General features: G+C 70.3%; 50 protein-coding genes, 1 tRNA gene, 1 pseudogene and 1 riboswitch (1 of these 53 running past the window's edge). Of the genes and pseudogenes, 23 read left to right on the top strand and 29 right to left on the bottom strand.

What is annotated here, in order from left to right:
* Positions 1–4: the end of a hypothetical protein gene (locus H9I38_RS08900; protein ID WP_226338464.1), read on the top strand. 848 nt of this gene lie to the left of the window's left edge; the window shows 4 of its 852 coding nt (coding positions 849–852); its start codon lies off the left edge, out of view; it ends in the stop codon at positions 2–4.
* Positions 1–909: a hypothetical protein gene (locus H9I38_RS08895; protein WP_226338463.1), complete on the top strand. Its 909-nt coding sequence runs from the start codon at positions 1–3 to the stop codon at positions 907–909. Before H9I38_RS08900 ends, H9I38_RS08895 begins: the two co-directional genes overlap by 4 nt.
* A gap of 123 nt (positions 910–1,032) precedes the next feature.
* Positions 1,033–1,848 carry a hypothetical protein gene (locus tag H9I38_RS08890; protein WP_226338462.1) on the top strand — a complete coding sequence of 272 codons (816 nt, stop codon included), beginning with the start codon at positions 1,033–1,035 and terminating at the stop codon, positions 1,846–1,848.
* Positions 1,849–1,876: 28 nt separating this feature from the next.
* Positions 1,877–3,178 carry a peptidoglycan-binding domain-containing protein gene (locus tag H9I38_RS08885; RefSeq protein WP_226338461.1) on the top strand — a complete coding sequence of 434 codons (1,302 nt, stop codon included), beginning with the start codon at positions 1,877–1,879 and terminating at the stop codon, positions 3,176–3,178.
* Positions 3,175–3,909, top strand: a complete 735-nt coding sequence (locus tag H9I38_RS08880) for an ABC transporter ATP-binding protein (protein WP_226338460.1) — start codon at positions 3,175–3,177, stop codon at positions 3,907–3,909. The genes H9I38_RS08885 and H9I38_RS08880 overlap by 4 nt, the downstream gene beginning before the upstream one ends.
* Positions 3,896–5,059, top strand: coding sequence for an ABC transporter permease (locus H9I38_RS08875; RefSeq protein WP_226338459.1), 1,164 nt, complete (start codon positions 3,896–3,898; stop codon positions 5,057–5,059). The genes H9I38_RS08880 and H9I38_RS08875 overlap by 14 nt, the downstream gene beginning before the upstream one ends.
* Positions 5,060–5,067: 8 nt before the next feature.
* Positions 5,068–5,436 (top strand): hypothetical protein, encoded by a 369-nt coding sequence (locus H9I38_RS08870; protein WP_226338458.1) that lies wholly within the window; start codon positions 5,068–5,070, stop codon positions 5,434–5,436.
* A 63-nt stretch (positions 5,437–5,499) separates the two neighbouring features.
* Here the strand turns inward: H9I38_RS08870 and H9I38_RS08865 are convergent, their stop codons facing one another.
* The 3 genes from H9I38_RS08865 to H9I38_RS08855 are packed head-to-tail and all read right to left on the bottom strand — an operon-like array spanning position 5,500 to position 8,170.
* The gene (locus H9I38_RS08865) at positions 5,500–6,207 is read right to left on the bottom strand and encodes a methionine ABC transporter permease (protein ID WP_413463540.1); all 708 of its coding nucleotides are present in this window, start codon (positions 6,205–6,207) and stop codon (positions 5,500–5,502) included.
* On the bottom strand, positions 6,204–7,271 hold the full coding sequence (locus H9I38_RS08860; RefSeq protein ID WP_226338457.1) for a methionine ABC transporter ATP-binding protein: 1,068 nt from the start codon (positions 7,269–7,271) through the stop codon (positions 6,204–6,206). Before H9I38_RS08860 ends, H9I38_RS08865 begins: the two co-directional genes overlap by 4 nt.
* A gap of 8 nt (positions 7,272–7,279) precedes the next feature.
* Positions 7,280–8,170, bottom strand: coding sequence for a MetQ/NlpA family ABC transporter substrate-binding protein (locus H9I38_RS08855; RefSeq protein ID WP_226338456.1), 891 nt, complete (start codon positions 8,168–8,170; stop codon positions 7,280–7,282).
* Between the two features lie 129 nt (positions 8,171–8,299).
* Positions 8,300–8,414: riboswitch (SAM riboswitch) on the bottom strand.
* Between the two features lie 71 nt (positions 8,415–8,485).
* Between H9I38_RS08855 and H9I38_RS08850 the strand changes: the two genes are divergently transcribed.
* Complete coding sequence (locus tag H9I38_RS08850) at positions 8,486–9,061, top strand: amino-acid N-acetyltransferase (protein ID WP_226338455.1); 576 nt, start codon at positions 8,486–8,488, stop codon at positions 9,059–9,061.
* A 265-nt stretch (positions 9,062–9,326) separates the two neighbouring features.
* Entirely contained in the window at positions 9,327–9,545 is a 219-nt protein-coding gene (locus tag H9I38_RS08845) for a hypothetical protein (RefSeq protein WP_226338454.1), read from the top strand.
* 151 nt (positions 9,546–9,696) lie between these two features.
* Here the strand turns inward: H9I38_RS08845 and H9I38_RS08840 are convergent, their stop codons facing one another.
* From H9I38_RS08840 to H9I38_RS08785, 12 genes are all read right to left on the bottom strand, one after another.
* Positions 9,697–10,860: an MFS transporter gene (locus H9I38_RS08840; protein ID WP_226338453.1), complete on the bottom strand. Its 1,164-nt coding sequence runs from the start codon at positions 10,858–10,860 to the stop codon at positions 9,697–9,699.
* Entirely contained in the window at positions 10,850–11,776 is a 927-nt protein-coding gene (locus H9I38_RS08835; protein WP_226338452.1) for a hypothetical protein, read from the bottom strand. The genes H9I38_RS08840 and H9I38_RS08835 overlap by 11 nt, the downstream gene beginning before the upstream one ends.
* The gene (locus H9I38_RS08830) at positions 11,770–13,071 is read right to left on the bottom strand and encodes a beta-ketoacyl-[acyl-carrier-protein] synthase family protein (RefSeq protein ID WP_226338451.1); all 1,302 of its coding nucleotides are present in this window, start codon (positions 13,069–13,071) and stop codon (positions 11,770–11,772) included. Before H9I38_RS08830 ends, H9I38_RS08835 begins: the two co-directional genes overlap by 7 nt.
* Positions 13,061–13,339: an acyl carrier protein gene (locus H9I38_RS08825; RefSeq protein WP_226338450.1), complete on the bottom strand. Its 279-nt coding sequence runs from the start codon at positions 13,337–13,339 to the stop codon at positions 13,061–13,063. The genes H9I38_RS08830 and H9I38_RS08825 overlap by 11 nt, the downstream gene beginning before the upstream one ends.
* A complete protein-coding gene (locus H9I38_RS08820) occupies positions 13,329–14,282 on the bottom strand; it encodes a ribonucleotide-diphosphate reductase subunit beta (RefSeq protein ID WP_226338449.1) in 954 nt (317 codons plus the stop codon). The genes H9I38_RS08825 and H9I38_RS08820 overlap by 11 nt, the downstream gene beginning before the upstream one ends.
* A gap of 28 nt (positions 14,283–14,310) precedes the next feature.
* Positions 14,311–14,529: a transglycosylase gene (locus H9I38_RS08815; protein WP_226338448.1), complete on the bottom strand. Its 219-nt coding sequence runs from the start codon at positions 14,527–14,529 to the stop codon at positions 14,311–14,313.
* 39 nt (positions 14,530–14,568) lie between these two features.
* Positions 14,569–16,059 (bottom strand): FAD/NAD(P)-binding protein, encoded by a 1,491-nt coding sequence (locus H9I38_RS08810; RefSeq protein WP_226338516.1) that lies wholly within the window; start codon positions 16,057–16,059, stop codon positions 14,569–14,571.
* 2 nt (positions 16,060–16,061) lie between these two features.
* A complete protein-coding gene (locus tag H9I38_RS08805) occupies positions 16,062–17,681 on the bottom strand; it encodes a thiamine pyrophosphate-binding protein (protein WP_226338447.1) in 1,620 nt (539 codons plus the stop codon).
* Positions 17,678–20,308 (bottom strand): aldehyde dehydrogenase family protein, encoded by a 2,631-nt coding sequence (locus H9I38_RS08800; protein WP_226338446.1) that lies wholly within the window; start codon positions 20,306–20,308, stop codon positions 17,678–17,680. The genes H9I38_RS08805 and H9I38_RS08800 overlap by 4 nt, the downstream gene beginning before the upstream one ends.
* Before the next feature lie 96 nt (positions 20,309–20,404).
* Complete coding sequence (locus H9I38_RS11070; protein WP_226338515.1) at positions 20,405–20,488, bottom strand: class III lanthipeptide; 84 nt, start codon at positions 20,486–20,488, stop codon at positions 20,405–20,407.
* Entirely contained in the window at positions 20,485–23,022 is a 2,538-nt protein-coding gene (locus H9I38_RS08790; protein ID WP_226338445.1) for a phosphotransferase, read from the bottom strand. Before H9I38_RS08790 ends, H9I38_RS11070 begins: the two co-directional genes overlap by 4 nt.
* Positions 23,019–23,585, bottom strand: coding sequence for a GNAT family N-acetyltransferase (locus H9I38_RS08785; RefSeq protein WP_226338444.1), 567 nt, complete (start codon positions 23,583–23,585; stop codon positions 23,019–23,021). Before H9I38_RS08785 ends, H9I38_RS08790 begins: the two co-directional genes overlap by 4 nt.
* Positions 23,586–23,834: 249 nt before the next feature.
* On the opposite strand from H9I38_RS08785, the gene H9I38_RS08780 reads away from it, so the two are divergent.
* Complete coding sequence (locus H9I38_RS08780) at positions 23,835–25,205, top strand: sensor histidine kinase (protein ID WP_226338443.1); 1,371 nt, start codon at positions 23,835–23,837, stop codon at positions 25,203–25,205.
* Positions 25,202–25,861 (top strand): response regulator, encoded by a 660-nt coding sequence (locus H9I38_RS10980; protein ID WP_226338442.1) that lies wholly within the window; start codon positions 25,202–25,204, stop codon positions 25,859–25,861. The genes H9I38_RS08780 and H9I38_RS10980 overlap by 4 nt, the downstream gene beginning before the upstream one ends.
* A gap of 44 nt (positions 25,862–25,905) precedes the next feature.
* Here H9I38_RS10980 and H9I38_RS08770 read toward each other — a convergent pair whose 3' ends face one another.
* Positions 25,906–26,901 carry an A/G-specific adenine glycosylase gene (locus tag H9I38_RS08770; RefSeq protein ID WP_413463539.1) on the bottom strand — a complete coding sequence of 332 codons (996 nt, stop codon included), beginning with the start codon at positions 26,899–26,901 and terminating at the stop codon, positions 25,906–25,908.
* 199 nt (positions 26,902–27,100) lie between these two features.
* Here H9I38_RS08770 and H9I38_RS08765 point away from each other — a divergent pair, with 199 nt between their 5' ends.
* Positions 27,101–27,757, top strand: coding sequence for a hypothetical protein (locus H9I38_RS08765; RefSeq protein ID WP_226338441.1), 657 nt, complete (start codon positions 27,101–27,103; stop codon positions 27,755–27,757).
* A gap of 120 nt (positions 27,758–27,877) precedes the next feature.
* On the opposite strand, the gene disA is transcribed toward H9I38_RS08765, so the two are convergent.
* The 3 genes from disA to H9I38_RS08750 all read right to left on the bottom strand — a co-directional run bounded on the left by disA (position 27,878) and on the right by H9I38_RS08750 (position 32,088).
* On the bottom strand, positions 27,878–29,002 hold the full coding sequence (gene disA, locus H9I38_RS08760) for a DNA integrity scanning diadenylate cyclase DisA (protein ID WP_226338440.1): 1,125 nt from the start codon (positions 29,000–29,002) through the stop codon (positions 27,878–27,880).
* A 347-nt stretch (positions 29,003–29,349) separates the two neighbouring features.
* Complete coding sequence (radA, locus tag H9I38_RS08755) at positions 29,350–30,756, bottom strand: DNA repair protein RadA (RefSeq protein ID WP_226338439.1); 1,407 nt, start codon at positions 30,754–30,756, stop codon at positions 29,350–29,352.
* Positions 30,757–30,894: 138 nt separating this feature from the next.
* A complete protein-coding gene (locus H9I38_RS08750) occupies positions 30,895–32,088 on the bottom strand; it encodes an FUSC family protein (protein WP_226338438.1) in 1,194 nt (397 codons plus the stop codon).
* A gap of 209 nt (positions 32,089–32,297) precedes the next feature.
* Here H9I38_RS08750 and pstS point away from each other — a divergent pair, with 209 nt between their 5' ends.
* From pstS to pstB, 4 genes are all read left to right on the top strand, one after another.
* Positions 32,298–33,404: a phosphate ABC transporter substrate-binding protein PstS gene (pstS, locus tag H9I38_RS08745; protein ID WP_226338437.1), complete on the top strand. Its 1,107-nt coding sequence runs from the start codon at positions 32,298–32,300 to the stop codon at positions 33,402–33,404.
* Positions 33,405–33,520: 116 nt separating this feature from the next.
* Entirely contained in the window at positions 33,521–34,456 is a 936-nt protein-coding gene (gene pstC, locus H9I38_RS08740; protein ID WP_226338436.1) for a phosphate ABC transporter permease subunit PstC, read from the top strand.
* On the top strand, positions 34,456–35,580 hold the full coding sequence (gene pstA, locus H9I38_RS08735; RefSeq protein WP_226338435.1) for a phosphate ABC transporter permease PstA: 1,125 nt from the start codon (positions 34,456–34,458) through the stop codon (positions 35,578–35,580). The genes pstC and pstA overlap by 1 nt, the downstream gene beginning before the upstream one ends.
* A gap of 52 nt (positions 35,581–35,632) precedes the next feature.
* A complete protein-coding gene (pstB, locus tag H9I38_RS08730; RefSeq protein ID WP_226338434.1) occupies positions 35,633–36,412 on the top strand; it encodes a phosphate ABC transporter ATP-binding protein PstB in 780 nt (259 codons plus the stop codon).
* Positions 36,413–36,558: 146 nt separating this feature from the next.
* Here the strand turns inward: pstB and H9I38_RS08725 are convergent, their stop codons facing one another.
* Both H9I38_RS08725 and H9I38_RS08720 read right to left on the bottom strand, forming a co-directional pair.
* On the bottom strand, positions 36,559–38,607 hold the full coding sequence (locus H9I38_RS08725) for a fructose-specific PTS transporter subunit EIIC (protein ID WP_226338433.1): 2,049 nt from the start codon (positions 38,605–38,607) through the stop codon (positions 36,559–36,561).
* A 9-nt stretch (positions 38,608–38,616) separates the two neighbouring features.
* Complete coding sequence (locus H9I38_RS08720) at positions 38,617–39,717, bottom strand: 1-phosphofructokinase family hexose kinase (protein ID WP_226338432.1); 1,101 nt, start codon at positions 39,715–39,717, stop codon at positions 38,617–38,619.
* A gap of 300 nt (positions 39,718–40,017) precedes the next feature.
* Between H9I38_RS08720 and H9I38_RS08715 the strand changes: the two genes are divergently transcribed.
* The gene (locus H9I38_RS08715; RefSeq protein WP_226338431.1) at positions 40,018–40,554 is read left to right on the top strand and encodes a hypothetical protein; all 537 of its coding nucleotides are present in this window, start codon (positions 40,018–40,020) and stop codon (positions 40,552–40,554) included.
* Between the two features lie 75 nt (positions 40,555–40,629).
* Here the strand turns inward: H9I38_RS08715 and H9I38_RS08710 are convergent, their stop codons facing one another.
* Positions 40,630–41,637 (bottom strand): inorganic phosphate transporter, encoded by a 1,008-nt coding sequence (locus H9I38_RS08710; protein ID WP_226338430.1) that lies wholly within the window; start codon positions 41,635–41,637, stop codon positions 40,630–40,632.
* A 3-nt stretch (positions 41,638–41,640) separates the two neighbouring features.
* A complete protein-coding gene (locus H9I38_RS08705; protein WP_226338429.1) occupies positions 41,641–42,273 on the bottom strand; it encodes a nuclease PIN in 633 nt (210 codons plus the stop codon).
* A gap of 855 nt (positions 42,274–43,128) precedes the next feature.
* On the opposite strand from H9I38_RS08705, the gene H9I38_RS08700 reads away from it, so the two are divergent.
* The 3 genes from H9I38_RS08700 to H9I38_RS08690 are packed head-to-tail and all read left to right on the top strand — an operon-like array spanning position 43,129 to position 48,796.
* Positions 43,129–44,973, top strand: coding sequence for a pyridoxal phosphate-dependent decarboxylase family protein (locus tag H9I38_RS08700; RefSeq protein WP_226338428.1), 1,845 nt, complete (start codon positions 43,129–43,131; stop codon positions 44,971–44,973).
* Complete coding sequence (locus tag H9I38_RS08695) at positions 44,970–46,370, top strand: lysine N(6)-hydroxylase/L-ornithine N(5)-oxygenase family protein (RefSeq protein WP_226338427.1); 1,401 nt, start codon at positions 44,970–44,972, stop codon at positions 46,368–46,370. Before H9I38_RS08700 ends, H9I38_RS08695 begins: the two co-directional genes overlap by 4 nt.
* Positions 46,367–48,796, top strand: coding sequence for a GNAT family N-acetyltransferase (locus tag H9I38_RS08690; protein WP_226338426.1), 2,430 nt, complete (start codon positions 46,367–46,369; stop codon positions 48,794–48,796). Before H9I38_RS08695 ends, H9I38_RS08690 begins: the two co-directional genes overlap by 4 nt.
* Positions 48,797–48,990: 194 nt before the next feature.
* Here H9I38_RS08690 and H9I38_RS11065 read toward each other — a convergent pair.
* The 5 genes and pseudogenes from H9I38_RS11065 to H9I38_RS08670 all read right to left on the bottom strand — a co-directional run.
* A pseudogene (locus H9I38_RS11065) lies at positions 48,991–49,965 on the bottom strand (MFS transporter); the annotation flags it as partial.
* A 237-nt stretch (positions 49,966–50,202) separates the two neighbouring features.
* A complete protein-coding gene (locus H9I38_RS08685; RefSeq protein ID WP_226338425.1) occupies positions 50,203–50,508 on the bottom strand; it encodes a helix-turn-helix transcriptional regulator in 306 nt (101 codons plus the stop codon).
* 2 nt (positions 50,509–50,510) lie between these two features.
* Positions 50,511–50,846 (bottom strand): type II toxin-antitoxin system RelE/ParE family toxin, encoded by a 336-nt coding sequence (locus H9I38_RS08680; protein WP_226338424.1) that lies wholly within the window; start codon positions 50,844–50,846, stop codon positions 50,511–50,513.
* A 126-nt stretch (positions 50,847–50,972) separates the two neighbouring features.
* Entirely contained in the window at positions 50,973–51,599 is a 627-nt protein-coding gene (locus H9I38_RS08675; RefSeq protein WP_226338423.1) for a hypothetical protein, read from the bottom strand.
* A 2-nt stretch (positions 51,600–51,601) separates the two neighbouring features.
* Complete coding sequence (locus H9I38_RS08670; protein WP_226338422.1) at positions 51,602–52,426, bottom strand: carbon-nitrogen hydrolase family protein; 825 nt, start codon at positions 52,424–52,426, stop codon at positions 51,602–51,604.
* 188 nt (positions 52,427–52,614) lie between these two features.
* On the opposite strand from H9I38_RS08670, the gene H9I38_RS08665 reads away from it, so the two are divergent.
* Together H9I38_RS08665 and H9I38_RS08660 are read left to right on the top strand one after the other, a co-directional pair.
* Positions 52,615–52,687, top strand: a tRNA-Lys gene (locus H9I38_RS08665).
* A gap of 183 nt (positions 52,688–52,870) precedes the next feature.
* Positions 52,871–53,257 (top strand): excisionase family DNA-binding protein, encoded by a 387-nt coding sequence (locus H9I38_RS08660; RefSeq protein ID WP_226338421.1) that lies wholly within the window; start codon positions 52,871–52,873, stop codon positions 53,255–53,257.
* A 97-nt stretch (positions 53,258–53,354) separates the two neighbouring features.
* Here H9I38_RS08660 and H9I38_RS08655 read toward each other — a convergent pair whose 3' ends face one another.
* The gene (locus tag H9I38_RS08655; RefSeq protein WP_226338420.1) at positions 53,355–54,425 is read right to left on the bottom strand and encodes an alpha/beta hydrolase fold domain-containing protein; all 1,071 of its coding nucleotides are present in this window, start codon (positions 54,423–54,425) and stop codon (positions 53,355–53,357) included.
* Between the two features lie 160 nt (positions 54,426–54,585).
* Between H9I38_RS08655 and H9I38_RS08650 the strand changes: the two genes are divergently transcribed.
* Positions 54,586–55,905 (top strand): endonuclease/exonuclease/phosphatase family protein, encoded by a 1,320-nt coding sequence (locus tag H9I38_RS08650; RefSeq protein ID WP_226338419.1) that lies wholly within the window; start codon positions 54,586–54,588, stop codon positions 55,903–55,905.
* The last annotated feature ends 176 nt before the right edge of the window (positions 55,906–56,081 follow it).

The following is a 56,081-nucleotide window of genomic DNA, read 5'->3' as shown; positions in this document are numbered from 1 at the left end:
ATGAAAGGTGAACGGGGGCCGTGCCCGCTTCCGCGGCGGGAGTGGTCCTGGAGGCTGAGGGCGACGGCGGCCGCCGTCGTCGTCCTGACGCTGGGCGGATGCGGGGTGTTCGAGCGGCCGTTCGAGGAGCCGCTGCGCGCCCAGGTGAAGGCGGTCCTCATCCCCTCGGCCGAGATCGAGGCCGCTCTGGATGTGACCGTCTCGGCGTGCGCGGCGAAGCACGGGTGGGACCGGAAGGTGACCTCCCCGTACCGGGGTATCGAGGCGCTGGGAGGTCCGGCGGGGCTGTTCGGCGATGCCCGGATCGCGGAGCGCGTGGGGTATCTCTCCACGATGCGGAACCCGCTGCCGGGGGAGGCAGACATGTCCGCCGAGCAGGACGAGAAGGTCACGGGCAGCTACGCCGAGGGGCGAACGGTCGGGTTCACCTCGGCGGATGACACGTTCCGGATGTCCATGCCGGAGCACGGGTGTGTGGCGGAGGGGGCGCTCGCCGTGTTCGGCACCCACCGCGACTTCCTCACCGCCGTGGCGTATCCATACGGGGCGCAGGACGTGCCGCGGAGTGCGGGCCCCGCGATCCGGCGGGCGCTGCGGGAAGGCGCGGAAGCCTACGGGGCGTGCATGCGCCGAGGCGGCCGGGAGTTCGACCTGGGAGACGCGTCTGCGTACGCGCGGCAGGAGTGGGGCCAGTACAGGAAGCCGGGGGAGCGGCCGCACGCGGCTGAGATCGAGCTGGTCCGGGCGGACGCCGCGTGCCAGGCGGAAGCGGGCCTCCAGGCGAAGATCGAGGCCTCCGTGCTGCGGAGCGCCCGGAACTGGGTGCAGGGGCGGGAGGCGGAGATCGCCGCCGCGGCAGACGTCATCCGGAAGGCCCAGCTGCGGGCCGAGCTGATTCTGAGCAAGTGAGGAGAGGACATGCTGGGGAACTCGGGAAGACTGTCCGGACGTGTCCGGTGGGCCGCGGCGGCTGCCGTGCTGCTGACGCTTACGGGATGCGGCGAGAAAGCAGGACCGCCGGTTTCGGACGCCATGAAGCACACCGTCCGTTCGCTGGTGGCCTCGGATGTCGAGGCCGAGGCCGCCGTCAACGCGACGCTGCGGGAATGCGCGCGCAAGGCCGGGTGGACCCGTGAGCTCGGCGTGACCCTGCCGGGAGGCTCGCCTCTGTTGCACGGGTTCACCAGCGTCTTCAGAAACGCCAAGGAGGCCGAGGACATCGGGTATCGCGTTCTGATCCGAGAGCCCCAGAGCAGCGTTGATCTGCCGGAGGACATGAATCTCAAGATCTACGGTGCCGACCCTGAGGCTTCTGCCGGAGACGGAACTCTGCAGGTCCGTGTGGAGCTCGAGCCGGGCGGCACGGTGGTGAGCGAGCCGGCCACCGGGTGCCTCGCGGAGGCTCGGACGGCAGTCTACGGGTCAGTCGAGGACCACATCCGGCTCTCGAACGTGATCAACCGGGTCCTCAACTCCGGATCCAACCGAGCTCAGTCGCGGTTCCTCGGCGTTCTGGGAGACGTCCGGAACGAGTACTCCTCCTGCATGAAGGGGCGCGGCTATGACATCGGGGTCATGCAGGTCGAGCGCTGGGTCAGCCAGAACATGAAGCCGTACCGGGACGCGGGCGAGAAGCCGAGCGGCGAAGAGCTGCGCCTCGCGAGCGCGGACGGCACGTGTCAGGAACAGGTGCAGCTCGCCCAGAAGCTCGACGACGCCTACTTCGAGGTCGCCGGGGACTGGGTGAACAAACACGAGTCCGATCTCCTCGCGCTCGCGGAGAAGAAGAAGCAGGCCCACGAGCGGGCGCTCGCCGTCCTCAGCTCGACCGAAGGGAAGCAGCCATGACCTCCGCCCCTGCCCGATCGGGCGTCCGGTGAAGGGTGCGCTGGCCGCCGTCGTCGCCCTTGTGGTGGCGGTGGCGGCGGGGATCGTGGGCACGGTGGCCGTCATGCGGGACCGCCTCGAGCGCCCGGACACCACGGTGGCCGTCACCCAGCTGACGGCGGCGGCGACGTCGGGCGAGGTGGTGGACTCCCTCGCCGCCGAGGCCAAGACCGTGGAGGACGGGGTGGAAGACGTTCCCTCGCCGGTCGAGGGCGCGGCCGTGTTCACCTCGAACGGGGTCCGCGCCGGGCAGAGCGCCGGCGCGGGCCAGGTCCTCGCGGAGGCGAACGGCCGGCCCGTGGTGGTGCTGCCCGGACGGATGCGGGCGTTCCGGCAGCTGGGGCCGGGGGCTCGCGGCGGCGACGTGGCTCAGCTCCAGGACGCGCTCGCCAGCCTCGGCTACGCGAGCGGACGGGTCCGGGGCGTCTACGGGGAGTGGACGGCGCGCGGCCTCGGCCGACTGTGGCGGAACCTCGGCTACTTCCCGGTCCGCGCGGACGGCTCGCCGATCTTCGAGGCCAAGGACGACGACGCCGCCGTCCTCCGCCCGGGCGAGGCCTTCTTTGCGGGCGTGCTCCCGCTCAGGGTGCTCAGCGCCTGCGGGGAGCTGCGCAAGAGCGTGCAGGGTCCGCTCTGCTCGGTGGCGGCGGGCGGGCGGAAGCTCGTGGTCTCGGTGCCGCGGGCCGATGCGGCGAAGCTCAACGGCGGCGAGGAGGTGGTGCTCCAGCCCCGCAGCGGCAGAGCGCAGCGGACCGGCGTGGTGGAGGCCGTGCCGGCGGCGCAGGGGCAGGGGCAGAGCGCGCCCTCGAGCAGTCAGCAGCAGGCCGGGGACTCGGCCCACATGGCGCCGCAGGGCCACGGAGGCACGGGAGCGCCGCAGCCCGGAGCGGGTCAGGCGCCGGGCGGAACCGGAGCGGCGCAGCCCGGAGCGGCTCAGCCCGGCACCGGTGCCGGGGGCTCCGGCCAGGCGGCAGGCGACCCGAACAGCCGCACCGTGGACCTCGCCGTCCGGCTCACCGACGCGCAGACGCTGCCCGAGCCCGGCGCCCAGTTCAGCGCCACGATCGTGCTGCGGCGCTCGGCGAAGGACTCCGTCGTCGTGCCGTCCACCGCGCTGCGTCAGGACGCCGGGCGTGCCTGGGTGCGCACGGCTGAGGGCCGGGACATCGAGGTCACAGCCGGCGTGTGCGCGCAGGGGCGGTGCGCCCTGACGGAGACGGGCGGGTTGATGGCCGGGCAGAAGGTTGTGGTCGGGGAGGCCCGCGGGCGCAAGCCGGGAGCGGGCGAATGACACGCCGGGCCCGGACGCCCGTCATCCGGCTCCGCGGCGTGGAGAAGCGCTACCCGCCGGCCACCGCGGCGCTGCACGGGGTGGACCTGGACGTGTTCGCGGGGGAGTCGCTCGCGATCGTGGGGCCGAGCGGCTCGGGCAAGAGCACGCTGCTCGCGGTGCTCGGGCTGCTGGAGCGGCCGGACGCGGGAGAGCGGGTGGTCGGCGGAGTGGACGCCTCCACCGCGAAGGAGGCCGAGCTGACCCGGCTGCGCCGCGAGCACCTCGCCTTCGTGTTCCAGGCGTTCCACCTCGTGGACCACCTGACCGCCCTGGAGAACGTGGAGCACGCGCTCGCGGTGCGGGGGAGCGGGGCCGGGGCAGGGAACGGTGAGGCCAGGGACCGCCCGGCTCAGCGCCGGACGGACGCTGCGGCTGAGGCCCTGCGCTCGGTGGGACTCGGCCACCGCCTCCACGCCTTCCCGCCGACGCTCTCCGGCGGGGAGCGGCAGCGCGTGGCCATCGCGCGGGCGCTCGCGGGCCGGCCTGAGGTGCTCCTCTGCGACGAGCCCACCGGCAACCTCGACACCGCCACCGCCGAGGCCGTGCTCGAGCTGCTGCTGGGACAGGCGGCGGAGGGGCTGGCCGTCGTCGTCGTGACGCATTCGCCGGAGCTCGCCGCGCGGTGCGACAGGACCGTCCGCGTGGTGGACGGGAGGCTCGAGGAGGCCGGGCGCGATGCTGCTGCGTGAGGCGTTCCGGAACGTCACCCGGCGCATTCGGCGCACGGGGTTCAGCCTGCTCACGATCCTCGTGGGCGCAGCGACGCTCGTGGTCATGCTCGCCGTCACCCGCGGTTCCGCTCACCGCACCGGCGAGCACCTCGCCTCGCTGAGCACGGGCACCCTCGTGGTGGCCGTGGAGTCGCACGTCGGCGGGTGGGAGGAGCCCGAGGACGCGCTCGCGGAACGGCTCCTCCAGGTCCCCGGCGTCCTGCAGGCCGGGACGTACACGGTGCTCGGCGAGGGACGGCCCAAACCCGTCTCCACGGGCCTCGCCACGGCCGAGGCCACCCGGGCGGTCGCGTCCGCGCGGGGGATCGAGGCGAAGGGCGGGCAGCTCGTCGCGGGCGGCTGGCCGAGCGGTCAGAGCCTCGACGCCCACCCCCGCCAGGTCCTCCTCGGCACCTCCACCGCGAGGACGCTCGGCGTGTGGCCCGAGGCCGGGCGGAACCGGGTGCGTCTCGAATCCGGCTGGCACACCGTCACCGGGATCGTCGCGGGCGAGGGCAGCTCGGCCCTCCTGGGCACCTCCCTCATCCACCCCGCCGAGACCGGCGCGGCGGCCCGGGGCGGGACGGCGGCCGGCTCCCAGCGCGTCCTCCTCCTCGCGGCGGAGGGGGAGCTCGCGGCCGACGACGGCGCAGTGACCACCGCCGCCTGGCCCTACGAGCCGGCCCAGGCCCGCGTGACCCGGCCGATCTCCGCGGCGTCGCTGCAGCGCAAGCTCCTCCGGGACTCGCAGGACATGGTGGTCATCACGATGCTCGTGCTCACGGTCTCCGCCGCGTTCAGCGTGTACTCCACCACGCAGTCCGCGGTGTGGGAGCGGAGGCGGCACATCGGCCTGGACCGGGCGCTCGGGGCCTCGCGGCGGCGGATCCTGGGGCTGTTCCTCGCGGAGTCCGCCCTGACCGGCGGGATGGGGGCATTCGCGGGGTGCTGCGCGGGGCTGTTCGCGGGCGAGGTGATCGCACTGGTCCAGGGCTGGCCACACCTGCAGCCGTGGTGGACGGCGCTCATCCCGGCGGCGGGGGCGCTGCTCGGGGGCCTCTCCGGGGCGGTGCCGGCGTGGACCGCCTCCCGGGTGGACCCGGCGCAGCTTCTGCGGGCGGAGTCATGAGGCGGCGTGTGCGAGCAGGGGCGGTCGCGGCGGCGGCCGCCGCCGTCGTCCTCGCGGGGTGCGCGGCGCCCGGGGGAGAGGCGGAGCTGAAGGAGCCGCTGCGCTCGAGGGTGACGTCTCTCGTGTTCGAGGCGCCCGAGATCGGTGCGGCGCAGACCAAGGCGATCGACGCATGCGCCAAGAGGAACGGCTGGCCACACCACGTGGAGTTCTCCACCGGGGGAATCCAGACGATGGCCGGGGTCTCGAATGTCTTCCCGAGCGTCGAGTCGGCGGTGAGGACGGGCTACAGCACCACGGTCCGCGAGGGCGGCGAAGATCCTGACGCAGGAGAGGTAGGCCCCTCCGCCAAAAGTGGCGCGATCCGTGCAATCTGAGAGCCCAGACTGCACGGATCGCGCCACTTTTCGGGGAAGGCGGGAAAGAGGGGGAAGTGGGCCCTACCGCCGCATGATCTTCCGGGCGAGCCAGTTGCCGAAGAACTGCACCACCTGCACCAGGACGATGATGATGCCCACGGCCACCCAGGTGACCTGCATGTCGAACCGCTGGTAGCCGTACTGGATGGCGAAGTTGCCGAGGCCGCCGGATCCGATGGCGCCGGCCATCGCCGACATGTCCGTGATGCCGATGATGAGGAACGTGTAGCCGAGCACGAGCGGCCCCAGAGCCTCCGGCAGGATCACCTTGCGGATGATCTGCCACGGGCTGGCGCCCATGGACCGCGCCGCCTCGATGACGCCCGGGTCCACGCCCATGAGGTTCTGCTCCACGATGCGGGCCACCGCGAACGTGGCGGCCACGGTCATGACGAAGATGGCTGCGTTGGGGCCGATCGTCTTGCCGACGACGGCGAGCGTCACCGGCCACAGCGCCACGAGCAGGATGATGAACGGGATCGGGCGGACGAAGTTCACCAGGATGTTGAGCAGGATGTGCAGAACCCTGGCCACCGCGCCCTTGCCGAGGATGCCGCCCGGCCGCAGGCAGTACAGCAGGAGGCCGACGACGAGGCCCAGCAGACCCGCGAAGACGAGCGTCCGGGACACCATGTAGAGGGTGTCGTTGACCGCGTCGAGGAGCGGCTGCTGCAGGGTGCCCCAGTCGGTGGACGGAGCTCCGAGGGTGGTGAGGAACGAGGTGCTCATGCGGACAGCTCCTTCACGTGGGTCTCGGCGGAGAGCTCGGCGATGACGGCGTCGATGGCCGCGTCCTCGCCCGTGAGCTCAACGGTCATGGAACCGAAGGACTTGGACTGCAGCGTGGAGATGCCGCCGTGGACCACCTCGAAGAGGACGCCGCGGGCGGCCCCCTGGGAGAGGATGCGGCCCACATTGGAGCCGTCCGCGATCTCCACGGTGACGAGCCGGCCCGGGTGCCGGGTGCGCAGGTGCGCGAGCTCGTCCGGGGTGGGCTCGGTGTGCTGCACCGTGGACACGAACCGCTTGGCGGTCTGGGTCTTCGGCGAGGAGAAGATCTCGAACGCCGAGCCGGTCTCGATGACCTTGCCCTTCTCCATGACGGCGATGCGGTCCGCGATGGTCCGCACCACGTCCATCTCGTGGGTGATGACCACGATGGTGATGCCGAGCTGCTCGTTCACCCGCTTGAGCAGGCGCAGCACCTCGGCGGTGGTCTCCGGGTCGAGGGCGGAGGTGGACTCGTCCGCCAGGAGGATCGAGGGCTCGTTGGCGAGCGCGCGGGCGATGCCGACGCGCTGCTTCTGCCCGCCCGAGAGCTGCTCGGGGTAGTTCCTGGCGAGCGAGGAGAGCCCCACGAACTCGAGGAGCTCGTTGACGCGGGCCTTCCGCTTGGCCTTGGGCCAGCCGGCGAGCTCCAGCGGGAACTCGACGTTGCGGGCCACGTTCCGGGACGTGAGCAGGTTGAACTGCTGGAAGATCATCCCGATGTCCGAGCGGGCCTTGGACAGCTGCCCCTCGCGGCGTCCCACGATCTCCTGGCCGTTGACGAGCACCGAGCCGCTCGTGGCGGGCTCGAGCCCGTTGATGAGGCGGACCAGCGTGGACTTGCCCGCACCCGAATAGCCGATGACGCCGAAGATCTCGCCCTTGCGGATGCTCAGGCTGACGTCGTCGACCGCGGTGACGGTGTTCTTGCCGACGCGGAAGGTCTTGGTCGTGTTGGTGAAGACGATGGCATCGCCGGCGGCGGGCTTCCGGCTCGCCGCCGGCTCCTGGATCACTGAAGACATCGGCGCCTTTACTTCTTGTTGGCCTTGAGGGCGTCCTGGTACTTCTTCATGACGGACTCGAGCTCCGACTGCGGGTTCTTGGCCTCCACGGAGGTGCCCTTGGACTCCTCCTCCACGGCCTTCTGGACCTTGGGGTCGTGGTAGAGCTTCACGATCTCCTGGTAGGTCTCGTTGTCCTTGTCCTCCGCGCGCGAGACGAACGCGTTGACGTACGGGACGGCCGAGGGGTCCTTCGGGTTGTCCTTGGCGAGCGCCGAGTTGGGATCGATGTTCGCGCGGTTGAGGAACGTGTTGTTGATGACGGACGCGTCCACGGAGTTGAGCTGGATGACCGTCTGCTCGGCGGACACGGTGGTCACCTTGACCTTGGACTTGGAGGTGTCCACGTCCAGGCTCGACGGCGCGAGGGTGTCCCGCTTGAGGGTGACGAGCCCCTTGGACTTGAGCAGGTTGATGGCGCGGGACTCGTTCGTGGCGTCGTTCGGGATGGCCACCTGCGCGCCCTGCTTCAGCTCGTCCAGGGACTTGTGCTTCTGCGAGTACAGGCCGAGCGGGATGATCTCCGTTGCCCCGACCGGCGTGAGGGTGTCCCCCGCGTTGAGGTTGTAGTCCGCGAGGTAGGCGAGGTGCTGGAACCAGTTGAGGTCGATCTGCTTCTGCTTCAGCGCCGGATTGGCCTGGGTGTAGTCCTGGAAGTTCTTGTAGACGATCGTGATGCCCTTGTCCTTGGCGAGGTCCTGGAGCACCTTCTGCTGGGGGTTGTTGTCCACGATGCCGATGGTCACGGTCTTGCCGTCCTTGCTGCCGCCGTCCCCGGAGGACTGGGAGGGCGCGCAGGCCGCGAGGCTGAGGGCGAGGGGCGCCACGGTCAGAGCGGCAAGGGTCTTGGAGAGTTTCATGGTGGTTCCTTCATGACTGTCCGGCCGCAGCGTGATGAGCGGCCGGCTCGGTGAGAGAGGGCCGCATCAGTACTGGGCGGCTCGCAAAGTCATTCGCCTTTCAGAGTTCGAGGCGTTCTCTGCGAGAAACCGCCGTACTTGCCGGGGACGCATTCCGTCCCGGCCAGATCTTCATCTGGGGCACCCCACTACGGGAGAGGGTTGCCGCCCAACCAGCCAGAGCTTCGCGTTGGGTCTCTTGATCCTGCTTCCAACATCTTGAACCAGGGGCGCGGGACTTCACAAATCCGGCGTCCGAGCGGTGATACTGAACGTATGACTCCCACGGACGCCGCCCAGACCGCCGCAGACGCCCCGGAGCCGGCCCCCGGCCGGGGCGGCGGCCGCGCGGGAGCGCGCATCCGGCCGGCCCGCACGTCCGACGTCGGGCCCATCCGCGAGCTCGTCTCGCCGCTCGCGGACTCCCGCGTCCTCGTGGCCAAGGAGGCCGTGGCGTACTACGAGTCCCTCCAGGAGTTCCGCGTGGCGGAGGACGAGGGCGGGGCGCTGCTCGGCTGCGGCGCCGTGCACGTCATGTGGGAGGACCTCGCGGAGGTTCGCACCGTGGCGGTGTCCGAGGCCGCTCGGGGGCGCGGAATCGGCGGCATGCTGCTGGAGCGGCTCCTCGAGGATGCACGGGCGCTCGGCGTGAGCCGCGTCTTCTGCCTCACGTTCGAGGTGGACTTCTTCCGGCGGCACGGGTTCGAGGTCATGAGCAACCAGGACGCGATCGACCCGCAGGTCTACGCGGAGCTCCTGCGCTCCCATGACGAGGGCGTGGCGGAGTTCCTGGACCTCGCGCGCGTCAAGCCCAACACCCTCGGCAACACGCGGATGATCCGGGCGCTGTGACGGTTCGGCGGCAAAGGGGTGGCGCGCGGGCGCTGTGACGGGCCGGAGCCCAAGACTGTGAGCGTCCGGAGCGCAGGGGCTGCGGCAGTCCGGAGCCCGGAGGACGTGACGGCGGGTTCACCGCTCGTTTGATTTCCTTTCCTTTTGAAACAGTTGTCTCGCCCCGCCGCCGGGGTCTAGGTTGAAGACCAAGAGCGCTGCAGATGAGCGCCACCGGAATCATCCCCGACATGGTTGCGGTCTTTCTTCGACAGAAGGAGACGACATGGGTTTCGACGACATCAAGAATGGTGCCAAGGACGCGCTGGGCAACGCTGCGAACGGTGAGGGCGGTGTCAACGGCGCCGTCGACAACCTCCAGGAGCAGCACGGCGACAAGCTCGGTGGCCTCAACGACAAGGTCGACAACGTGCAGGAGCAGCACGGCGACAAGATCGACAAGGGCTCCGACTTCCTCGGTGACAAGCTCGGCAACAACGAGTAGCGTCACGCGCCGATTCAGGCGCCCGGCGTTGGCCGCGTAAACCGCTCGCGGCTCACCCGCTTCTGAATTGCGGCAGCGGCCCCCTCCCGTCACGGGAGGGGGCCGCTGTGTCTGTCCGGGGCGGCTTCGCTCAGCCGTCCGCCCCGCGGCCCTATGCGGCTTTCGTGGCCGTGAACTTCGCGACGGCGCGGGGAGCAGCCAGGGCGCACGCGACGGAGGCAGCGGCGGCGACGACACAGCACAGCACCCATCCGCCGGTCTGGTAGACCACTCCGCCGGCCAACGATCCTCCCGCGACTCCCGCCAGCACCCAGGCCTCGAATGTGCCGAAGGCCTGGCCGTGCGCGGAGCGCGGCTCGTTCTCCGCGATCAGCGCCTGCTGGGCCGGGATGAGGAGAGACAGAGCGGCGGCCTGGAGGACCCACGCGATCCCCAGGTGCACGGGGGCGGTTCCGAAAGCCATGGCCACTGCAAAGAGCGCGCTGAGAATCGCGGCTCCTGTCATGGCCCCCGCGAATCCGCAGCGCTGGGGGATTCTCTGCATCACACCCGGCAGAACGCCCAAGGCGATGGCGCCGGGCAGGTAGACCAAAGCGATCTGTCCGAGTTCCAGTCCGAAGCGGGACTGCAGGTGGATCAGGAGCGCGAGGCCCATCAGCGCCTCGGCGCCGTGCACGAGGACGATCGTTGCCGAGAACAGACCCCGGTGTGAGGGGCGGGCGTGAGCACCAGTCTCCGGCGCCGAGCCGTCCGGATCGCTTCTCGCCCGTGTCCCCAGAAGCACAGCGCATCCGGCGGCGGCGCACCCGGCCGCGGCCAGGAACACGCCTGGGTAGCCCGCTGAGTTGAGAACGCTGAGTCCCGCGAGGAAGGCGACCCACGCGCCCGTCTCCTCCCATGACATCAGGTGGGCGAAGTCCTGCCCTGGGCGAGCCGAATTCCGGGCCACGAACGCCCTCAGCCCGACCCAGAAGAAGGATGAAGACACACCGGCCAGCCCAGCGGCGAGCAGGACATGAGGCAACGTCTCCGCGGTGGCGTAGCCCACGAACCCGAGGGCCAGGCCGCCCGCACCCAGAGCAGCCACTGTCTGCGCCGGACGCTTGTCCGACGTTCTTCCTGCGAGGCGGCGCGTTGCGAGCGCCGCGATGCTGAACACGGCGAGAACAGCGCCTACCTCCGCAGGGGAGCCTCCGAGCGCGGAAGAAGCCCAGATGGGAATGATGAACTCCGCGAACTCGAGCGGGCCGTTGAGGAGAGCCGCGGCCCACGCCGGCCCCGAGAGCTGCCGTCTCGCATCTGCATCAGCGGCCATGGCGCGTGTGAGCCCCTTCCTCGAGCATGGTGCGGGCCTTGACGAGCGTCTTCCGGCCGCTGGCTCCCTGATCACTGGCGAAGAGGGAGGAGTGGCCGGGGATGACGAGGTGCTCCGTGCCGAGCGACGTCATCGTCTGGTACTGCTCCTGGTTCACAAGCCGACGGCCCCAGCCTTCTGCTAGGTCCCGGGCCACATCCTCGCCCGTGTGGAGGAGGACGCCGTTGTCAGAGAGTAGGGGCTTGGCCGGTTCAGAGAAGTCTGAAGTGCAGTACGCCTCGCATTTGAGGATCTCCGCCAGGGGGGCGAGAGCCGGGCAGTGCTCGGCCCGGTCGATGGTGTAAAAAATGAGGCCGCCCTCCTTCTTCACCTGTGAGGCGAACTGGTCCACAAGGCTGCGCGAGCCGGAAACCGCCATGACTCCGCGTTCCTGGACCACGCTCACATCAAGCCATCCGGGGCTGCTCTGGTCGGTGATCTCGTCGATGATCTGCCTTGTCCGCGCGGGCGAGCACCGGCTGAAGAAGACGCACGCCAGCGGTTCAGCCGCGCGCTTGAAGTACTCGATCTCAGCTGCGGTGCTGGCCGTCATGACCCGGCACATGTCTCGGAAGGCGATGCTTCCGGAGAACACTGCCGCCGCCAGGCTTCCGAAGCTCTGCCCGGCGACTAGATCCGGGTCCGCGCCGTTCCTTCGGCACCACGCCTCAGCCAAGGAGAGGGATTCTACGAGATACACGGCCTGGTAGACGTTCCAGTCGTAGATCTCGGCCTTCGTGTGGCGCTCGAGCAGGTCCGGGCCGAGGTGCTCCTCGGCCTGCCGGATCAGGTCTCGCGCATAGGGGTCCGTCTCCAGCCAGGTGTACGTGCTCTTGTGCTTGTTTGGGACGAGCCCCGGGAACAGAACTGTCAGCATGGGGAGCTCCTGCTCTCGTCCGGGAGGAGCCCGAGGATGACGGCGGCGTTGCTGCCCCCGAACCCCGATGAGCAGGAGAGAGCAGCGCCTGCTTCGAGGGCCGCCGGCGCGTTTCGGATGAGCCGGGCATCCGTTCTGATCGGTGATGAGCAGTTCAGAATCGGCGGCGTCAGCCGTCGGTGGAGCGACTCGATGGCGAGGGCGATCTCAACGGCTCCCGCAGCGGCCAGCGTGTGGCCGATGTTCGCCTTGACCGCCTGCACCGGGGTGAGACGGAAGCGTGCGCTCCCGAGAACGGACTCGAGCGCGGAGAGCTCAAGCGGGTCGTTCTGCGGAGTGCCCGTGCCGTGAGCGCTGTACAGGGCGATGTCCTCCGCGCTCGCGTCCGCTGCGGACATCGCTGCGGCGAGGCAGGCTCGAAGCCCTGCACCGTCCTGATCGGGCTGGGTCAGATGGCCGCTGTTGGTGGACATTCCGTATCCGAGAACGCTCGCGAGGCTCTGCCGGCCGGCTGAGGCTGCAGAGTCCGCCGACTCGACGACGAGCGCCGAAGCCCCCTCGGCCGGGACGAACCCGTTCCGGTCCCCGTCGAACGGGCGAGAGCACTGGGACGGGAGTTCGTGCTCCGCCGAGTGAGTGGCGCCGAGCAGATCCACCTGGGCGATGCTGAAGGCGTCCAGGGTGGCGTCCGAACCGCCGCAGACCACCAGGTCAGCTGTTCCAGACTCGATGAGCATCGAGGCCAGGGCCGTTGCTGTGGTGCCGGAGGCGCATTCCGTGTTCACGATGATGTTCGGGCCGCGAGCTCCGATGAGCTCCGCGATCACTGCGGACGTGGCCGACGGCGAGCCGTAGACCCCGCTGAGCGGGGCGATGCGCTTGAGGGACTGCCTGCCTCCGCTTGCGAACGCCGAGAACGCCTTTTGGGTCGCGCCCGGCGTGCCCGACGACGATCCCCAGACAACGCCCACCCGCTCTCCTGGGAGACCGAACGGTTCTCTGCTCTCGAGCGCGGCCTGAGAGATGCCCATGGTGCGAAGGAGCCGAGAAACGGCGGAGAGAGCGAGGAGGGCTGATCGGTCGGCATGACGTCGCAGGCGAGAGGGGAAGTCGCCGGACGCAATGAGGGAGTCGTCGACGACGCCGACCGCAGTGCGAACGCCTGTCTCGTCGCCTTCGTGCCAGGACAGCCCGGATTCGCCGGCGACCAGGGAGTCGAACAGGCCCGTCACCGAATCGCCGAGTGGCGTGAGAACGGCGGTTGCGGTGACAACGGACCGAGGATCAGTCCGCATCAGCGTTGCTCCGCTCGTCGATGAGCCGTGCAAGCCAGTCGACCGTCATGTCCTTGCGCAGGTCTGGGTTTCCGATGGCTTCCTTGAACTCGTCTTCGACGCTGACTCCGAACGTGTCCTCCGTGAAGACGGTCAGCTCCAGAACAGAGAGGGAGTCCATCTCGAGATCCTCGAGAAGGTGGGAATCAGGGCGGATCCGATCTTCTGCGAGATCGGCAGCCTCCGCGAGAAAGGGGGTGAGCTCGGTGCGAACGGCGTCAACGGACATGGGCTGTCTCCTTGTCGGACTTGTTTTGGGTGAGAAGGGAGGTGAATACATGGTCGGTGAAGGTCTCGCTCATCCCGACATGGGCGAAGACTCGGCGGGCGCCCTGAATCTGGAGCTGCCAGAGCGCGTCGCCTGTGCGTGCGCTGAAGTCCGCGAGCTCCATGGCCAGCGGCAGAGTTCGCTCGAGGACGTCTTCGACGGCCTCGCGATGCCCCTCCTGTAGGCCGAGGCGCAGCGCATGGCAGCCGTAGCTGATGTGCCGCGATTCGTCTCGTGTCAGGGCGGCAAAGGAGCTCCGAAGGCCGGGAAGGATCCTGGCCCGCCCGAGGAGATTGACGATGAGCCGCTGACCGCTGACGGCCAGGACTCCCTCGTTGACCATGTGGAACAGAGTCACTCCGCGCAGCCAGGCCTCGTAATCTGACGGGTTGTTGACGACGTCGCCCATGATCTCGCCTTCGATGAGCGAGAGCTCTCGGTGTGCCGGCTCGGTCATCTCCCACGCGGTGCGCAGCATCGCCTCGGGCGTCTCATCGACGCCGAGCAGCTCTCTGCCGATCCTGAACATGAGTTCGGTGTGCTTGGCTTCGTCTGAAGCCTGAGTGGTCACGAACAGGAGATCCCACTCCTCAGGGCATCCGAGGAGAACCGGGGAAAGAAGGTCGGTGCCGGTGTACTCGCCGATGATGAAGGTGTAGATCAGCCGCTCCAGTTCTTCACGGAGGCGAGCAGGCACTCGTGTGCGGAATTCCTGGATGTCCTTTTCCAGATCGATGTCCGCGATCTTCCACTGCTGCGCGTCCCAGCGCTGGAAGAGCTCGCGGGGACCGGGGCGCCGAGACGCGAGTGCATCGGCATGTCGGCCCAGAGAAGGCGTGTCGATGACGCCGAGGTCCATGACGTCGGCGTCATCGACTCTGAGAGTGCTCCAGCGGTTGATCACAGCTCAGCACCTCCCTGGGCACCGAGCCTCACCTGTCGCTGTCTCCCCCGCGTTCTCGCGGCTTGTCGTCGTACTTGCTGAACAGAGCCCAGAGAAGGGAGATGATGCCGAGGACGGCGAAGACGAGACCGACCTTCGCAGGATCCACGATCCCCCATGAGATGTTCTGCATGGTCAGCCAGGCGCCGCCGCCGACCACAATCGAGACGATGCTCCAGACAATGTCCTTGGACTTCTCGGTTTTCATGACTCCGTCCTTTCTGAGACAGTGCTGTCATTCTTGAACTTAGGAACACGCGAACCTCCTCGATATCGTCTTTTCGCAGGGGCTGCTCCATCGAACGGAGGAGCCCAGCAAGTCGAGCTTCCGCGCGATGTCCTCGGCCAGCGGCCGGACAGCGCCCTGCCACTCGGCCGCGTTCGCCGTCGTCGGAAGGTCTCCTCGCAGAGGGTGGGAGCTGGTGTGTCCGCCAGCCCACCAGCTGTCGAAGCCCTGGACGCGCTTCGTCCGGGCGTCGACAGGGATCTCGCGCCGACTGCCCGCCATGCCGGCGGGAGAGTCGAACGGCAGTCCCGGGGCGCCTAGGAAGGCCCGTATGCGCCACGGGGTGGAGACGGCTGTCTCCCCCCACGTCCCGCGTGAGAAGCGGAGCATCCCCGCCCGTATCAGGGCTCCCCATTCGCGGTAGCGTTCGAGGGGAGGGCCGGAGGTGTACTCCGTGGCGATGCGACTGAGGGCGTCCTGGTGGATCCGCCGCATCGCCGGCCGCTCCCGGGCCAGGGCGGAGACCACGCCCTCCACGCGGGATCGGAGCTCTGCCCTCGACTGCGCTGGCTCGCGTTCGAAGGCCGAGATCTGGGCTTCCGGGGACTCGGCTGCGGCGCGGTGAAGCCCGTCGAGCCGGGGAGTTCCTGTGATCCGCGCGAGTACTTGGAGGGCGGCGGCCTCGGCGGATGTGCTCCAGAACGCGTCGGAGACGTGAACGGGCAGCTCACCGGGGATCGGGCCAGGGCGCCCCGGGTCCGAGGGGCGGCGAAGACGGCCCGTCCGAGACATGAGAACCAGGGCCGGCTCGCTCCCGGACGGCGTGTAGGCCAGCTGGCCCCCACGGTCTGCAAAGGCTCCGCCCCGGCCGCGGGTCAGGGCCGCGACGACGTCGACGGCTCCCAGCCCCATGCCTCCGATGGTCGCGGCGGCACCTGGCGGTATGCTGTCGAGCGAGAGGCCGGAACTTTCGGCTGCATCGGTGGCGCTGACCGTGTAGCCGGTGAACCCGGAGCCCGACAGGTCGACGAGTCCGCGGCACGCAAAGCTCTCAGCGCCGGCTCTGAGGAGCCAGGAGCCTCCGACAGGTACGGCCTCCTCTACTCTCGCGGGGACGAGGCGGATAGCGAGCCGCGGGGAGAGGCGGCCGATGATCTCGTCACGCTGGTCTCGGAGGGCTGCACCCACGGCGCTGCGAGGCGGGCTGTCCTGCGCGGACGCGTGAAGGCCCTGTGCTTCGAGAGCCCCCGTCACGAGGAGCGTCCCGCCTCCGGGCGCGGGCAGAGCCGCCTCAGGCTTGAGCGCGTTGCAGCGGAACTCCCGATGGGCCCGATCGTTCCAGACCGCACCCGGCGCGGGGTGGAAGGGATCGAAGACGAGGACGCTCGGCACAGGCCCGGTGCCGCGCCCTGGACTCCCGCTCTTCTCGGTGACGAGATCGGCGAACGCCGTCAGCAGGGAGAGCAGGCGGAGTCCGCCTCCGACGATCGCGAGATCGCACCGGTTCGACATCGTCACCACTCTCCTTGCGCGAGGAGGCTGCGGTCCTCGGGCGCGACGGGGACGTGGAGGACGACTGCGTGCTCGCGGGAGTAGTCTTCGATGTGCGGTGCAAGCCGCTCCACATCTGCAGCGGACTCTACGCGCAGGGTCTTCATCGGCCGTCCCCAGGCGTCATGCCAGCGGCGGGGCCGTCCCGAGGCGTAGGGCTCCGGATCGAGCCCGACGGCTCGAGCCTGTTCCGCGAGCCAGCCGTAGCCGCCGTCGTCGAACACGGTGTGGACGGTGCGCGGCTGATCGGTGACCATCGGCTCGAGCGTCGAGCGGATGAAGGCGCCGTCTCCGCTGAAGGACCAGGTCCGCCCCTCGCTGCGAGCGCGAGCGAGGGCTGCGGCTGCGGGAATCGAGGCGCCCAGCGTGGTCTGCTCTGACAGGGCGAGGACGGGCACGTCTCTCGGGATTCGGAGCACCGGCCAGCTGTAGGCCCAGATGTCGGCGGCACCGTTCTCGAAGACAGCGGAGTCTCCCGGGCGGATGAGAGCGCTGATCTTGTCCAGGATGGCAGGGACCCGCTTCGAGGCGATCATCTCCTCGGCCCAGACCGCCGTGCGCGAACGGGCGTCCTCCCACCGGCGTCTCCATCCGGGCTCGGCGAGGGCGGCGTCGGACGCGCTCCATTCGGACACGTCGACGAGATGCCGTCTGATCGGCCTGCCGGGCCACCGGGAGGAAGACCTGTGGAGAGCAATCTGGTGCACGGGCACATGTGACGGGAGGAACTCCACGGCGGTCTCCTCGAGCTCGGACCCGAGAGCGATGACTCCGTCAGCGCTCTGCCAGATCTCTCGGGCGGGGGGACTGGTGTACAGCCCTGCGAGTCCCATGAACGAGGGATGGTCCTCGTCGACGCATCCCCGACCGCTTGCCGTGACGAACACGGGAGCGTTCGTCTGCTCCGCTATGGCGGCGACGTCAATCCTCGCGCGTCGGCAGCCGCCTCCCGCCACGATGACCGGGCGCGAGAAGACCGGAAGCTCCGGCCCCTCTACGGCTTCCGTGTGCCGTGGGGGACGAGAGCGGGCGGAGGCCTGCTCGGCCTCCCCGCAGAGGGTCGCTGAAGCGGCCTCGGAGATCGAAGAGGTTCCGACGGCGGTCGGAACCAGAACGGCGACCGGTCCTGCAGGCGCTTCCTCCGCTCTCTGCTTGGCTGCGACTACTGCCCCGGGAGTCCAGGCGACGACGTCCTTGCAGACCGGGCGCAGGAGGGGCCCGGGAGAGACGCACTGGAACGAGAGCCCGGGCACTGCCTCTTCCCCGGCGGTCTCGACGAGGACGACGATCGGTGAGCCCTGCGAGGAGGCCTCGAGGAGAGCGGGAACGAGGGCTGCCGTGGCCGGCCCTCGGCCTGCGACAGCTGCGCCGAATCCACCGTGAGCCTGGGAAGCCCCTGCGGCAGCATAGACCGCGGTTCTCTGCTCGGCGGTGACGACCAGAGTGATGCCCGCCTTCTCGAAGGCGGCGGCGCATCCCATGGAGTCGTCGGGCAGCCCGTAGACGAGATCGGTCCCCAGAGACGCAAGCTCGTCCGCGACCGTTGCCCAGGGAGACCCCCGGTCCAGCCCGGGTCCCGTCATGACCGGGTCTCCGTCTGCGTGTGCTCGGCGCGGGTCTGCTCTGCCATGAGGTGTCCGTACTCGGAGGCGACTCGGGAGAGCAGCACCGGTTGCGGGTCCTCGGCGCCGACGGTGTGAACCGCCGAGGAGTGGGCTCCCAGCCCGCCCATCGGGAGCCTCGGATCGTCGGCGTCCACGAGCGAACGGCCCAGTGACGTCGTCATGCGGGCTCCGAACCATGCGGAGAGCTGCCGGCTCACTCCGTAGAGCGAGGCCCCCATCCACCGCAGGCGGTAGTGCTCTTCGCTCAGGAGGGAGATGACGTCCTCCTCGTCCTCGTAGACGACGACGTTGAAGACCGGCGCGAAGACTTCGGTGACCAACGGCCTCTCGCGGGCCGTCCATACGCGCACAGTCGGGTCGAGCTCCCCCTCCGGCAGCCTCACCACACCTCCCTTTCGGATCCGACCCCTCGCATCCCACAGATCTCCGAGGAGGGCGCGGGCCGTCTCCTCGTCCAGCACGGGCGCGCCTGCGACCTTCTCAGTCTGCTCGCTGATGTGCTGCGAGAGGGCCTCGAGGAACTCCGAGGACCGGTCTTCGTGAACGAAGACGAGATCCGGCCCGAAGCAGTCCTGTCCTCCGTTGAGGAGACGGATTCGGGCCGTGTCTGCCGCGGCCGTGCCGACGTCCGCCTCAGGACCGACGACGACAGGGTTGGTTCCCTGACCGGAGAAGGCCATGACTTGGCCCGGCTCGAGGCCGGCCGCGATCTGAACGGCGTTCTCGTGCCGCCCGGTGAAGACGATCAGGCCTGGAGCGCCGGTGCGGAGCGCCGCGAACTCTGTCTGGGAACAGGGGGCCAGCTTCACGTTGAGACCGTGGACAGGCGCAAGGAAGGCGTGGATCTCCTCGGAGAGCTCCCGGGCGCGGCTCGAAGGACGCAGGAGGAGCTCGTCGGTCCAGAGCGAGGGAACGAGTCCGTAAAGAACGTAGGAGTACAACACGACGTTGGAGGGCATGTACACCCACGAGCGCTTGAGCGGACGGGGGTTCTCCAGTGCGACTTCCACCGCGGCCGAGTCCAGAGCCGCGAGCGCACCGTCCACCTCGATCTCAGAGGCCTCGCGCGTCTGGTAGGCGCTGAGCAGGTCCACGGCCTCCTGGCGGTGGCCGCGAAGAAAGCGCGCCGTTGCGGCCAGCGCCGTCTCCCGAGCGCCGGCCGGCGCTTCTGAGGCGGTGAGGGCATTGCGGAGTCTGCAGAGGTCTGGCTTCCCCTGGTCCAGCCGTGGAATCCGATCGACGATGAGCAGGGAGTCGGGCAGCTCGGCCAAGTCCTCGACGCCGAGGATGCGATTCCACCAGTGTCTGCGACCGCGTCGGAAGCGGTCTTCGACGACGGCGGCGATGCGTGTGCCCCGAGCGGATCCGTACGACGTCACGAGGGCGGGAATGCCCTGTGCCCTGAGGCGCTCTTCGATGGCGGCGGGGTAGACGACGAGGCCGCGGCGGTGCACGGCGTTGGCCCGACCTGCAACGAGGAGGCGCCCGTCCTTGAAAGACGCAAGGTCCCCTGACTCCCACGAATGGCCGGTCTCGGTGTTGTGGAGTGCGAGGAGGCCGAGCTCTCCAGGCGGACGGGCGCGGCCGGCGTCGTCGTTCACCGTGATCGTGAAGCAGTCCAGGGGAAGCAGCCCGCCCTCGGGATCGTCCGGGTCTGCGAGCGCGATGTTCCCGGCCTCGGTCGACCCGTATCCGTCGCAGAGGCGCAGGCCCAGGGCTTCCCGCACCAGGGCGATGGCCGACGCATCGGTGGGCGAGCCCCCGACTCCCGCCTGGCGCCAGGAGGCGAACGCCTCCTTGTCGATCTTCCCTCCGACAACGAAGTCGACGGCGCGGAGGTACACCTCGGGGGTGGCCTCGACGACGGTCGCCCCGTGCCGTCTCCCGAGCCGGATGCTCTCGGAGATCCGCCAGGGGGATCCGATGATGACATCGGCTCCGACGAGGAGGGCGTGCAGGACCACGGAGAGGCCGTATTGATGGTTCAGCGGAGCAATCGGCATGAGGACGTCGTCCGGCCGGTACTTGAGGATCCGCTGGCTCTGCCGGAGGTTGTCCATGAACGAACGAGGCTGACGGGGAACGCGTTTGGGACTCCCGGAGCTTCCCGAGGTCATCAGGATGAGTCCGTCCGCCCGGCTGAGCCACGGTTCAGGCAAGACGTCGTCGAGGTTCAGAGCCCTCGTGTGCTCAGCGCCGGCGCTGCGGAGTCGTTCGCTCGGACCCGGAGGGAGGCTGACGATCTCGCGAAGCCCCCTGTGGAGCGGCGACGGCTTCCTGATGTGAGGAGCGAGGATGAGCTTTTCCTCCTCTTCCCCGCTGGACGGGCCCTGGCCGCCCAGGATCATCCGCGTGTCGAGAGCCGCGAGAGCGAAGAAGCAGACGAGGGCTTCAGCCGAATCGTCCATGTCCAGTCTGACCAGGTCTCCAGGGCGGACTCCTGATGCAGACAGAGCCGAGGCGGCCGCGTCAGCGTGCTCGGCGAGGTCTTCGAGCGTCAGCTGGACTCGACGGCAGTACAGCCGAGGGGCGCGGTGCGCGGCTTCTGAGCTCAGGACGGTGTCCGGCTCGACGGTTGTCTTCATCGGGTTCTCTCCATCACTCGGCATGGCGAAGGCAGACTGTGCGAACAGAGGGGGAGGGGGCGTGGCGGGCGGCATCCGCCCGCCACGCCGCGGCTGCTAGCAGCCGTTGCTGATCGTGGAACCGAGGTCGAGGGCCTCGCGCTCGACGTCATCGAACTTCTGAAGGTCGAGAATGCTCATGTCAACTCCTTTCCGATTTCAGTGGGATCGTGGATTGGGACTGACCGCTCGAGGCGGCCCCTCTCCGCCGGCGCGATGCCGAAGGAGAAGTCTTGTTGGGCAGGGCGGCCGCCGAAGAGGACGCACAGGGCCTGCCAGGCGGCGCTGCCCCTCCCGTCGAGTGCTGACTCGACAGCGAGCCATCCGGAGGTTCCGGACCGGAGATCGCCCGTGATCCGGGCTCCGCCCTCACCGGCGAGAGCGAGGCCGTCAGGGGACCGGACAAGATGGCAGGACATGAGGCGCCTCTGGAGGCGGACGGCCGATGAGACGTCGGCCCCAGTCGCCGCGCTGAGCCAGAGGAGGCCTGCCGTCAGGCCGGAGCGCCCCTCGGAGACTCCGCCGTCCAGGACGATCGGCCATGAAGCCGGTGCCGCCAGAGGCTCCCACTCCGAGGCCGGGGCGCCGAGTTCGGCAAGGGCGACGGCCACGCCAAGTCCGCCTGTTCCGAGATATGGCAGCAGCCTGCGTCCAGAGCGGACCTGAGCGCTGCGCCCGTCTGCCGACGGAACGCAGGCGAGCCGGTCCTCCTCGCAGATCTCACGGGCGAGGGAGAGCACCCCTGGCGGGCATCCCGGTGTCGCCGCGAGCGAGCGGAGCGCCCGGGCGACGCCGCTTGACCCGGACTCGAGCCCCGGAAACGGGAAACGCGACCCGCTGCGGTAGCACGATTCGATGCGAGCGGCGATCTCAAAAGCCGTCTTCGAGTCTCCGAGCGTGAGTGAAGCCTGCATGACGCCGGCCAGCCCAGAGGAAAGGGTCAGGTCCGTGCAGGCGGACGAGGCGGTGAGAGAACGCTGCAGTGCCGTGGCCGCCAGATCCGAATCCCCCAGCAGGTGGGCGCAGACCGCGATGCCAGCCCAGCCGTCCCACAGGCCCGGGTCGTCCGAATCGACGTCGAGGACCGACTTTCGCCACAAAGGAGCCCTGAGAGACCGAGCCGAGTCGGAGACGCCGAGGAGGCATCCGCCCACACCAGAGGCAAGACCGTGGACGGCAAGGGCCCCTCTCCCGCTTCGAGGGCTGAGGGGGACGGGCCTGTTGAGGTCTGACAGTCGGGATTCAGCCCAATTGCCTTCAGCAGGGGAAGGCTCTGGGAGGCTGGAGGCGAGGAGAGGGAGCCGGGCTTCGGCCGAGTCGCAGACGGAGGCTGCACTGGGGCCGAAGACGCTCCGGGTCGTCTCGATGACAGCTTGGGCGCTGGCCGAGTCCAGGTGTACGCTGCCGGCCCAGGCGGGGTTGAGCATCCAGTGCGAAATTGTGTCAAGGGAGGCCTCGTCGCGTTCCCGACCGCTCGCCTCGGAGAACATGAACCCTGGGCAGCCGTTCTGAGGTTCCGTCCTGTCGTCGAGCGGCCCAGCAGTCTCGAAGTCGATCACGGAGATCGCGCCTTTGTCAGAGATCAGGACGTTGCCCGGATGCAGATCCCGATGGGCAATGCCACGGGCATGGACGGAGGCGATGACTGTTCTCAAGCGGGAGGACACCTCTGCGCAGCGGCGCGCATAGCGGGTGAGCGCGTCGGCGTCTGACCCCCCGTGAAGGAGTGGGTGCTCTGTTGCGACCCAGCTCCGCAGCGGATGCCCGCTGAGGCGGGTCATCACCGTATAGGTGTTGTCACCGATCTCTGCTGTCTCAATGACACGGGGGATTCCTTCCAGCCCTTCGAGCGCCGTGAGAACGCGACTCTCGTGTTGCAGTCGATCCGTGGCAGGACACTGTCCGGGCCGTGCGTCAATGCCGCCTCGGGCTTCTTTGACGATGACGGGTCGACCGTTGCTCATTCCCCCGTAGACGCCACCCGAGGCTGTGAACTGAAGAGCTTCGGTAACGTCGGCGTCCAGGGTCAGCAGAGGCGGACGAGGGAAAGTGCTAGCAGCCTCACGCGCCGTCGGAGGCAGGGCGTCGACGCTTGCTGGAACTCGCCGCACGTCTTCGCGTGTGCCGAGCTCGTCTTCGAGGAGCAGAAGTCGGCGGCCTTCACGTGTCCAGGCGGTCTTGCGTCGGAACGCGCCCCACCGCATGAAGACGCTCGAGCCCTCTGACCATTCGAAGTCAGACAGGATGAACGGGCCGGACCTCTGAGGCAGAGCCTCGTGAAGTTGTTGGGCGAGCTCGAAGGCGCGGTGCGGAGGGGGATAGACCACCGCGAATTTTCCGGCCGCGCTGCGGGGGGCCCATTTTGAAGTAAACGCAGCGAGAACCGAAGTTGAAATCAAATGCTTGAAGCTGACGCCGTTCTCCACGCAGATGTCTGTGACAGTGTCGAGGACGAGACGCGCCTCCCTTATTCCGCTTGAGATATGGATCTTCCACCCGTCCGGCAGATGTTCGAATCCGTCTGCAAGGTGCCTCTGCCAGATGCTCTGCCTGGAAGAACGCATTCCCGGAATTGTCCGCTCGCCGAAAAAATCGGACCAGTCCGGCGTCCATTCCATGGGCGGTAGGGAGTCGAAGCGGTTTGCGAGACAGTACAAAGACTGGGTGCTGATCACGACGCGCAGTCCTCGGCAATGCGCAGAAGCAGGCGCTCAGCGCGCGTCCGCATCTCCGGGCTGATTGACGGTGCGGTGACGAACGCGGACTCGGGGTGGCAGGCCTCAACCGTCTTGTCGTATTCTTCGCGCAGCTGAGACCAGACGAGGCAGTCCTCGAACCGGCCGTCGACGAAGTAGTGATCCCGGAGCCGCGCCTCCAGCAGGAATCCGCCGGTGGAAAGTGTGCTGATGGCATGGGGGTTGACGGCCAGCGTCATGGCGAAAACTCTGTGGGCATCAAGTGTCAGAAACAGGTGATCGACGAGCAGGGAGGACGCCAGTGCCCCTCGGCCCGTTTCCCACAGGCTCTCCTCTCCGATGATGACTGCGACCTCATAGTTTCGGGGGTTCCCTTTCGGAGTGAACGTCCCGAGCCCGAAGGGGACATCGTTCTCATCGCAGAAGAGCAGCAGACCGCCGGCCTGGCTCTTGGCGAGGAGCTGTCCTGCCTGAACGTTCTCCCGAATGTCGTTCGTCAGGAAAGCTCCCCGGCTCGTGGGTCCGAACCACTTGCTTGCCAAGACTGCTTCTGATTCAGATGAAATTCCTCTGAGTCTGACTTCAGCCATCCGAATTCATCCCCTCGTCGATTTGTATGACGCAGAACTCGACGCTATGGGGTGGGCCACAGAAGCCTCTCCTCCTTTGGGAGGAGGTCTACCCCCTCTTTAAGAGGGGGTTGTTTCTCTTGTGGGAACTGAGTAAGATCGTTTTTTTATGACGTTGTATACGCCAATTTACCTTGTCTCCCGGCTGTTACCATGAAAACCATGGGGAGAACCAGCTCACGCTCAGGAATCCTCTTCGGTGCTGTCTATCTGGCCGTCGTGCTCGTCTCCGCCTCCGGACCCGGCAACAAGCTGTGGTCGTGGAGCCCGGACGGCTTCTTCCCAGTGGTGCTGGTCTCGCTCCCGGGCATTGCGGGAGCCGTGCTGCGCCACCGATGGCCGCGGGCCGCCTATGCGCTGACTGTGGCGTCTGCCGTGGGCTCGTTCGCGGTGGGCGCCGTCGTTCCCCTGATGCTCTTCCTCTTCGATGCCTGCTACCTCGCGGCCGTGCGCTGGGGGCTGGCCCATCGGAGCCTTGTCCTGGGGGTGCTTGCCGCCGCTACCCTCTGTGCCTGTGGACTGGCTTTCGGGGCGAGTGGGCTGCCGTTCGCCGCCACCATGGCGTTCATCTTCCTCATCGCCGCCTGGCTCCCCGCCTTCTGGGGGCTCGACGTGCAGAGCGCCCATCAGATCGCCGAGGCCGAGCGTGCCAGGAGCCGCTCCGAGCGGGAGGCAGCGGTGGCGGCGGTGCAGAACGCCTCGGACCGGGCGGAGCTCCTCCTCGCGGAGGAGCGGGTCCGCCTCGCCTCCGAGCTGCATGACACCGTCTCCGCTCGTCTTGCGGCCATCTCCCTGCAGTCCCAGGCCGCGATGGCGGGTCTGGAGGACGAGCGCCGTCGAGAGATCGTGGGGCAGATCCGCTCCGAGGCCGTGGAAGCGCTCGGGGAGATGAAGAAGCAGATCACGCTCCTCCGAGGGGCGGGGCCGCATCAGGGCCTGCTCAGGGGCTCCGAGGCCGGCCCTGGGGGCGCCCTCGACACAGGGCTTGAGCCCGGCCGCGCCCCCGACCTCGAGCCTGGGGCGGAGAGGCTGGACGATCTCGCCGCCCGCTCCCGTTCGCTGGGCCAGAACGCCCGGCTGGAGGGGCCGCCGCTCGACGGCCTGTCCCCGGAGACCTCCAGGCTGGTCTACCGGGTGGTGCACGAAGGCCTGCTCAACGCCGCCAAGCACGCGCCGGGCGCGGACGTGCTGGTCGCCTGGGAGCTGCGACAGGACGTCGTCGTCGTCCGCCTCTCCAATCCGCTGCCGGCGGGGACGACCGGCGCGCAGGAGGACCCGCCGCTGGGCGCCCGGCCCGACCAGGCTTCGTCGCCGCTGCCCGGGACCCGGCTGGGGCTGGCCTCGCTGCGCGAGCGCCTGCGCGCCGCGCACGGGTCCTTCGCGGCCGGGCCCGTGGACGGCCAGTGGAGCCTCGTCGCCGAGATCCCGCGCCTGCCGGCCGGCGTGTCCGCTGTGACCCGCGCCGCCGCGCCAGACCCGACGCCCGCCGCCATAGCCGACCCCTCCCATCCGAACCCCAGGAGCGAACCGTGACAGCCCGCCGCCTTCTCCTCGTCGACGACCACAGCAGCATCCGCTCCGGCCTGCGCATGATCCTCGAGGCCGCCGGGTTCTCGGTGGTCGGCGAGGCCTCCACCGGCGAGCAGGGCGTCTCGATGGCCAAGGCCCTCGCGCCCGACGTCGTGCTCATGGACATCCGCATGCCGCAGGGGAGCGGGATCGAGGCCACGCGGGAGATCGTCGAGGCGGGCGCGGGGCGGGTGCTCATCATCAGCGCGTTCGACCTGGACGCGGACGTCGTGGCCGCCATCCGGGCGGGGGCCAAGGGCTACGTGCTCAAGACCATCGACGCCGAGGAGCTCGTCCACGCCGTCACGGCCGTGGCCGAGGGGCACAGCATTCTCGATCCGGTCATCACCGAGGCGGTCATGCGGACCATCGCCGAGCACCGGGACCCCGAGCCGGCGGGAGAGTGGCCGCCGCAGGAGCTCACGCCGCGGGAGACGGCGGTCATGGAGTGCATCGGGCAGGGGCTCTCGAACCGGATGATCGCGCGGACGCTCGACATGGCCGAGACGACCGCCAAGTCCCACGTCTCCAGCGCCCTGTCCAAGCTGGGCCTCGCGTCCCGGGTGGAGGCGGCGGTGTACGTGGCCTCGCGGACGAGGGGCCGGGCCGGACAGAGGTGACGCCGGGTGGCCGTCCCGAGGCGCGTTCTCCGCGGCCGGGCCGGTCAGAGGTGAAGGCGCTCGCCGTCGTCGCGCACCATGCCCTCGGAGAGGAGGTCCGCGAGGCAGGAGGCGAGGCGCTCGGGAGCGGGCGTCGGCGTCGTCGCCTCGGAGACGCGGGCGAGGAGCTCCTCGCGGCCGAGGCCGTCCTCGCTCTGGCGCAGCGCCTCGACGATCCCGCCGCGGATCTGCCGGTTGGTCCCCGCCCACGCCTGGCCCTTGGGGGTGTAGTGCGGCTCGGGGCGGCCCGCCGCCACCCACGCGCAGTCCGACTCGAGCGGGCACTCCCCGCACTTCGGCGCCTTCGCCGTGCAGACGAGCGCGCCGAGCTCCATGACCGCCACGTTGTACCGGGCCGACTCGCCGGATGCCTCGTCCGGCACGAGCTCCGCCGCAAGCTGCGACTCCCGCCGCGTCAGGCTCGGCTCCGGCAGCGCGTTCCCCGTCTCCCAGCGCGCGTTGACGCGCCGGATGTTGGTGTCGACGACGACGGCGTGGCGCCCGAACGCGAAGGCGGCGACGGCGGCCGCCGTGTACGCGCCGACGCCGGGCAGGGCGAGCAGCTCGGCCTCGGTCGAGGGGACCGCGCCGTCATGGTCCTCGACCATCGCCACCGCGGCCTGGTGGAGGCGGCGTGCCCGGCGGGGGTAGCCGAGGCGGCCCCAGGCGCGGACGGCCTCGGACTCCGGGTCCGCGGCGAAGGCGGCCGGCGTGGGCCAGCGCTCCATCCACTCGCGCCAGATCGGAGCGACGCGGGCCACGGGCGTCTGCTGCGACATGATCTCGCTGATGAAGACGCCCCAGGGGCTCGTGCCGGGCTCGCGCCAGGGGAGGTCCCGCTCGTGCTCGTCGAACCAGGCGAGGGTGCGGCGGTGCAGGGACGCGGCGCGGGCGGGGGAGACGCTCGGGGACGAGGCCGGCTCGGCTGAGGGGCGGCTGCGCGGGCTGCGGCTGTGCGGGCTGCGGCTGTGCGGGGCGGGCGGCTTCTCCGGGGTGGTCACCTGTCCAGCCTAGAGGGGGCGGGCTCCTCCTCCGTTTGTGGCGCGTTTCGTGCGAAATCCGGCCCGATTCTGCACGAAACGCGCCACAAACCGGGAGGGCGGGGCTGAGCGGGGCAGGCCGGGGCGGGGCGCCGCCGTCGTCGTCCTTCCACGCCGTAGACTCGGAGGGAACCCCACACCCCGACCGGAGGCCAGTGCCATGCCGAGACAGAGCCCGGACGTCTACCGCCGCCGCAGGATCGCGGCTGTGGTGGTGCTTGCGCTCGTGATCGCGCTGGTGTGGGCGCTCATTGCGGGGATCTCCAAGCTCGTGGGCGGAAGCGGATCGCAGCCGCCGGAGTCCGGATCCGTGCCCGCGCCGTCTGCGCAGAAGAGCGAGGGCTCATCGTCGCCGTCCGCGTCGGCCTCGTCCACGCCGAAGCCGAGCGGGACCTCCAAGCCGAGCGCCTCCTCGGAGGAGTACCCGCTCTGCTACGACGAGTTCGTGCAGGTGGACATGAGCACGGACAAGCAGAGCTACAAGCCGGGGGAGAAGCCGGTGCTCATCATGAAGGTGACCAATACGTCGAGTGAGTCGTGCGTCATCAACCTCGGCACCAAGAGCATGGAGTTCCGCGTCATGAACGGGAACTCGCCGGTCTTCTCCACGAAGGACTGCCAGACCGGCGGCGAGGACCTCCTCAAGAACGTCAAGCCCGGCGCCTCGGAGACGGCCCGTTTCACGTGGGACCAGCACAAGAGCGCGCCCGGCTGCAAGACGGCCGGCGGCAAGGCCGATCCCGGCACGATGCAGCTCGTGGGCAAGCTCGGGAAGGTGACCTCGGCTCCGGCGTCGTTCGACATCGGGGGCCAGTAGGGCGGTTCGGCCCGGCCCGACGGCGGCGTCTCGGCCGCGGAGTACGGCGAGTCCGCAACACCGCCCGGTGAGTCGGTGCGGCCGGTCGGTGCCGCCGTCTGGTGAGTCGGTGCGGCCGCGCTAGTGGTGCTCGGCGATGCGGCCGAGCGTCTCGCGGATGATCCGGGCCCGGTGCTCGCCGACGCCCTCCACCGCCTTGAGCTCTGATGTCTCCGCGGCGAGCAGCCCCGGGAGGCCGCCGAGCTGCTCGGCGATCCGCTCCGCCACGGCCCGCGGGAGGTTCCGCACGTGCCCGAGGAGGCGGAGGCCGCGGGGCTCGACGACCTGGTCGATCGACGAGGTCCCCGGGTTGGCCCCGAGAATCTGCGCGACGCAGCCGAGGTCCACGAGGTCCGCGTTGGAGAGCTCCGCGAGGGAGGCGCTCTGGCGGGCGATGACCTCGTCCTCCTCCAGGCCGGCGTCGAGAAGGTACTCGAGGCCGGCAGGCAGGCGCGGACCGGCGTCCGCGGCGAGGAGGCGGAGCGCGGCGTAGTCCCGGAGCAGGGTCTCCGTGTTGCCCTCGGTGCCGGCGGCGAGCTCCTCCAGCTGCAGCGTCACGAGGCGGCCCTCCGTGCCGAGCTCGAGGGCGTAGGAGGAGATCTCCGCGATGATGCGCCGCACCATCTCCTGCCTCTGGAGCGCGAGGGCGAGGTCCCGGACGGACGCGGAGCCTTCGAGCTCCTGGGAGGTGAGGTGGTCCATGACGGACTCGAGCCGCTCCCGGTAGCGCTCCAGGGTGTTGAGGGCCTGGTTGGCGCGGTCGAGGATGACCTCCGGGCGGTCCAGGGTGTGGCGGCGGCCGTCCACGAAGAGGGCGATGATGTTCATCGACGCGGACACCGTGATGACCGGCAGGCCTGTGACCACGGAGATGTGCTCGGCGGTGCGGTGGCGGGTGCCGGACTCGGTGGCCTCGCGGTCTGAGACCGGCATGAAGTGGACCGCTGCGGAGCGGATCTCCGAGGCGTCCCGGCTGAGCACGATGCCGCCGTCCATCTTGGCGAGCTCGCGCAGCCGGGCCGGAGTGAACTCGGTGTTGATGGCGAACCCGCCGGCGGAGAGGTCTGCGACGGCTTTTCCGTCGCCCAAGACGATGAGCGCGCCCGTGCGGCCTCGGAGGATGCGCTCGAGGCCTTCGCGCAGGGCTGTGCCTGGGGCGACGCGCTGGAGGGCGTCCCGCAGCAGGCTTTCGACGTGGGGAGGCATGGGCTCTTTCGGGGGCTCAGATGAAGGGGCGTTGCGCGGGAGCGCGAGGGCGGTGCGCAGAGGAGACAGGTGACGCTGCGGGTGAGTGCGGATGCCGTGCGGCAGCGCCTGGCAGCGTCTTTCCATCTTATGCGGGCGGCCTGTGCGCTGGGACCGTTTGTGTGCTGGGCTGTTGGCGTGCTGGGCCGTTTGTGTGCTGGGCCGCCGGCGTGCTGAGCGGTCTGGGTGCAGGGCGGCCCGTGTGCCGGGTGGCCTGGGCGGGCCCGTTGAAACCAGGGCCGTTCCCGTGGACGAGCCCCAGGCGCCCCCCTCGCCCGCTCCCCGGAGGCCTCCATGCCCGGCCGGGCCTAGAAGAAGAGCTGGAGCGCCTCGGTCAGGGTGGAGACCTCCTTGACCCGGAAGCCGGGTGGAAGGGTGCCCGGGCCGTCCGGGCTGGCGGGGACGAGGGCGTGGGTGAAGCCGATCCGGGACGCCTCGTGGATGCGGCGGCTGATGCCCGGAACCGGGCGGACCTCGCCGGCCAGGCCCACCTCGCCGAAGGCGATCATCCGCTCGGGGAGCGGCTTGCCGGACTTGGCCGAGGCCACGGACAGCGCGACGGCGAGGTCCACCGCCGGCTCGGAGATGCGCACTCCGCCCACGGTGGCCACGTAGGAGTCGTCCTTGGCCAGCGACATCCGCGCCCGCTGCTGGAGGACTGCGAGGATCATGGCCACGCGGGAGCCGTCCAGCCCGCTCGTGGCCCGGCGCGGCTGGGCGTTGGCCGTCTCCGCCACGAGCGCCTGCACCTCGGCCACAAGCGGCCGCCGGCCCTCCAGCGTGACGCAGATGCACGTCCCGGACACCGGCTCCTTGGTCCGGGAGATGAACAGCCCGCTGGGGTCCGTCAGCTCGACGATGCCGGCCTCCGAGAGGTCGAAACACCCCACCTCATCCGTGGGCCCGTAGCGGTTCTTGACCGCACGGAGCAGCCGGAGGCGGGAGTGCCGTTCACCCTCGAACTGGAGGACGACGTCCACGAGGTGCTCCAGAAGGCGCGGGCCCGCGATGGAGCCGTCCTTGGTCACGTGGCCCACGAGCAGGGTGGTCATGCCCCGCTCCTTGGCCGACTTGATGATGGACGCGGCCACCTCCCGGACCTGCGAGACGCCGCCGGCCGAGCCGTCCACCTCCGGCGAGGAGAGCGTCTGCACCGAGTCCACGATGAGCAGCGAGGGGTCCACGGCCTCCACCTGGCCGAGGGCCTGGGAGAGGTCAGTCTCCGCCGTCAGGAAGAGCGTGTCCGCCTCCGCGCCGATCCGCTCCGCCCTCAGCTTGACCTGCGCCGCGGACTCCTCCCCCGTCACGTAGAGGACCTTCCGCCCCGGCTCCCCGCTCCCGGAGGCCGAGCCTGTTCCGGCGCGGGCCGAGCGCGCGGCGACGTCCAGCAGGAGCGAGGACTTGCCGACGCCGGGCTCTCCGGCCAGGAGCAGGACGGCACCGGGCACGAGGCCGCCGCCGAGGACCCGGTCCATCTCCCCGACGCCCGTGGTCACGTAGTCCGCCGTGCGGGCGTCCACGTCCGCGATGCGCCGGGCGGGCTCGGCCACCTTGGCCGCCGCCGTGGTGCGCGCGACGACGGTGCCGACCTCCTCCACGGTGCCCCAGGCCTGGCACTCGGGACAGCGGCCGACCCACTTGACCGTGGTCCAGCCGCACTCCGTGCAGCGGTACGCGGGGCCGCCCTTGCCGGTGCGGGAGCTCTTCGATGCCATGCACACCAGTCTTCCACCAGGGGTGGACACTCTAAGCCGACGCGGGCCGGAGAAGCCCCCCCTGCTCTGGCGCCGGCTCGCCGCCCGGCGCGGACCCCGGCTCTGACCTCGGCCTCTGACCCCAGCTCAGCGCCCGGCTCAGAGCCCGTCGTCGGGCACGGCGAGGGAGGGGAGATGCTCCCGGGCGTCCTCGTGCGAGAGGCCCGTGGACTCGAGGAGGTCCACGATGAGCGGGCGCAGGATGAGGATGAGCGACTCGCCCTCGAGCGTGGAGACCTCCAGGCCCTCGGGGGAGAGGCGCGAGGCGACGTCGTGCAGGGACCTCCGGGCGCGCCGCAGCTGGCGGTCCCGGGCGCCCGCCGTCGTCTCCGCGAGGCCGAGGGCGAGGGCCTCCGTGCCCTCGGCCGCCATCTCGAGGACGTGGCTGATCTGCCCCTGGGCCTCGGCGGTGAGGGCCGTGTTGGTGATCGCGGAGGAGAGGCGGCGTGCGAAGACGCGGATGTTGCGGACCGCGAGGTCGATGAACTTGATGCTCTCGGAGAGGTTGAGGATCTCGGCCCGGTGGGTGCGGTACATCGGGGAGATGCGGGCCACCTCGGCCGCGTGGGAGATGGACTTGCCCGCCTTCTCCAGCGTCGGGTGGAAGTTCCGCGCGCGGACGAGCGCGTGCCACGCCATCGTCGAGTCCGAGTAGGCGAGCGCGCCCGCGCACTCCCGGAGGATGCCCGCGAACTCGTTGAGGGCGTCCCGGGCGCTCGAGTGGGACTCCCGGCGGGGGTCCTGCGGCCAGAGGGCGATGAGCACGAGGGCGAAGGACCCGCCGATCACCGCGTCAATGCTGCGCGTGAACGGCCCGCCGGCCTGCAGCGGCAAGAGCACCACGAGCAGGGACTGCAGGCCCATCTGCGTGGCGAGGATGGGCGAGGGGTCCAGGAAGCGGGCCATCATGATGGAGAAGAACAGCATGAGCGCCGCCTGCCAGACGCCCGCGCCGAACAGGTGGAGCACGGTGTCCCCGATGAGCACGCCGAGCGTGCAGCCGAGCGTCACCTCGATGGCCCGGGTCAGGTGGGAGTCCACGCCGAAGCCGAGGGAGATGAGCGCGCTCGTCGCGGCGAAAATGGGGCCCTGGTGCCCCAGGACGGAGTGGGCGAAGAAGAAGGCGCTCACCGCGCAGATGGTCATCTGCAGGGCCGGGCGGAAGCCCGACTTCATGCGGCGGACGCCCTGGCGGGCCCGGGCTCCGAGGAGCCCCGGGGTGCGGCGCGCGACGGCGAAGAGCCCGCGGTTCGCCTCCGCGTGCTCCTCGTCCCTGCTCACTCTCGCCGTCACCCGACTCAGTCTAGTGAGCACGGCTTCGCCCCGCCTGGACGCGGGGAACGAAAATGTGAGGTTGGGCACAGGCTGGGAATGGTCCGCCGTCGTTCACCGGCTGTTCACACTCTCCGCGCCGTCAATTCACATGGCGACCCTAAGTTCTGGAGCGTACCTCGCGGAGCGAACCCCCAGCTCCGCCTCGTTCCACCAGAAGGATGGACCTCGTGAAGGCGATTCGCATCGGCCGTGCAGCGGCTGTTCTCTCCGTTGCGGCGCTCGCGCTGAGCGCGTGCGGCTCCGACAACCCCTCGGGCAACAGCGGCGGCGACACCGCCCCCAAGGGCTCGAACGTCTCGGGCCAGATCAAGGGCATCGGCTCTTCCGCGCAGAAGGCCGCGATGAACGAGTGGATGACCCAGTTCCAGAACGCCAACTCCGGCGCCAAGGCGGACTACTCGCCTGACGGCTCCGGCGCGGGCCGCAAGGCGTTCATCGCCGGCGGCGCCCAGTTCGCGGGCACGGACTCGTCCTTCAAGGACGAGGAGCTCTCCCAGGTCAAGAAGACCTGCTCCTCCGGCATCATCGAGGTTCCCACGTACGTCTCCCCGATCGCGGTGACGTTCAACCTCCCGGGCGTCAAGGAGCTCAAGCTCGACGCGAAGACGACCGCCAAGATCATGCGCGGCGAGATCGCCAAGTGGAACGACCCGGAGATCAAGAAGCAGAACAGCGGCGTCGACCTCCCCGACACCGCGATCACGCCGGTCCACCGCTCGGACGAGTCGGGCACGACCGACAACTTCACCGACTACCTCAACAAGGCCGGCGAGGGCGCCTGGCCGGAGGAGAAGGCCCAGTCCTGGCCGTCCTCGCTCAAGGGCGAGTCCGCCAAGGGCACCGACGGCGTCGTCTCCACGGTCAAGGGCACCAAGGGCGCGGTCGGCTACGCCGACGAGTCCGCCGTGGGCGACCTCGGCACCGTGAGCCTCAAGGTCGGCAGCGAGTACGTCAAGCCGTCCAAGGAAGGGGCCACGAAGGCCCTCGACGCCGCCAAGCCGAAGCACGAGGGCTCCAAGACGGACCTCGCGCTCAAGCTCGACCGCAAGACCACGGAGAAGGGCGCCTACCCGGCCATCCTCGCCTCCTACCAGGTCTTCTGCTCCTCCTACAAGGACGCGAAGACCGCCGACACGGTCAAGGCGTGGGCCAAGTACGTCGTCTCGGAGGAAGGCCAGAAGGCCGCTTCGGAGGCCGCGGGCAGCGCGCCCATCTCGTCGGAGCTCTCCAAGAAGGCCACCGAGGCCGTCGAGGGCATCAAGTCCGGCAAGTAAGCGCCCCAGGCGGTGAGGCCGCGGTGCGCGTCGCAGTGGACGACGCCGCCGCGGCCTTTCCCCCGTGAGGCCCCGGCGGGGCGTCCCGCCACTCCTTCCGACCGAAAGATTGTGACGTGTCCTCTTCGACAGCTGCACCGAAACGCTCCTCCGCAGGGCGCACCGGCGACAAGGTCTTCTCCGGCCTGTCCCTCGGCGCGGGCATCCTGATCCTCGTCGTCCTCGCCTGCGTCGCCGTCTTCCTGGTCGTCCAGGCCTGGCCCGCTCTCATCGCCCCGGCCAGCGCCTCCACCGGCGGAGCCGGGTTCTTCGCGTACGTCTGGCCGTTCGTCATCGGCACGGTCGTCGCCTCGCTCATCGCGCTCGTCATCGCCACCCCCATCGGTGTCGGAGTCGCCCTCTTCATCTCGCACTACGCGCACCGGCGCGCGGCCTCCGTGCTCGGCTACGTGATCGACCTCCTCGCCGCCATCCCCTCCGTGGTCTACGGCGCGTGGGGCATCGCGTTCCTCGCCCCGAACCTTGCCGGCCCCTACGCGTGGCTCGCGGACAACCTCGGCTTCCTGCCGTTCTTCGGCGGCCCCGCCTCGGAGACCGGCCGCACGCTGCTCACGGCGAGCATCGTCCTCGCCGTCATGATCCTGCCGATCATCACCTCCATCTCCCGCGAGCTCTTCCTCCAGGTCCCGCGCCTGCACGAGGAGGCGGCCCTGGCCCTCGGCGCCACCCGCTGGGAGATGATCCGCATGTCCGTGCTGCCGTTCGCCAAGCCCGGCATCATCTCGGGCGTCATGCTCGGCCTCGGCCGCGCGCTCGGCGAGACGATGGCCGTGACGCTCGTCCTCTCCTCGGGCGCGCTCACCGCGAGCCTCATCAAGTCCGGCAACCAGACGATCCCCGCCGAGATCGCCCTCAACTTCCCCGAGGCGTTCGGCATGCGCATGAACGAGCTCATCGCGGCGGGCCTCGTCCTGTTCGTCATCACGCTCGCGGTCAACCTCGCGGCCCGCTGGGTCGTCACCCGCAACAAGGAATTCTCGGGAGCCAACTGATGTCACACAGCATTGACCCGCGCACCGCGGCGCTCACCTCACGCCGCGGACACCTCACCCGGGGGCGCCTGCCGAAGTGGGTGCCGGCCGTCGTCGCCGTCGTCGCGATCGCCGTGGCGTTCGCGCTCAAGGCCCTCGCCGGGTTCGGTCTCTTCCTCACGGGCATCGTGGCGGCCGTCCTGTTCGTCATCGGCATGTACGCCGCCGCCCGCGGAGTCGAGGGCGGACGGAAGGCCACGGACCGCCTCTTCCGTTACCTCGTCTGGGGCGCGTTCATTATCGCGCTCCTGCCGCTCGTGTCCGTCCTCTGGACGGTGCTCGAGAAGGGCATCCCCGGCCTCTTCACCCCGGGCTTCCTCACGACCTCGATGAACGGCGTCTCCGGCCTCGCCGACAAGAAGGCGATGGCGGGCACGGGACCTGTCCTCGGCGGCGCCTACCACGCGCTCGTCGGCACCGTCATCATCACCTTCTGGGCCACGCTCATCTCCGTGCCGATCGGCCTGCTCACCGCCGTCTACCTCGTGGAGTACGGCCGGGGGAACCGCCTCTCGCGCGGCATCACGTTCTTCGTGGACGTCATGACCGGCATCCCCTCCATCGTGGCCGGTCTCTTTGCGGCGGCCCTCTTCGCCGTGATCTCCGGGCCGGGCACGCGCATGGGCATCGTGGCCGCCGTCGCGCTCTCGGTGCTCATGATCCCCGTGGTGGTGCGCTCCACCGAGGAGATGCTGCGCGTGGTGCCGAACGAGCTGCGCGAGGCGAGCTACGCGCTCGGCGTGCGCAAGTGGCGCACCATCATGAAGGTGGTGGTGCCGACGGCGATCAGCGGCATCGCGTCCGGCGTGACGCTCGCGATCGCCCGCGTCATCGGCGAGACCGCCCCGATCCTCGTCACCGCGGGCATCACGACCCGCATCAACGCGAACGCGTTCAACGACTGGATGGCCTCCCTGCCGGTGTACATCTACTCGCTCATCCAGAACCCGCTCAACCCGTCCTACGCGGATCCGAGCTCCCAGCGGGCCTGGGGCGCGGCGCTCCTGCTCATCCTCCTGGTCATGCTGCTCAACCTCGCGTCCCGCATGATCGCCAAGTACTTCGCCCCGAAGGGCGGGCGCTGAGCCTCGCGGCGCGGCCCAGCCCCAACCCGGATTCGAGAAAAGGATTCACCCCATGTCCAAGCGCATCGACGTGACCGACCTCAACGTCTACTACGGCAAGTTCCTCGCTGTGGAGGGCGTCAGCATGAACATCGCGCCGCGCTCCGTGACGGCCTTCATCGGCCCGTCCGGCTGCGGCAAGTCCACGTTCCTCCGCACGCTCAACCGCATGCACGAGGTCATCCCGGGCGCCTACGCCAAGGGCGAGGTGCTGCTCGACGGCGAGGACCTCTACGGGCCCGGCGTGGACCCCGTCAACGTCCGCAGCCAGGTGGGCATGGTCTTCCAGCGCCCCAACCCGTTCCCCACGATGTCCATCCGCGAGAACGTCCTGGCCGGCGTGCGCCTGAACAGCAAGCGCATCTCGAAGTCCGACGCGGACGCGCTCGTGGAGAAGTCCCTCCAGGGCGCCAACCTCTGGAACGAGGTCAAGGACCGCCTCGACAAGCCCGGCTCCGGCCTCTCGGGCGGCCAGCAGCAGCGCCTCTGCATCGCCCGGACCATCGCGGTGAAGCCGGACGTGATCCTCATGGACGAGCCGGCCTCCGCGCTCGATCCCATCTCCACCCTGGCCATCGAGGACCTCATCCAGGAGCTGAAGGAGGACTACACGGTGGTCATCGTGACGCACAACATGCAGCAGGCGGCGCGCGTGGCGGAGAAGACGGCGTTCTTCAACATCGCGGGCACGGGCAAGCCCGGCAAGCTCATCGAGTACGACGACACCTCGAAGATCTTCAACAACCCCGCCCACGAGGAGACCGAGGCGTACGTCTCAGGCCGCTTCGGATAAGGGGCTGCCTCCCCCCCCTCCTCCCGCCCCTCCATTCGGAGGATTTGTGGCGCGTTTCGTGCGAAATCAGGCTCGATTTCGCACGAAACGCGCCACAAACGGTTCAGGAGGGGGGGCAGGGGGCGGGCAGGGGCGGGAGTGCCCCGTCAGGCGGCCGCCTCCCGGTCCAGCTTCCGGCGAGCCGCGCTCTTGAGCACGACGACGGCCGCCGCCGTCACCACCATCCCCGCGAGGACCGCGAGGAGGAAGGCCCAGAAGCGGTCGATGGCGAAGAACACCACGAGGCCGCCGTGCGGAGCCCGGGAGGCCGCGCCGAGGCCCATCGAGAGCGCGCCCGTGACTGCGCCGCCCAGCATGGAGGCGGGGATGACGCGCAGCGGGTCGGCCGCCGCGAACGGGATGGCCCCCTCGGAGACGAAGACCGAGCCGAGGAGCCAGGCGGACTTGCCGTTCTCGCGCTCCACCGGGGTGAAGAGGCTCGGCCGGACGGCGGTCGCGAGCGCCAGGCCCAGGGGCGGGACCATGCCCGCCGCCATGACCGCAGCCATGATGAGGAGCGGCGCGTTGTTGCCCGGCGCGGCCGAGCCGAGGCCCGCCACCGCGAACGAGTAGGCCACCTTGTTGACGGGGCCGCCGAGGTCGAAGCACATCATGAGGCCCAGGATGACGCCGAGCAGCACGGCGGAGGTGCCGGACATGCCCGCGAGCCAGTCGTTGAGCGCCTTGGTGAGCGCGGCGATCGGCCCGCCGAGCAGCAGGACCATGAGCCCGGATGCCACGATGGACGCGACGAGCGGGATGATGACCACCGGCATGAGCGAGGCCACCGCCCGGGGGACCGTCCGCGAGCCGAGCCAGGCGGCGACGAGGCCCGCGAGCAGACCGCCCACGATGCCGCCGAGGAACCCGGCGCCCATGAAGCCCGCCACCGCGCCGGCCACGAAGCCCGGTGCGATGCCCGGCCGGTCCGCGATGCCGTACGCGATGTACCCGGCGAGCGCCGGGACGAGGAAGCCCATGGAGAGCTGCCCGATCTTGAAGGACACCGCGCCGAGGTACGCCCCGAGCGAGCCGAGCGGCGCGTGCTCGGGGATGTTCTGGGGCAGGTTCCACAGCGAGTTCTCGAGGACCATCTTGTCCGCGACGGACGTGATCTCGTAGCTGCCGAGGAGGAAGCCGAGCGCGATGAGCAGGCCGCCCGCCGCGACGAACGGGATCATGTAGCTCACGCCCGTGAGCAGGACGCGCTTCACGCGGCCGCCGAAGCTCTCGCGGGAGCTGCTCTGAGCGCCGTCGTGCGCGCTGCCGTGGGAGCCCCCGCGACCCTCGGACGTCTCGCCGCCCTCCGCCGCCGGCACCCGGCGGGCGTTCGGATCGCCGGCGGCGGCCACGGCCTCGCGGATCATCTCGGCGGGCTCGTCGATGCCGCGCTTGACCGGCGCGGAGACGAGGGGCTTGCCGGCGAACCGGGCCTTGTCCCGGACGTCCACGTCCACGGCGAAGAGGACGGCGTCCGCGTCCCGGATGAGCTGTGGATCGAGGGGGCGGACGGTGCCGGAGCCCTGCGGCTCCACGTGGAGCTCGACGCCGGCCTCCTCCGCGGCCTGGGAGAGCGCGTCCGCGGCCATGAACGTGTGGGCGATGCCCGTGGGGCAGGCCGTGACGGCCACAAGCCGGGTGCGCCGCTCGGGGGCGGCCGCGGAAGCGGGCCGCTCGGCCTGCGGCGTCTCCGTCTTCGGCTTCTTCGGCGCCACGACCTCCTCCACGAGCCGCACCAGCTCCTCGCGGCTCGAGGCCGAGCGCAGCGCCGCCGTGAAGTCCTTCCGGACGAGGCTGCGGGCCAGTGTGGAGAGGATCGCGAGGTGGGCGTTGTCGGCCCCGGCGGGCGCCGCGATGAAGAACACGAGGTCCGCCGGCCCGTCCTTGGCGCCCCAGTCCACGCCGTCGGGGAGGCGGGCGAAGCCGAGCGTCGGCTCGGACACGTGCTCGGAGCGGCAGTGCGGGATGGCGATCCCGCCGGGCACGCCCGTGGCGGTCTTCTCCTCGCGGGCGAGAGCGTCCGCCTCGAGCCCCGCGGCGTTCGAGGCGCGGCCCTCGCGGGCGATGCGCTCGGCCAGGGCGCGGACGACGTCGTGGCGCGTGGAGCCGAGCGGCTCGTCCAGGGAGACGAGGCTCGGCGTGATCAGGTCACTCATGGCGGTTCCTCACGGGTGCGGGTGGGCAGGGCGAATCGGGGCGACGACGACGGCGGACTCCGTCACCTGGTCCGGCCGGGGCGCCGTGGTCCCGGGCAGGGAGGCTGCCGCGGAGCCGTAGGCCACGGCCCGGCGGAGGCTGTCTTCAGGGGAGCGGCCCTCCACGGACGCCGCGAGGAAGCCGGCCAGAGCCGAGTCCCCGGCGCCCACGGTGGACCGGACGGGCACGGGCGCGTGGATCGCGTGCCAGGCCTGGGTCTGTCCGCCGTCGAGGGGCGCCTCTGAGGCCGGACGGGCTCCTCCGGCGGCGGGCGCTTCCTCCGCGGCTGCGGGCCCCTCCTCCGCCGTGACGAGCACGGCGCCGTTCCCTCCGAGGGTGGCGAGCACGGTTCCGACGCCGCGGGCGGTGAGGGCCCGGGCGGCCTCGGCGGCCCGCTCGGGGGAGGCCTCGAGCGCGTCTCCCTCGCCCGGCATCCCGGCGAGGTCCGCGAGTTCGTGCCCGTTGGGCTTGACGAGGTCCGGACGCTGATGGCGCGGGCGGTCCGGGGCCAGGGCGGCCAGGAGGGGCTCGTCCGAGGTGTCCAGGGCGATCCGCGGCGCTCTGCTCCCCGTCCCCGTGTTCCCCGGTTCCGGGGCTCCCAGCTCCTCGCGGACCCGGCCGATCAGCTCCGCGTAGAGATCCGCGGGCGCGCCGGGCGGGAGCGATCCCGCGAGCACCAGCCATTCGGCGCCCCGGGCCTGGGCGGCCACGGTCTGAGCGGCCTCTTCGAGCAGGTCGGCGCTGAGGGGCGTGCCGGGTTCATTGACCTTCGTCGTCGTGCCGTCCGGGGCCACCAGCGCCGTGTTGGTGCGCACGGGCCCGCCGGAGGGGAGCGGAAGGGCCGCGAGGCCGGAGGCGCGGACCTCGGCGGTGAAGGGGTCGGCCTCGTCGGCGGGGAAGAGGGCGAGGGCCTCGACGCCGGCCAGGCGGAGCGCCGCGGCGACGTTGACGCCCTTGCCGCCCGGCTGCTGCGAGGCCCGGACCGCGCGCTGGACCCGCCCTTCGGCGAGCGGGCCGGGGAGCTCGACGGTCTTGTCGATGCTCGGGTTGAGGGTGACGGTGACGATCACGGGCGCCTCAGGGTCGGGAACGGTGTGGCGGAGGCCGTCCGAACGGCTCGCAGGTGTGGGCTGCGAGGCGGGAAACGGCATCTCGTCACGGGACTGTTGCTTGAAGGTATCCGCGTTCGCGGGGGAGTGCAAGGGGAGGGGGATTGAGCCCCGGGCGACGGCGGAGGGAGGCCTTGATTGACGGTGAGGGGTCTGAACTAAGGTGGGCCGTGCCGAACCGAGAGGAGACGAGCGGATCCAAGCCGGACCCGCGTCGGTCTCCGGAGAGTGGCTGCTGCGATGGGCTATGAGCCTGCTTCCGTGAAACACGCGATGATCGGATCCTCCGTCATTGGAGTCCTCAACGCGATCCCCGCGTTCGGCGCGATGTTGCTGGTGAACTCCTTCCTGGTCGGCGAGCTGGACCGGATCGGCCTCGGGGAGACGGTCCTGTTCGGCCTCGTGGTCGGTGTTCTCGGCACGTTCCTCACTGCCCTCATGAACCGGTCGGAGCAGAAGCAGCAGCAGAAGACGGTGCCGCACGGCGCGCGCGTGGCCGTCGCCGAGGTGGCGGGCATGACCCTGGTGGGCGGTGTGCTCGCGCCCCTCATGGCGGGAACGCCCGGATTCCTGGGGTGGGGCCTCCTCGCCGGATTCCTGGGATCCCTCCCGAACCTGCTCATCATGGCCCCGTGGAAGCCGTCCGGCTCGGAGGCGGAGTTCGAGCGCAAGACCAAAGACTTCGGGGACATGACCCGCGAGACCGTCGACGAGATCCAACAGGAGCGCGCGGCCAAGTCCCGGGAGAAGCACGGGGATCCCTGGGACCAGCGGCACAACCAGGGATGGTGGACGTGAGCCGCGGGCCCGGCGCGAGCCTGGCGGCTCGGGCGAGCCGGTTCGGGCGACGCAACCCGGCCCAGGTGGCCCGGCCTACGCCGCCAGCGCCGTGAACGCGAGGTAGACGAACGCCCCGAGGAATCCCGCCCCGAGCGGGGTGACGAGCCAGAAGAGCAGGATCTGGAGGACCGCGCGCCAGCGGGTCGGCTTGAAGGGGCTCGCCTCGGAGGCGCCGGCGAGGCAGGCCGTGGAGAGGTACGCCGAGGAGAGCGGCCAGTGCATCGCGAGGCCCCCGAGGAGCAGCACCGCGGCCGTGCCCGTGCCGATCGCCGCCGAGTGCGGGTCCAGCCGCGTCATCCTGTGCGAGAGCGTCCGGGCGATCCTCCACGAGCCGAACAGCGCGCCCGCCCCGATGAGGGCGGCCGCGGACACGACGACGGCGGTCATCGTGCCGCCCGTCGTCGTCATCCCCGCCCCCGCGAGGGCCGCCGTGATGAGGAAGACGGTGCGCTGGCCGTCCTGCACGCCGTGCGCCGTGGCGTAGAGCGCGGACGTGACGGCCTGGATGCGGCGCGACTGCCGGCGGACCGTGTGCGCGGAGGTCCGGCGGCGGACGAGCGTGAGGCCGTTGGCAGCGGCGTAGGCGGCTCCGTAGGCCACGAGCGGGCTGACCGCGAGCGGGAGCACCACGCTGAGGAGGAGGAAGTGGTCCGTGGCGCGGACAGTCGCGTGGCCCGTCTGTCCGGCGGCGAGCGAGGCGCCGAGGAGAGCGCTGATGAGCGCGCTCGTCGAGGACGTGGGCATCCGCGCCGCGTGCGCCACGAGCCCCCACGCCGCCGCGCTCAGGGCGCCCGCGAAGAGGATGAGGTGCCCGGGGCGGCCGCTCGGAATGGTCAGGCTGCCCATGACCTGCAGCGCGATCCCCGTGGAGACGAGTGCCCCGAGGCCGGTCAGGAGGGCGGACAGCGCTACGGCGATCCGCGGCGTCAGCGCGCCCGTGCGCACCGGCGGCCCGAACGTGTGCGGCGAGTCCGTCATGCCGTTGACGACGGCGAACAGGCAGGCCGCTCCCACGGCGAGGACGGTGAAGAGCAGGTCCACGGGCTAGGACTCTCGGACGACGATCTCGCCCACGTCCATGGCCAGCTCCCGCAGATGGCCGACGACGAGCATGAGGCGCTCGGCCATGAGCGTGTGCTTGGCGGCGTTGAGGCCGGAGCCGGGGCCGCTGCCCGCCTCGAGGACCTCCTTGAGCCACGTGAGGCGCGTGTGCTCGGCGCGCTTGCCGAGGCGGAGGCTGTCCACCCAGATGTCCTCGAGGTCGTCCATGTTCTCGAAGCCCGTGAACATCTTGATGCTGTTGTCCGCCATGCGCTGGATGATCTCGAGCAGCTCGGCCGCGCGGGGGGACTGGCGGTGCAGGTTCAGGGTGAGGAGGATGTCCGAGGCCGTGTCGAGGCACTCGATGGCGGTGTTGATGTGCTCGCCCATCCGGTACAGGTCCTCGCGCGGGAGGCGATTGATGATGGAGGAGCGCATCGTGGTGAGGAGCCGGAAGAAGAGCTCGTTGCTGCGGCCCTCCGTGGCGTGCATCTGCTCGACGAGGCGGGGATACTCGTCCGCCTCGGAGCCCAGCATCTCGGCGAGGGTCTGCACCGAGGAGGCCAGCTCGCGCGACATGTCCGCGAGCAGGTCGATCCCGACCGACTCGCGGGGAACGCGGAACCGCCACTTCATGCGCAGGAGTCCTCCATGACTGACCGGTGTCTCACATGTGAAGCATATCCAAACGCGGTGTTTCGGACGATTGAGACCGGTCCAGGGGGGGCGGCGGGGTTGCGCCCGGGTCTGTGCTCGGGGTCCCCCTCTCCCCCCCCGGGTCGCCTCTGGGGCTTGCGGGGGCTGCTGCGGCTCTCCCGCGGCTCTCCTGCAGGGCTTCCCTGGATTTGTGGCGCGTTTCGTGCGATTCAGGGCCTGATTTCGCACGAAACGCGCCACAAACCCAGGGAGGGGGGAGAGAAGTGAGGTGTGCCGGACCGGGAGCGCCTCTCGGCGGAAGGCCGCTCGAAGCGGCTGAATGTTGGAGCCCGGGGCTGCCGCGGCCCGGCACGCGTTCCACTGTACGACCACCTGCCCCCGACCGCGCAAGTGTTCACCGAGGGTGGAGCGGGGAGGGGGGGGGGGGGGCTCCCTTCGTCACCCCCCTCCTCGTCTGTTGCGAGTTGGAGGAATGGGGGCCCGCTTTCCTCCAACTCGCAACAGACGAGGAGGCTGCCGAGGGGCGAGGGGCGCCGAGGGACCTCCGGGCGGGCTGCCAAGCGGGGGTGCCCCTGCCAGGGCCCCGGACGGTGTCCACGAGCCGGCTCGGAAGCGTGACGCAGATTACGCAACGCGGCTTTGACGTATTAGGCGAGCCTTATTTAGGGTTGCTTAAACCAGCACCAAGAGGGAAGGACGCCTGTGCAGTTTGAGAGCCAGCCCGCCGGGATCGGGGCCAGCCGCGAGGGGCCGGGGCAGAGCCGGACGCGGATGCGGGACCATGCGGCGCCCCGACACGGCCAAGCCGGCCAAGGAGCAGGCACGGGAGCGGGCATGGCCGAAGGCACCGGAGCGGGCACGGGCGAAGGCATGGGAGCGGGCATTCGAACGGACGGTCAGCACGGTCCGGGGTGCGGCCCTGAGCGAGGCCTCGGGATGGTCCCGCAGGCGAGCGCCGCGGACGAGCGCCGCCAGAACCCGCTCCACTCCAGCCTGCTGGCGGAGCACACGGCGGACGGCTACCCGGCCTGGGTCAGCACGACGGCGGCCCGGGTCGCCGAGGCCGCGGCGGCCGCGGACCGTCCCTCCACAGGCGCCACGCCGGCGGAGCTGGAGCGACGAGTGGGCGAGGTCGACCTCGGCGCGCCCCTCGGCCCGGACGAGCACGGCCTCGCCGGCGTCCTCGACGAGCTGCAGGGCCTCTACCTCGACGACGCCGTCTGGTTCCACCACCCCCGCTACGCCATGCACCTCAACTGCCCGGTCCTGCTGCCCTCGCTCGCGGCGGAGGCGGCGCTTTCGGGTGTGAACTCGTCGATGGACACGTGGGATCAGTCGGCGGGCGCCACGATGATCGAGCGGCGGATGATCGCCTGGGTGGCCGGCCTCATCGGCTGGGGCCCCGAGGCGGCCGCCGGGCCGCACGGCCGCAGTGCCGAGGCGGCCGGCTCTACCGCCTCAGCCCCCGCCCCGGCCGCCGGGCCCGCCCCCGCACCGAGCGCCGGGTCCGCCCCCGCCCCGGACCCCGACGGCGTCTTCACCTCCGGCGGCACCCAGTCCAACCTCCAGGCCCTGCTCATGGCCCGCGGCGCCGCCCTCGCCGCCCGCGCGGCCCAGGACCCCTCCCTCCTCGAGCGCCCGCTGCCGGAGCAGCTGCTCGGCCTGCGCATCTACGCGAGCGAGGAGGCCCACTTCTCCGTGGCCAACTCGGCGGAGCTGCTCGGCCTCGGCCGCGCCGCCGTGATCGGGATCCCGACGACGGCCGACTTCCGCATGGACCCCGCCGCCCTCCGGGACCGGCTCGAGGCGGACGCCCGGGCGGGGCTGGTCCCGATGGCCGTCGTCGCCACCGCGGGCACCACGGACGCCGGGGCGATCGACCCGCTGCCCGAGATCGCCGAGGCCGCCCGCGAGCACGGCGCCTGGCTCCACGCGGACGCCGCGTACGGCGGGGGGCTGCTCCTCTCGGAGGAGCTCGCGCCGCGCCTGGCCGGGATCGAGCTCGCGGACTCGGTGACCGTGGACTTCCACAAGACGTGGTTCCAGCCGGTCTCCTGCTCGGCGGTGCTCGTGCGGGACCGCGCGGGGCTCGAGCACGTGCGCCACCACGCCGCGTATCTCAACCCGCGCCGGCTCCCGGACGAGGAGGACCCCAACCAGGTCCACAAGTCCCTCCAGACCACCCGCCGGTTCGACGCGCTCAAGCTCTGGATGTCCGTCCGGACGCTCGGGCGCGCGGGCCTCGGCCGGCTCGTCGAGGACGTCATGCGCCTCGGCCGCGAGGCGGGGGAGGCGGCGGCGCGCCGCCCCGAGCTCCGCCTGGCCGCTCCCGCGAGCCTCTCCACGCTCCTCTTCCGCTGGGCGCCGGAGGGGGAGGAGCCCGACGACGGCCTCGTCGAGCGCATTCGGGCCCGCGTCCTCGCCGAGGGGAGGGCGAACGTGGCGAGCACCCGCGTGCGCGGCGTTCCCCACCTCAAGCTGACGCTCCTCAACCCGGCCATGACCGTGGAGGACGTCGAGGCCGTGCTGGACGTCGTGGACGAGGCGGCCCGCGCGGTGCGGGCCGAGGACGACGCGGAGCAGACCACACCAGACCACACCACACCAGACCACACCCCGGTCCACCAGGACCGGACAGAGCGCGCGGCGGCCGCCGCGATGGCAGGAGGAGCGCGATGACCGCCGCGAACAGAGCAGCACAGGCAGCAGAGGCCGCAGCACAGCAGACGGCAGAGCAGGCCCAGGCGGGCCTCCCCGAGAGCGTCGACCTGCTCGGCGTCGGCGTGGGCCCGTTCAACCTGGGCCTCGCCGCGCTCGCGGAGCCGCTCGAGCTGACGGCCCTCTTCCTGGACCGCGCCCCCTCCTTCGACTGGCACCCGGGCATGCTCATCCACGGCACGCACCTGCAGGTTCCCTTCATGGCGGACCTCGTCACGCTCGCCGACCCCACGAGCCGCTTCAGCTTCCTCAACTACCTCGCCCACACGGGCCGGATGTACCCCTTCTACATCCGCGAGGACTTCTACATCCTCCGCGAGGAATATGCCGCGTACTGCAGGTGGGTGATCGACCAGCTGGACTCCGTCCGCTTCGGCGCCGCCGTCGAGGACCTCCGGCACGACGGCGAGCTCTACTCCGCCACCGTCCGCCTCGAGGACGGGTCCCGGCACACCGTGCGGGCGCGCCGCATCAGCCTCGGCGTCGGCACCGAGCCCTCGGTCCCGGCCAGCGCCGAGCCGCTCGTCGAGGCCGGGATCGCGGTCCACACGAGCGCGTACCTCCCCTCGCGGGACCGTCTGCTCGGGGCGGGGAACGTCGTCGTCGTGGGATCGGGGCAGTCCGCCGCGGAGGCCTTCCTGGACCTCCTCACCTCCCGCGAGTGGGGCGCCCGGGGCGACGGCGCGCGGCTCACCTGGATCACCCGCTCGCCGCGCTTCTTCCCGCTCGAGTACACGAAGCTGACGCTCGAGATGACGAGCCCCGAGTACATCGACCACTTCCACGCGATGCCGCAGGCGCAGCGGGACGCGCTCGTGGGCGGCCAGCACAGCCTCTACAAGGGCATCAACGGGGACCTGGTCAACGAGGTCTACGACGAGCTCTACCGGAAGTCCGCCGGCCTCAGCCCCCGCGAGCTCGAGGAGGGCGCGCTCGGCGTGGACCTCTTCACCTCGTGCGAGCTCATGAGCTCCGGGGAGGACGGCTCCCTCTGCTTCCGCCACACCGAGACGGGCGAGCTCGGCTCGCTCCAGGCGGACGCCGTGCTGCTCGCCACCGGGTACCGGGAGCGGTCCGCGGACGTCCTCGCGGGGATCGAGGACCGCATCCGCCGCCTGCCGGACGGGAGGTTCGACGTGGACCGGGAGTACTCGGTCTCCGAGCCCGCGGGCGAGGTGTTCGTGCAGAACGCCGAGCTGCACACCCACGGCTTCACCGCGCCGGACCTCGGCATGGGCGCCTACCGCAACTCCGTCATCCTGCGGCGGGTCATGGAGCTCCTCGGCTGCCCCGCGCCGTACGAGGTGCCGCGCAGCATCGCCTTCCAGACCTTCGGAGCGCCGGGAGGAGGCCGATGAGCAGCGTCCTGTCCGCTTCGCCTGAGACGCCCGCGTCCGCTGCCGCCGTTCCGTCCGCCCCGGACTTCGCGTTCCGGCGCGTCGATCCCGACGCCGACGCTCCCCTCCTCCACGCCTGGTTCACCGAGCCGCGCGGCCGGTTCTGGGGGATGGGCTCGGCGAGCGTCGAGGACGTCCGCGCGGAGCACCGGAAGATTGACGACGCCGAGGCGCACGACGCCCTGCTCGGCCTCGAGGACGGCGAGCCCGCCTTCCTCCTCGAGGTCTACGACCCGGCGCACTCGCCCCTCGCGGGCCTGCCCGAGCTGCGGCGCGGCGACCTCGGGATGCACCTCTTCGTGGGCCCCGCCCGCGGCGAGGCGCGCTCCGGCTACTCGACCGCCGTCATGTGCGCCGCCGTCCGCCACATCCTGGCGGAGTACGGCGCGGAGCGGATCCTCGTGGAGCCGGACGTGAGGAACACGGCCGTCCACGCCCTCAACGAGCGGGTGGGATTCCGCCCCATCCGCGAGGTCCTCCTCGACGAGGAGGGCCAGCCCGAGCAGAAGCGCGCCCTCCTCTCCGTCCTGGAGCGCACCCGCTTCTTCACCCCGGACTCGGCCCTGACCCCCGGGAACTGGGACGCCGCCGAGCGGTGGCTCTCGGCCAAGCTGCTCGCGGAGTTCGCGCACGAGCGGCTCATCGCGCCGGTCTCCGGCTCCGGCTTCCGCTGGAGCCTGGAGCTCGACGACGGCCGCGCCGTCTCCTACACCGCGACCCGCCACGCCCTCGACCACTGGACGGTGGACCCGGCGTCCGTCGTCGTGCACAGGGCGGGGAGCGACGCGGGCGCCGGGGAGGCGCCGCGGACCGCGGACCTCGTGCTCGGTCTGCGCAGCCGCCTGCCGCTCACCGACGAGCTGCTGCCCGTCTACCTCGAGGAGATCCAGGCGACCCTCGCCGCGATGGCCGGCAAGACGGACCGCCAGGGCGCGAGCGCCCGCAGGCTCGCTCGCGGCGAGGACGGCTTCGGCCGGCGCCTGCCCGCGGCGGAGGCGTTCCAGGCCGTCGAGTCGGCGATGACCGAGGGGCACCCCTGCTTCATCGCCAACAGCGGCCGGCACGGCATGGGCGCGGCGGACCTCGCCGAGTTCGCGCCGGAGTCCGGCCGGGACGTGCGGCTCGTCTGGCTCGCGGTCTCCCGGCAGAACGCGCACTTCTCCGCGCTGCCGGGCCTGACGTGGGAAGCGCTCGCGGAGGAGGTCTGGGACCGCGAGGAGCGCGCGTCCTTCGAGGCGGTTCTCCGCGCCCGCGGCCTGGACCCGGAGCAGTACGCCGTTATGCCCGCGCACCCGTGGCAGGTGGAGCACAAGGTGCGGCAGTCCTTCGCGGGCGAGGTGGCGCGCGGGGAGATCGTCATCCTCGGCGAGAGCCGCGACCTCTACCGGGCGCAGCAGTCCCTGCGCACCTTCTTCAACGTGAGCCGGCCCGAGCGGCCGTACGCCAAGACGGCCCTCTCCGTGGTCAACATGGGCTTCATGCGCGGCCTTTCGGCGGCCTACATGAAGGACACGCCGGCCATCAACGCGTGGCTCGCGGAGCTCTTCGCCTCCGACGCCGAGCTGCGCCGCACCCGCGTGGGCCTCATCCGCGAGACGGCGGCCGTGGGCTACCGCTCGCCGCTCTACGAGGCCGCCACGGAGAAGGGCTCCGCGTACCGGAAGATGCTCGCCGGCCTGTGGCGGGAGTCCCCGGTGGCGCAGCTGGCCGAGGGCGAGCAGCTCGCCACCATGGCGTCCCTCCTGCACGTGGACGCGGACGGTGCGTCCTTCGCGGGCGAGCTCGTGCGCGCGTCCGGCCTGAGCGGCCGCGCGTGGGTGCGGCGCTACCTCGAGGCGTACCTCGTTCCGGTGGTCCACTTCCTCTCCGTGCATCGGCTCGCGTTCATGCCGCACGGGGAGAACGTCATCCTGGTCCTGCGGGACGGCGCGGTGGACCGCGTGGTCATGAAGGACATCGGCGAGGAGATCGCCGTGCTCGTCCCGGGAGGCCTCGAGGCGGTGCGTCAGGGCACGACGCCGGACCGCGGGCCCGCCGCCCCGAGCATGCCCGAGGGCGTGGACCGGATCTGCGCGGACGTGCCGAGCGGGGACGCGGCCCTCAGCGTCTTCACCGACGTGTTCGACTGCTTCCTCCGCTTCCTCGCCCCGATCCTCGCGGGAGAGTGCCTGCTCAGCGAGGACGAGTTCTGGGCTGAGGCGAAGGCGGTGCTGCAGGAGTATGCGCGGAGGCATCCGGACTCGGAGTGGCTGGGGCTGTTCGAGCCCGAGTTCGAGCTCTCCTGCCTCAACCGGCTCCAGCTGCGGAACTCCCGGAACATGCTGGACCTCGAGGACCAGAACGGGGGTCTGCAGAAGGCCGGGACGCTCGTGAATCCTGTGGGGTAGGAGGGGCTCAGGGGGCACGTCCTCCTCTCGGATGCGATGACCGCAGCGGCGGCGAGGGCGGCAACGGCGAAGAGCGCAGGAACCAGGGTGCTCGGCTCGGCAAGCTGTGCGAGGGCGGAGACTAGGGCCATGGTTGCGAAGGATCCGATGCGGCTCACCGTTGACGTCAACGCGATGACCCCGCCGATGCGAGAGGTCGAGACCGATTCCCTGAGCGACGTGCTGGCGTAGTTCAACAGGACCCAGAAGACCGAGACGAAGGCTGCATAGGGAAGGAGCGCCCATCCCGAGTCGACGATGAAAGCAAGAAGGCTGAGGAGGACGAGCCCGAGAGTGCTCAGCCACAAGAGGGCGGGGTTTTCGGAAAGACGCAGGCGTTCCGTGGGGATGAACCCCACGAGAACTCCGAGGGCCTGGAATCCGCAATAGAGGACGACGAAAAGATGTTCGTCGAATCCCTTGCCGAGGGAGAAGGCTTGCCATAGATGGAAGTGCGGCTGGAAGAAGACCTGCATGACCAGCAGGAGCACGAGCAGCCTCCGAAGACTGGTGCTGGAGCGAAGTTCACCGGCCGACTCGCGAAGCTGCGCCGACAGGGAGGCAAGGAGAACGAACCTGGCTCCGGGAGACTTGGTTTGGCCCCACTGTTCTCGGGGGAAGAGCCCCCACACAACCACGGCGGACAGGGTCGAGAGCAGGACAGAGACAACGTAGATGAGAGGCCCGACCCTGAAGTACAGGAAGGCCCCGACGGCGCTAGAGACCATCATCGCTGCGAGAGATATCTGACCGGTTCTCCGTACAAAGCGGGAGATCTGTGCCGTGGCGTCTTCTTTGGGGCTTGCCGTCATCTTGATGCGGTTGACCAGTGCCGCGTCGAGGCTTCCTGATGCCAGGGAAGCCGAGATGCCCAGAAGGCTCCAGCCGAAGGCGAGGAGGGCGATGTTGTCATTCAGGAAAATCACGAGGAATGCAACGCCCTGGACAGCGCGAGAGGCAATGAACATCGACCGTCGACTTGTCAGGTCGGAGACAGCCCCGCTGAGGAACTCCGTGAGGAGGATCGTGAGGCTGAATCCTGCTTGGAGGAGCGCGATCCCAGAAAAGTCAACACCTTTGCTGAGGAGCAGGGGAGTCAGGATAGCGTGGGGAACAGCTTGGGATGCCACGCCGAGTGCCTCGGCCCAGTAATAGACCCGGATGGGATCCAGCCCGGTGCTGTTTCTAGTTCGGTTCGGGGCCAAGCGAGCAGACCTTGCAGCGGGGGTCTCGTACCTCTTGCCGGTCTATGGGATCCTTCAGGGCTCTCTCCTTTCCGCGGCGCTTTGCCGATGACGCAGGAAAGGAGATTTTAGCTCGAGCGACATGAAAAAGGCAATCGTCTGTGCAAGATCATGTCTGTGGCACTATGCCAGTCGGGTCCGGCTCTCTCCCGTAGAGAACTCGATGACCAGTGATCCGCCGATCGCTTCCAGGTACCGTCGAATGCTGCTGATCTTGGTGGAGTCCAGGTCGCCGTGCTCGATTTTGGAGACTTGACGCTGTCCGACTCCGATGCGCTCGGCGACTTCGGCCTGGGTGAGGCCGGCCTCCTCCCGCAACTCCCGCAGGCGGTAGGCGCGGACTTCTGACATCATGCGGTTCTTGTGCTTGCTGAGCAGGGTCCGGTCGACTGGCCGGCGTGCTCGCATTTCTTCAAGTGAGAGGGCCACGGTCACTTCTCCTTTCTTCGGCGAAGGTGGTCGTCGAACAGGTCATCGGCGGCGGGGATGTTCTTCTCGTGCAAGCGCCTCCACGTTCCGAGTTTGTCGCCGGCGATGAGGAAGACTGCACTGCGATCCGGATCGAAGGTGAAGAGCAAGCGAAGCTCGCTGCGGCCGGCCGACCCTGGCCGGAGTTCTTTCATGTTCCTGTGACGGGAGCGGGCGAGAGTGTCGACGAGCGGGCGCCCCAGGGAGGGCCCTCGCTCAGCGAGCAGCTCAAGCGCGGCCATCACTTGGGTGTACGAGTCGGCGTCCAAGCTGAGCAGCCAGTCCTCGACCCGCTCCACATCGACGTTCCACCTCTCCCCAGAATAGACCCTGTGAGGTCTAGAGCGCAGGGGCTTGTCTCTCCGCATCGCGGCCCTGATGGCTGTTCATTCCGCCTGATGGGACGAGCCGGCGCCGTGGTCGCCCTAGTGCAGCTCCCCGCGCCCCGAGAGGCGGGCCGCCTCCTCGAGCTCCTCGGCCGTGCGGACGAGCCGCGCAGCGCCGATGGTCATGCTCTGCCCGGCGCGGGCGGAGAGGGAGTCGATGCGGTCAGCCTCCCAGGCCTGGCCCAGGGCCACCGTCCGGGCGAATGCCGCGGCCCGGCGCAGCGCGATGTCCAGCTCGCCGGAGTAGACGCCGCCGAGGATCTCGTCCGCCATCGCCCGCACCTCGGCCGCGCCCGGCGGCTGGGCCACGCCCGCGATGACCGTGGAGTACTGCGCGGACTCGGATCCCTCGCGGAAGAGCAGCGCGAGGCGCTCGGGCTGCCGCCGGATCGCATCCCTCAGCGCGTAGAGCCGCCACAGCGCCCCCGGCAGGGAGTCCGCGCCGGCCTGGGCCCAGAGCTCCGCGATGGCCTCGATGCCCTCGGTGTCAGCGAGGGCGATGAGCCGCCGCGTGACCTCCGGGTCCTCGTTGGCGCGCCCGCGGGCCAGGACGATGCGAGCCGTGGTGTGAGCGGCCTCCTCGAGGGAGGCGGGGTCCGGCCCGCCGGCGAAGGAGGAGAAGACCTCCGGCGCGAACTTGACCGGCTTGTGGTGCTCGCGGGGCATCCTCAGCGGATCTCCTGAGCGTTTTCGAGCACCGGAATCTGCTCGCGGGCCTTCTCCACCGCGCCGAGGTCCAGGTCCACGACGAGCAGGGCGGGAGCGTCGTCGGCCTCCGCGAGGATGCGGCCGTCCGGAGAGACGGCCATCGAGTGGCCCACGCCCGTGGGCCCCTCCGGCGCGTCGACGCCGGCGGCGGATGGCACGGACTGGTCGCACGCGAGGATGAACTGCGTGGAGTCGAGGGCGCGGGCCTGCGCGAGCAGCCGCCAGTGGTCCAGTTTGCCGGGCCCCGGCGCCCAGGACGCGGGCACGAGCGTCAGCTGGCAGCCCTCGCGGGCGTAGTGGGTGAAGAGGTTGGGGAAGCGCACGTCGTAGCAGAGCGCCAGGCCGATCTTCACGCCGCCCATCTCGTGGATGACGGGATGCTCGCCGGCGTCCACGGTGTCCGACTCCGTGAAGCCGAACGCGTCATAGAGGTGGATCTTGGTGTAGGCGGACTCGTTGCCGCGGCCGTCCGTGACGAACAGGGTGTTCCGGACCGCGAAGCTCTCGTTCCCGTCCTGGTCCGTGCGGTGCTCGCCGGGCAGGAACATGCCCGCAGCGAGCGTCACACCCGCCTCCCGCGCCGTCTCGCGGAGGTGCTCCGCGAACGGGCCGTCCAGCTCCTCCGCGTGCGTGTCCAGCCGGTGGCCGAAGCCCCGCATCGAGGCCTCGGGGAAGAGCACGAGCTCGGCCCCCTGGTCGGCGGCCTCGCGGACGCGGGCGCGGATGAGCTCCGCGTTCTCGGCGGGCTCGGCGACGGCGCTGAACTGGGCGAGGGCGATCTTCACGTCGGGGCTTCCTCTCGGTCAGGGGTGTGGATGCGGGGAAGGCGCACGGGGCTTCCCACCCTACGCCGCGCCCGAGCGGCCGCGCGAGGCCCTCCGACGACGACGCCGACCGCCCCTCCCGGGTAGACTGGAGCAGTTGGACCGGGCCGGTCCGGTGTGCTGAACGCCGGGCAGGGCACACGGTCCGCGGGCCTTTAGCTCAGTTGGTAGAGCATCGGACTTTTAATCCGCGGGTCGCGGGTTCGAACCCCGCAGGGCCCACCGCAGAAGCCCCCGTCGAGTCGCCTCGGCGGGGGCTTCTCCGTGCCCTCACGGCTCGCGCCCTCACAGCCCGCGCCGGAGGCACCCGTGCCACAGACGGCGGAAGCGGGAGGTGAGCGCCCCCACCGTTTCACGATGCGGGCGCAGCTGTGCGTTTTGAGCGTTCAGGAGTAGAAATGTCCTATGGGACGCACACTGAACGGCACGCCGGTTGAGCGAGTTTTCGAGGCGATCGAGAGACTGGACCTGTCTCGGGAGGATCGGGCCGCGTTCGCGCGGCTTGCGGAAGTGCTCAGTGAAGGTTATGGGGCCGTGATTCTTCCTCGAGACGAGATGATCAGCACGCAGCAGGCGGCGGACCTCCTTGGCGTGAGCCGGATGACGGTGGTCCGGCTGATTGAACGGGGTGGACTGCGGGCGCACATGCACGGCTCTCATCGGCGGGTAGCGGCCTCTGAGGTCGCCCGGTATGCCGAGGAGTCAGCCACACGCAGACGCCGCGCGCTCGGTGCAATGGCTCGGGAGATCACGGCCGAGACGCCGCCGGACCGAATCGTCAGGACACGGTGACACCGCCTTCGGTCCTGCTGGACGCCTGTGTTCTGGTGCCGATCCGTCTGACCCACGTCCTGTTGTCTCTGGCCCTTCCGGAGTTTTTCCCGCGCCCTCACAGTCCGCGCCGGAGCCACCCGTGCCACAGGCGGCGGAAGCGGGAGGTGAGCGCGGAGTCAGGCGCGATCCCGTCGAAGGCGTGCACCGCGCCGGAGAGGACGTGCAGGTCCACGGGGACGCCCGCCGCGAGGAGGCGGCTAGCGAACGCGATGTCCTCGTCGCGGAACAGATCCGCGTCCCCGACGGCGATGAACACCGGGGGCATGCCCGCGAGGTCCTCGGCCCGGCCGGGCGCTTCGTGCGGCGTCACGTCCGGCCCGCCTGCCCGCTCTCCGAGGACGAGGCGCCATGCACGCAGGTTCTCCTCCCGGTCCCAGACGCCGAGGCCGGTGATCTCTCGGCTGGAGGGCGTCTCGTTGCGGTCGTCCAGCATCGGGTACACGAGCCCGAGCAGGCGTGGGACGGGAAGGTGTGGAATTCCAGACTCGGGCAAGCTGTCCCGCGCCTCCGCTTTTCCTGGCGGATTGCATTCGCCCTGCCCGTCCTCTTCCCGCCGATTCTCCTGGGATCCCGCGGCCTCGCGCCGGAGATCCCGGATCATGAGCGCCGCTGCCGCGGCCACCGCTCCTCCGCCGCTCTCCCCGGCGAGGCCGATGCGCCGGGCGTCCAGTCCGAGCCGCTCCGCCTCGGACGCAAGGTGCCGGAAGGCGAGCACCCCGTCCTCCGCCGCTCCCGGTGCAGGCGTCTCCGGGGCGAGCCGGTACTCGACGGCGGCCACCGTGCAGCCGACGGCGAGCGCAAGCTCCTCCAGGTGGGCCGGATTCTGGAGGGCGCTGCCCAGCACCTGCCCGCCCCCGTGGAACCAGAGCAGAGCGGGACCGGGCCTGGGCCCGTGGCCGCGCGGCCTCACCATGTGGATCTTGAGCGGGGAGCCGTCGGGGCGCACGGCCGCCGTCGTCGTCCACTCCACGAGGGGGCTCCGCGGGGCGGCCTGGGCGATCCGGGCTCGCTCGGCCAGCTCTGCGCGGAAGCCCTCGAGGTCCCAGAGGTCGACGAGTCTGCCGTCGCGGGCCTTCGGCAGGAGCTCGAGGGCGCGGAGGGTCTCAGGATCGAGGGGGCGGAGCATGGATTAAGAATGACACACGTCATGTCACCGGGCGTTTCAGAACGTGAAAGATCACGTTTGCGTCTCAATGTCGTCACACCCGGCGAGATCGGCTCGAACCGGGGTTAGAGTCTTGACGGCTCAGAGAGCACGCCCGCAGAGCACGAGAGGAGGGCGGTGCATGACGAGAGCGCGACAACCCCGCCGAGGCAGGCGATCCGCCGCGGCGGCAGTCCTCGCCACGGTCCTTGCGCTGACGGGGCCGCCGGGAGCACAGGCGGCCGAGGTCCAGCCGCGGCACGGCCCGGCGGAAGCCCTCCCCGTTGGCGGCCACGAGATCCGGACCGCCGTCTCCGCCCACACCCCCACGGGCGAGAAGACGCGGGTCGCGGTCTTCGAAGTCGATCTCACAGCTGACAAGCCGGGCCAGGCCGCCGAGCAGATCAAGGACCCCTCGAGCCCGCTCGGCCGCAAGGCGCGGTCCGCGGCGGGGGTCATCGAGGCGTCGAAGGCGGATGTCGTCGTCATCACCGGCATCGACGTGGGAGACCGCGGCGCCCGCGAGGCGTTCGAGGCGCTTCTGCCCGCGTCCCTCAGCCACACGTTCGAGGGTGCGCTCGCGGCGTCGGCCGGACGGCACGGCGGCTCGGGCAGCAGCACGGACAGCGGCTCGGGCGCGGAGGCTCGGGCGTTCCCTGGCCAGCGCGGCATGATGGTGGCCTCGCGCCTGCCGATCGACGAGCGCCGCGTCCGCACGTTCGCGAACTTCCGCTGGAAGGACCTGCCCTCGCCGCACCTCCCCGACGACCCCTCGACCGAGGCGGCCGCCGACCACTACACCGAAGCCGAGCTGGCCCGCATGCCGCTCGCCTCGACAGCCGTCTGGGACATTCCGGTCCTGCGCGAGGGCAAGCCTCTGCACGTGGTCGCCACGTCCCTGGACGGGCTCGGCGGCTTGGAGGATGCGGCGGGCTCCGCCTCGTCCCACGCGAGCGACCCCGCGGACGCCTCGCCGGAGGAGCTCCGGCACCGCGACCAGCTCGCGTTCCTCCGCGACCTCGTCACCCCCGCGCGCGGCAGCTACGTCTACGACGACGCCGGAGGCCGAGGCGGCCTGCGCCAGGGCGAGCCGTTCGTGGTGGCGGCCGGGCTCGGTGCGGATCCGGGCGACTCCGGGGCGGCGTCCTCGCCCGTCTCGGCCTTCCTCAAGGAGAGGTCCCTCCAGGATCCCGAGCCGGGATCCGAGGGCGCGGTTGAGGCGAGCGACGTCCAGGGCGGGGCCAATGCGAGCCACGCCACGGACAGCCGCCTCGACACCTTCGACGGCGACGACGCCCGGGGCGGCAACCTCCGCCTGGACTACGTCCTCCCGTCCTCGCAGACGCCGGTGACGGGCGCGGGGGTGTTCTGGCCGGAGATCGGGCAGAAGGACTCAGACCTGGTCGGCAGCCGGCCCGGCGGGAGCACGCGGCACCGGCTCGTCTGGGCCGACGTGGAGTAGTTCCCTCCTCCGCGTGCGTCCAGCCCGGGCTGCCGACACGGGAGTCCACACCGGGCTGTCGACACGGTGCCGTCCACACCGGGCTGTCGAGACGGTGCCGTCCACACCGGTTTTCGCCATCGCACCGTGTTTGGGGCGTTTACACCCGTTTTCGAGCGGGTTTTTGAGCGGAAACG

The sequence above is a fragment of the Arthrobacter sp. UM1 genome, assembly GCF_020483305.1.
Classification (GTDB): domain Bacteria; phylum Actinomycetota; class Actinomycetes; order Actinomycetales; family Micrococcaceae; genus Falsarthrobacter.
This window is presented reverse-complemented; position numbering and strand designations above follow the sequence as displayed.

What these genes read in the sequence shown, in the direction of transcription:
- H9I38_RS08650 (WP_226338419.1), top strand. Translation starts at nt 54,586, where the DNA reads ATGACGAGAGCGCGACAACCCCGCCGAGGCAGGCGATCCGCCGCGGCG.
- H9I38_RS11070 (WP_226338515.1), bottom strand. Translation starts at nt 20,488, where the DNA reads ATGAGCATTCTCGACCTTCAGAAGTTCGATGACGTCGAGCGCGAGGCC.
- H9I38_RS08675 (WP_226338423.1), bottom strand. Translation starts at nt 51,599, where the DNA reads ATGCCCCGCGAGCACCACAAGCCGGTCAAGTTCGCGCCGGAGGTCTTC.
- H9I38_RS08845 (WP_226338454.1), top strand. Translation starts at nt 9,327, where the DNA reads ATGGGTTTCGACGACATCAAGAATGGTGCCAAGGACGCGCTGGGCAAC.
- H9I38_RS08690 (WP_226338426.1), top strand. Translation starts at nt 46,367, where the DNA reads ATGAGCAGCGTCCTGTCCGCTTCGCCTGAGACGCCCGCGTCCGCTGCC.
- H9I38_RS08810 (WP_226338516.1), bottom strand. Translation starts at nt 16,059, where the DNA reads ATGTCGAACCGGTGCGATCTCGCGATCGTCGGAGGCGGACTCCGCCTG.
- H9I38_RS08765 (WP_226338441.1), top strand. Translation starts at nt 27,101, where the DNA reads ATGCCGAGACAGAGCCCGGACGTCTACCGCCGCCGCAGGATCGCGGCT.
- H9I38_RS08840 (WP_226338453.1), bottom strand. Translation starts at nt 10,860, where the DNA reads ATGGCCGCTGATGCAGATGCGAGACGGCAGCTCTCGGGGCCGGCGTGG.
- disA (WP_226338440.1), bottom strand. Translation starts at nt 29,002, where the DNA reads ATGCCTCCCCACGTCGAAAGCCTGCTGCGGGACGCCCTCCAGCGCGTC.
- H9I38_RS08800 (WP_226338446.1), bottom strand. Translation starts at nt 20,308, where the DNA reads ATGAAGACAACCGTCGAGCCGGACACCGTCCTGAGCTCAGAAGCCGCG.
- H9I38_RS08850 (WP_226338455.1), top strand. Translation starts at nt 8,486, where the DNA reads ATGACTCCCACGGACGCCGCCCAGACCGCCGCAGACGCCCCGGAGCCG.
- H9I38_RS08855 (WP_226338456.1), bottom strand. Translation starts at nt 8,170, where the DNA reads ATGAAACTCTCCAAGACCCTTGCCGCTCTGACCGTGGCGCCCCTCGCC.
- H9I38_RS08700 (WP_226338428.1), top strand. Translation starts at nt 43,129, where the DNA reads ATGGCCGAAGGCACCGGAGCGGGCACGGGCGAAGGCATGGGAGCGGGC.
- H9I38_RS08835 (WP_226338452.1), bottom strand. Translation starts at nt 11,776, where the DNA reads ATGCTGACAGTTCTGTTCCCGGGGCTCGTCCCAAACAAGCACAAGAGC.
- H9I38_RS08695 (WP_226338427.1), top strand. Translation starts at nt 44,970, where the DNA reads ATGACCGCCGCGAACAGAGCAGCACAGGCAGCAGAGGCCGCAGCACAG.
- radA (WP_226338439.1), bottom strand. Translation starts at nt 30,756, where the DNA reads ATGGCATCGAAGAGCTCCCGCACCGGCAAGGGCGGCCCCGCGTACCGC.
- H9I38_RS08865 (WP_413463540.1), bottom strand. Translation starts at nt 6,207, where the DNA reads ATGAGCACCTCGTTCCTCACCACCCTCGGAGCTCCGTCCACCGACTGG.
- H9I38_RS08895 (WP_226338463.1), top strand. Translation starts at nt 1, where the DNA reads ATGAAAGGTGAACGGGGGCCGTGCCCGCTTCCGCGGCGGGAGTGGTCC.
- H9I38_RS08655 (WP_226338420.1), bottom strand. Translation starts at nt 54,425, where the DNA reads ATGCTCCGCCCCCTCGATCCTGAGACCCTCCGCGCCCTCGAGCTCCTG.
- H9I38_RS08825 (WP_226338450.1), bottom strand. Translation starts at nt 13,339, where the DNA reads ATGTCCGTTGACGCCGTTCGCACCGAGCTCACCCCCTTTCTCGCGGAG.
- H9I38_RS08725 (WP_226338433.1), bottom strand. Translation starts at nt 38,607, where the DNA reads ATGAGTGACCTGATCACGCCGAGCCTCGTCTCCCTGGACGAGCCGCTC.
- pstA (WP_226338435.1), top strand. Translation starts at nt 34,456, where the DNA reads ATGTCACACAGCATTGACCCGCGCACCGCGGCGCTCACCTCACGCCGC.
- H9I38_RS08860 (WP_226338457.1), bottom strand. Translation starts at nt 7,271, where the DNA reads ATGTCTTCAGTGATCCAGGAGCCGGCGGCGAGCCGGAAGCCCGCCGCC.
- H9I38_RS08780 (WP_226338443.1), top strand. Translation starts at nt 23,835, where the DNA reads ATGGGGAGAACCAGCTCACGCTCAGGAATCCTCTTCGGTGCTGTCTAT.
- H9I38_RS08815 (WP_226338448.1), bottom strand. Translation starts at nt 14,529, where the DNA reads ATGAAAACCGAGAAGTCCAAGGACATTGTCTGGAGCATCGTCTCGATT.
- pstB (WP_226338434.1), top strand. Translation starts at nt 35,633, where the DNA reads ATGTCCAAGCGCATCGACGTGACCGACCTCAACGTCTACTACGGCAAG.
- H9I38_RS08805 (WP_226338447.1), bottom strand. Translation starts at nt 17,681, where the DNA reads ATGACGGGACCCGGGCTGGACCGGGGGTCTCCCTGGGCAACGGTCGCG.
- H9I38_RS08890 (WP_226338462.1), top strand. Translation starts at nt 1,033, where the DNA reads ATGAAGCACACCGTCCGTTCGCTGGTGGCCTCGGATGTCGAGGCCGAG.
- H9I38_RS08880 (WP_226338460.1), top strand. Translation starts at nt 3,175, where the DNA reads ATGACACGCCGGGCCCGGACGCCCGTCATCCGGCTCCGCGGCGTGGAG.
- H9I38_RS08830 (WP_226338451.1), bottom strand. Translation starts at nt 13,071, where the DNA reads ATGCGGACTGATCCTCGGTCCGTTGTCACCGCAACCGCCGTTCTCACG.
- H9I38_RS08705 (WP_226338429.1), bottom strand. Translation starts at nt 42,273, where the DNA reads ATGAAGTGGCGGTTCCGCGTTCCCCGCGAGTCGGTCGGGATCGACCTG.
- H9I38_RS08875 (WP_226338459.1), top strand. Translation starts at nt 3,896, where the DNA reads ATGCTGCTGCGTGAGGCGTTCCGGAACGTCACCCGGCGCATTCGGCGC.
- H9I38_RS08660 (WP_226338421.1), top strand. Translation starts at nt 52,871, where the DNA reads ATGGGACGCACACTGAACGGCACGCCGGTTGAGCGAGTTTTCGAGGCG.